The organism is Cobetia sp. 1AS1, from assembly GCF_029846435.1.
GTDB classification, from domain to species: Bacteria; Pseudomonadota; Gammaproteobacteria; order Pseudomonadales; family Halomonadaceae; genus Cobetia; species Cobetia amphilecti.
In genome coordinates this window covers 1-57,671 of the sequence record NZ_JARWKU010000012.1, presented here as the reverse complement: position 1 = coordinate 57,671, position 57,671 = coordinate 1, and the positions used below count along the sequence as shown (strand labels likewise).

49 protein-coding genes and 1 tRNA gene (1 of these 50 running past the window's edge) are annotated in these 57,671 nt (G+C 63.9%); 20 read left to right on the top strand and 30 right to left on the bottom strand.

The features are described 5' to 3' along the window. From aceK to QD280_RS16160, 4 genes are all read left to right on the top strand, one after another. On the top strand, positions 1-1,216 hold the 3' portion of the coding sequence (gene aceK / locus QD280_RS16175; protein WP_192839393.1) for a bifunctional isocitrate dehydrogenase kinase/phosphatase. It extends 563 nt beyond the left edge of the window; 1,216 of the gene's 1,779 nt are visible here — the last part of the coding sequence; its start codon lies off the left edge, out of view; it ends in the stop codon at positions 1,214-1,216. 54 nt (positions 1,217-1,270) lie between these two features. Continuing rightward, complete coding sequence (locus tag QD280_RS16170; protein WP_279840014.1) at positions 1,271-2,020, top strand: Sir2 family NAD-dependent protein deacetylase; 750 nt, start codon at positions 1,271-1,273, stop codon at positions 2,018-2,020. 82 nt (positions 2,021-2,102) lie between these two features. Beyond that, the gene (locus QD280_RS16165) at positions 2,103-3,047 is read left to right on the top strand and encodes a bile acid:sodium symporter family protein (RefSeq protein ID WP_043333793.1); all 945 of its coding nucleotides are present in this window, start codon (positions 2,103-2,105) and stop codon (positions 3,045-3,047) included. Positions 3,048-3,146: 99 nt separating this feature from the next. Next, positions 3,147-4,049 carry a DTW domain-containing protein gene (locus QD280_RS16160; RefSeq protein WP_279840013.1) on the top strand — a complete coding sequence of 301 codons (903 nt, stop codon included), beginning with the start codon at positions 3,147-3,149 and terminating at the stop codon, positions 4,047-4,049. A gap of 103 nt (positions 4,050-4,152) precedes the next feature. On the opposite strand, the gene QD280_RS16155 is transcribed toward QD280_RS16160, so the two are convergent. The 5 genes from QD280_RS16155 to def all read right to left on the bottom strand — a co-directional run bounded on the left by QD280_RS16155 (position 4,153) and on the right by def (position 10,371). Beyond that, the gene (locus tag QD280_RS16155) at positions 4,153-5,601 is read right to left on the bottom strand and encodes a TrkH family potassium uptake protein (RefSeq protein ID WP_043333794.1); all 1,449 of its coding nucleotides are present in this window, start codon (positions 5,599-5,601) and stop codon (positions 4,153-4,155) included. A gap of 88 nt (positions 5,602-5,689) precedes the next feature. Next, positions 5,690-7,063, bottom strand: coding sequence for a Trk system potassium transporter TrkA (trkA, locus tag QD280_RS16150; protein WP_043333795.1), 1,374 nt, complete (start codon positions 7,061-7,063; stop codon positions 5,690-5,692). Between the two features lie 160 nt (positions 7,064-7,223). Then, the gene (rsmB, locus tag QD280_RS16145) at positions 7,224-8,675 is read right to left on the bottom strand and encodes a 16S rRNA (cytosine(967)-C(5))-methyltransferase RsmB (protein WP_215823453.1); all 1,452 of its coding nucleotides are present in this window, start codon (positions 8,673-8,675) and stop codon (positions 7,224-7,226) included. Further along, positions 8,672-9,676 carry a methionyl-tRNA formyltransferase gene (gene fmt, locus QD280_RS16140; RefSeq protein WP_279840012.1) on the bottom strand — a complete coding sequence of 335 codons (1,005 nt, stop codon included), beginning with the start codon at positions 9,674-9,676 and terminating at the stop codon, positions 8,672-8,674. Before fmt ends, rsmB begins: the two co-directional genes overlap by 4 nt. 185 nt (positions 9,677-9,861) lie before the next feature. Then, entirely contained in the window at positions 9,862-10,371 is a 510-nt protein-coding gene (gene def, locus QD280_RS16135) for a peptide deformylase (RefSeq protein ID WP_043333797.1), read from the bottom strand. A 255-nt stretch (positions 10,372-10,626) separates the two neighbouring features. On the opposite strand from def, the gene QD280_RS16130 reads away from it, so the two are divergent. Together QD280_RS16130 and dprA are read left to right on the top strand one after the other, a co-directional pair. Then, the gene (locus QD280_RS16130; RefSeq protein WP_054556857.1) at positions 10,627-11,679 is read left to right on the top strand and encodes a LysM domain-containing protein; all 1,053 of its coding nucleotides are present in this window, start codon (positions 10,627-10,629) and stop codon (positions 11,677-11,679) included. Between the two features lie 101 nt (positions 11,680-11,780). Further along, positions 11,781-13,070, top strand: coding sequence for a DNA-processing protein DprA (gene dprA / locus QD280_RS16125; RefSeq protein ID WP_279840011.1), 1,290 nt, complete (start codon positions 11,781-11,783; stop codon positions 13,068-13,070). 87 nt (positions 13,071-13,157) lie between these two features. On the opposite strand, the gene QD280_RS16120 is transcribed toward dprA, so the two are convergent. Next, entirely contained in the window at positions 13,158-14,042 is an 885-nt protein-coding gene (locus QD280_RS16120) for a 5'-nucleotidase, lipoprotein e(P4) family (RefSeq protein WP_279840010.1), read from the bottom strand. A 306-nt stretch (positions 14,043-14,348) separates the two neighbouring features. Here QD280_RS16120 and QD280_RS16115 point away from each other — a divergent pair, with 306 nt between their 5' ends. The 3 genes from QD280_RS16115 to aroE all read left to right on the top strand — a co-directional run bounded on the left by QD280_RS16115 (position 14,349) and on the right by aroE (position 16,907). Then, on the top strand, positions 14,349-14,930 hold the full coding sequence (locus QD280_RS16115) for a Sua5/YciO/YrdC/YwlC family protein (protein WP_279834798.1): 582 nt from the start codon (positions 14,349-14,351) through the stop codon (positions 14,928-14,930). 179 nt (positions 14,931-15,109) lie between these two features. Next, positions 15,110-16,030, top strand: coding sequence for an oxygen-dependent coproporphyrinogen oxidase (gene hemF, locus QD280_RS16110; protein WP_253064555.1), 921 nt, complete (start codon positions 15,110-15,112; stop codon positions 16,028-16,030). Positions 16,031-16,073: 43 nt separating this feature from the next. After that, positions 16,074-16,907, top strand: coding sequence for a shikimate dehydrogenase (aroE, locus tag QD280_RS16105; protein ID WP_192839427.1), 834 nt, complete (start codon positions 16,074-16,076; stop codon positions 16,905-16,907). 179 nt (positions 16,908-17,086) lie between these two features. Here the strand turns inward: aroE and QD280_RS16100 are convergent, their stop codons facing one another. Next, on the bottom strand, positions 17,087-17,803 hold the full coding sequence (locus QD280_RS16100) for a response regulator transcription factor (RefSeq protein WP_043333802.1): 717 nt from the start codon (positions 17,801-17,803) through the stop codon (positions 17,087-17,089). 276 nt (positions 17,804-18,079) lie between these two features. Here QD280_RS16100 and QD280_RS16095 point away from each other — a divergent pair, with 276 nt between their 5' ends. Together QD280_RS16095 and QD280_RS16090 are read left to right on the top strand one after the other, a co-directional pair. Then, positions 18,080-18,571: a hypothetical protein gene (locus QD280_RS16095; protein WP_279840009.1), complete on the top strand. Its 492-nt coding sequence runs from the start codon at positions 18,080-18,082 to the stop codon at positions 18,569-18,571. Between the two features lie 48 nt (positions 18,572-18,619). Continuing rightward, entirely contained in the window at positions 18,620-21,046 is a 2,427-nt protein-coding gene (locus QD280_RS16090) for an ATP-binding protein (RefSeq protein WP_279840008.1), read from the top strand. A 206-nt stretch (positions 21,047-21,252) separates the two neighbouring features. Here QD280_RS16090 and QD280_RS16085 read toward each other — a convergent pair whose 3' ends face one another. Together QD280_RS16085 and QD280_RS16080 are read right to left on the bottom strand one after the other, a co-directional pair. Then, positions 21,253-22,440: an EAL domain-containing response regulator gene (locus QD280_RS16085; RefSeq protein WP_279840007.1), complete on the bottom strand. Its 1,188-nt coding sequence runs from the start codon at positions 22,438-22,440 to the stop codon at positions 21,253-21,255. Between the two features lie 378 nt (positions 22,441-22,818). After that, entirely contained in the window at positions 22,819-23,658 is an 840-nt protein-coding gene (locus QD280_RS16080; protein ID WP_279840006.1) for a M48 family metallopeptidase, read from the bottom strand. 237 nt (positions 23,659-23,895) lie between these two features. On the opposite strand from QD280_RS16080, the gene QD280_RS16075 reads away from it, so the two are divergent. Further along, positions 23,896-24,759, top strand: a complete 864-nt coding sequence (locus tag QD280_RS16075; protein ID WP_043333805.1) for an ATP-binding protein — start codon at positions 23,896-23,898, stop codon at positions 24,757-24,759. 174 nt (positions 24,760-24,933) lie between these two features. On the opposite strand, the gene der is transcribed toward QD280_RS16075, so the two are convergent. The 14 genes from der to QD280_RS16005 form a co-directional block, all read right to left on the bottom strand. Next, positions 24,934-26,358 (bottom strand): ribosome biogenesis GTPase Der, encoded by a 1,425-nt coding sequence (der, locus tag QD280_RS16070; protein WP_043333806.1) that lies wholly within the window; start codon positions 26,356-26,358, stop codon positions 24,934-24,936. Between the two features lie 392 nt (positions 26,359-26,750). Further along, positions 26,751-27,911 (bottom strand): outer membrane protein assembly factor BamB, encoded by a 1,161-nt coding sequence (bamB, locus tag QD280_RS16065; protein ID WP_043333807.1) that lies wholly within the window; start codon positions 27,909-27,911, stop codon positions 26,751-26,753. Further along, complete coding sequence (locus QD280_RS16060; protein WP_043333808.1) at positions 27,908-28,564, bottom strand: tetratricopeptide repeat protein; 657 nt, start codon at positions 28,562-28,564, stop codon at positions 27,908-27,910. The genes bamB and QD280_RS16060 overlap by 4 nt, the downstream gene beginning before the upstream one ends. Before the next feature lie 87 nt (positions 28,565-28,651). Beyond that, entirely contained in the window at positions 28,652-29,935 is a 1,284-nt protein-coding gene (hisS, locus tag QD280_RS16055; RefSeq protein WP_279840005.1) for a histidine--tRNA ligase, read from the bottom strand. Between the two features lie 112 nt (positions 29,936-30,047). Then, positions 30,048-31,163, bottom strand: a complete 1,116-nt coding sequence (gene ispG / locus QD280_RS16050; RefSeq protein WP_043333809.1) for a flavodoxin-dependent (E)-4-hydroxy-3-methylbut-2-enyl-diphosphate synthase — start codon at positions 31,161-31,163, stop codon at positions 30,048-30,050. Between the two features lie 11 nt (positions 31,164-31,174). After that, positions 31,175-32,218 (bottom strand): RodZ domain-containing protein, encoded by a 1,044-nt coding sequence (locus QD280_RS16045; RefSeq protein ID WP_279840004.1) that lies wholly within the window; start codon positions 32,216-32,218, stop codon positions 31,175-31,177. Positions 32,219-32,555: 337 nt separating this feature from the next. Further along, complete coding sequence (pilW, locus tag QD280_RS16040; protein WP_279840003.1) at positions 32,556-33,437, bottom strand: type IV pilus biogenesis/stability protein PilW; 882 nt, start codon at positions 33,435-33,437, stop codon at positions 32,556-32,558. Between the two features lie 158 nt (positions 33,438-33,595). Next, on the bottom strand, positions 33,596-34,753 hold the full coding sequence (rlmN, locus tag QD280_RS16035; RefSeq protein WP_043333811.1) for a 23S rRNA (adenine(2503)-C(2))-methyltransferase RlmN: 1,158 nt from the start codon (positions 34,751-34,753) through the stop codon (positions 33,596-33,598). A 354-nt stretch (positions 34,754-35,107) separates the two neighbouring features. Next, positions 35,108-35,533: a nucleoside-diphosphate kinase gene (gene ndk, locus QD280_RS16030; protein WP_043333812.1), complete on the bottom strand. Its 426-nt coding sequence runs from the start codon at positions 35,531-35,533 to the stop codon at positions 35,108-35,110. A gap of 297 nt (positions 35,534-35,830) precedes the next feature. After that, entirely contained in the window at positions 35,831-36,157 is a 327-nt protein-coding gene (locus QD280_RS16025) for an iron-sulfur cluster assembly accessory protein (RefSeq protein WP_043333813.1), read from the bottom strand. Between the two features lie 15 nt (positions 36,158-36,172). Then, positions 36,173-37,321, bottom strand: coding sequence for an aminotransferase class V-fold PLP-dependent enzyme (locus tag QD280_RS16020; protein ID WP_225347262.1), 1,149 nt, complete (start codon positions 37,319-37,321; stop codon positions 36,173-36,175). A 125-nt stretch (positions 37,322-37,446) separates the two neighbouring features. Next, positions 37,447-37,920, bottom strand: a complete 474-nt coding sequence (locus QD280_RS16015) for a Fe-S cluster assembly transcription factor (RefSeq protein WP_043333815.1) — start codon at positions 37,918-37,920, stop codon at positions 37,447-37,449. A gap of 142 nt (positions 37,921-38,062) precedes the next feature. After that, positions 38,063-39,061, bottom strand: coding sequence for a serine O-acetyltransferase (gene cysE / locus QD280_RS16010; RefSeq protein ID WP_192839406.1), 999 nt, complete (start codon positions 39,059-39,061; stop codon positions 38,063-38,065). A 9-nt stretch (positions 39,062-39,070) separates the two neighbouring features. Continuing rightward, positions 39,071-39,868, bottom strand: coding sequence for an RNA methyltransferase (locus QD280_RS16005; RefSeq protein WP_054556868.1), 798 nt, complete (start codon positions 39,866-39,868; stop codon positions 39,071-39,073). A gap of 493 nt (positions 39,869-40,361) precedes the next feature. On the opposite strand from QD280_RS16005, the gene QD280_RS16000 reads away from it, so the two are divergent. Continuing rightward, a complete protein-coding gene (locus tag QD280_RS16000) occupies positions 40,362-41,156 on the top strand; it encodes an inositol monophosphatase family protein (RefSeq protein ID WP_043333816.1) in 795 nt (264 codons plus the stop codon). Positions 41,157-41,283: 127 nt separating this feature from the next. Here the strand turns inward: QD280_RS16000 and secF are convergent, their stop codons facing one another. The 5 genes from secF to queA all read right to left on the bottom strand — a co-directional run bounded on the left by secF (position 41,284) and on the right by queA (position 46,894). Continuing rightward, positions 41,284-42,189: a protein translocase subunit SecF gene (gene secF / locus QD280_RS15995; RefSeq protein ID WP_054556869.1), complete on the bottom strand. Its 906-nt coding sequence runs from the start codon at positions 42,187-42,189 to the stop codon at positions 41,284-41,286. Between the two features lie 12 nt (positions 42,190-42,201). Then, positions 42,202-44,052, bottom strand: a complete 1,851-nt coding sequence (gene secD / locus QD280_RS15990) for a protein translocase subunit SecD (protein ID WP_054556870.1) — start codon at positions 44,050-44,052, stop codon at positions 42,202-42,204. A 70-nt stretch (positions 44,053-44,122) separates the two neighbouring features. Then, on the bottom strand, positions 44,123-44,458 hold the full coding sequence (gene yajC, locus QD280_RS15985) for a preprotein translocase subunit YajC (protein ID WP_043333819.1): 336 nt from the start codon (positions 44,456-44,458) through the stop codon (positions 44,123-44,125). Positions 44,459-44,588: 130 nt separating this feature from the next. Further along, positions 44,589-45,725, bottom strand: coding sequence for a tRNA guanosine(34) transglycosylase Tgt (tgt, locus tag QD280_RS15980; protein WP_279840002.1), 1,137 nt, complete (start codon positions 45,723-45,725; stop codon positions 44,589-44,591). A 137-nt stretch (positions 45,726-45,862) separates the two neighbouring features. Continuing rightward, the gene (gene queA, locus QD280_RS15975; protein ID WP_107336757.1) at positions 45,863-46,894 is read right to left on the bottom strand and encodes a tRNA preQ1(34) S-adenosylmethionine ribosyltransferase-isomerase QueA; all 1,032 of its coding nucleotides are present in this window, start codon (positions 46,892-46,894) and stop codon (positions 45,863-45,865) included. 407 nt (positions 46,895-47,301) lie between these two features. Here queA and QD280_RS15970 point away from each other — a divergent pair. After that, positions 47,302-47,387, top strand: a tRNA-Leu gene (locus tag QD280_RS15970). Positions 47,388-47,651: 264 nt separating this feature from the next. Here QD280_RS15970 and QD280_RS15965 read toward each other — a convergent pair. Then, entirely contained in the window at positions 47,652-47,897 is a 246-nt protein-coding gene (locus QD280_RS15965) for a hypothetical protein (protein WP_279840001.1), read from the bottom strand. Positions 47,898-48,837: 940 nt separating this feature from the next. Here QD280_RS15965 and QD280_RS15960 point away from each other — a divergent pair. Beyond that, positions 48,838-49,449 (top strand): LysE family translocator, encoded by a 612-nt coding sequence (locus QD280_RS15960; protein WP_054556894.1) that lies wholly within the window; start codon positions 48,838-48,840, stop codon positions 49,447-49,449. A gap of 155 nt (positions 49,450-49,604) precedes the next feature. On the opposite strand, the gene QD280_RS15955 is transcribed toward QD280_RS15960, so the two are convergent. Then, complete coding sequence (locus QD280_RS15955; protein WP_279840000.1) at positions 49,605-50,147, bottom strand: copper chaperone PCu(A)C; 543 nt, start codon at positions 50,145-50,147, stop codon at positions 49,605-49,607. 323 nt (positions 50,148-50,470) lie between these two features. Here QD280_RS15955 and QD280_RS15950 point away from each other — a divergent pair, with 323 nt between their 5' ends. The 5 genes from QD280_RS15950 to QD280_RS15930 all read left to right on the top strand — a co-directional run. Further along, positions 50,471-50,983 carry an NUDIX domain-containing protein gene (locus QD280_RS15950; RefSeq protein WP_054556875.1) on the top strand — a complete coding sequence of 171 codons (513 nt, stop codon included), beginning with the start codon at positions 50,471-50,473 and terminating at the stop codon, positions 50,981-50,983. A 118-nt stretch (positions 50,984-51,101) separates the two neighbouring features. Next, a complete protein-coding gene (locus QD280_RS15945; protein ID WP_054556876.1) occupies positions 51,102-52,031 on the top strand; it encodes a MoxR family ATPase in 930 nt (309 codons plus the stop codon). Beyond that, positions 52,028-53,047: a DUF58 domain-containing protein gene (locus QD280_RS15940; RefSeq protein ID WP_279839998.1), complete on the top strand. Its 1,020-nt coding sequence runs from the start codon at positions 52,028-52,030 to the stop codon at positions 53,045-53,047. Before QD280_RS15945 ends, QD280_RS15940 begins: the two co-directional genes overlap by 4 nt. Further along, complete coding sequence (locus QD280_RS15935) at positions 53,044-55,200, top strand: DUF3488 and transglutaminase-like domain-containing protein (RefSeq protein WP_279839997.1); 2,157 nt, start codon at positions 53,044-53,046, stop codon at positions 55,198-55,200. The genes QD280_RS15940 and QD280_RS15935 overlap by 4 nt, the downstream gene beginning before the upstream one ends. 216 nt (positions 55,201-55,416) lie before the next feature. Continuing rightward, positions 55,417-57,671 (top strand): retention module-containing protein (locus QD280_RS15930; RefSeq protein WP_279839996.1); only part of this gene is annotated, 2,255 nt, incomplete at its 3' end.

Below are 57,671 nucleotides of genomic sequence, written 5' to 3'. Positions count from 1 at the left end.
GATGTTGCTCGCGACGCTGCCTGAGGCGGTGCGCGATGCGCCGGACGCCGCTTTCGAGATGCTGCGCAGCGTCTTCTATCGCAACAAGGGGGCCTATCTGGTCGGGCGCATCGAGGGTGGCGGCCAGACCCTGCCGCTGGTGTTGCCGGTGCTGCATACCGAGCGCGATGGCGTCTATCTGGATACCGTGATCATCGAGCCGGAAGAGGTCTCGATCATCTTCTCCTTCACGCGGGCCTATTTCCAGGTCGAGATCGAAGTGCCCAGCGAGGTGGTCGGGTTCCTGCAGACCCTGATGCCCGAGAAGCCCATCGGCGAGCTGTACGCTGCCATCGGCTTCTACAAGCATGGCAAGACCGAGCTGTTCCGCGGCCTCAACCAGCATGTGGCGAGTCGCTCCGATCAGTTCATCATCGCGCCGGGCGTACGCGGCATGGTGATGGCGGTCTTCGTGCTGCCCAGTTACCGGCTGGTGTTCAAGCTGATCAAGGACCGCTTCGCCCCCGGCAAGGACATGAGTCGTGATCAGGTGCGCGAGAAGTACCGTCTGGTCAAGCGCCATGATCGGGTCGGGCGACTGGCCGATACGCAGGAATTCTCGAACTTCACCGTCGGCAAGGACCACTTCGACCCGGCCTGCCTCGAAGAGTTGCTGGAGGTGTGCAGCTCGTCGATCAGCCTGCGCGGCAACAAGGTGCTGATCCGTCACTGCTATACCGAGCGCATGATGACGCCGCTCAACCTGTATCTCGAGGAGTGTGACGCCGAGGAAACCCGCGCGGTGCTCAATGATTATGGCAATGCGATCAAGCAGTTGGCTGCCGCTGACATTTTCCCCGGCGACATGTTGCTCAAGAATTTCGGCGTCACGCGCCACGGACGGGTGGTCTTCTATGACTACGACGAGATCAGCTACCTGACCGAGTGCAACTTCCGTGAGATTCCCGAGGCACGTTACCCTGAGCAGGAACTGGCCAGCGAGCCCTGGTATTCGGTGGGGCCCAACGACATCTTCCCCGAGGAGTTCGGCCCCTTCCTGTTTGCCGATATTCAGCTGCGCAAGCTGTTCTACGAGCTGCATCCCGAGATCTTCCAGGCCAGCTGGTGGCGTGGCCTGCAGGACGCCATCGCGCAAGGGCGCGTGATCGATGTCTATCCCTATCGCAACAAGCGGCGCTTCGGTGTCGATCGCAGTCAGGATTTCATCGATGACTGAGTGTGATCGCCGTGTCCGCTGTTCGATCCTGTCCAACGCCAGAGAGAGTGCTAGATGAGTGAAGGCTTCAAGGACCCCGGTGCACGTCACGGACGCCATCTGGTCGTGTTGAGTGGCGCCGGCATCAGTGCCGAGAGCGGCCTGCGCACCTTCCGCGCCGAGGATGGCCTGTGGGAAGAGCATCGTCTGGAAGATATCGCGACGCCGCAGGCCTTCCGGCGCGACCCCCAGCAGGTGCTGCGCTTCTACGATGACCGCCGTACCCAGGTACGCCGTGCCAGGCCCAACGCGGCCCACAAGGCGTTGGCTGAGCTGGAGCAGCACGGCTTTCGCGTCTCGGTCATCACCCAGAACATCGACGACCTCCACGAGCGCGCAGGCTCGCGCGAGGTCGTGCATCTGCATGGCGAGATTCTCAAGGCGCGCTCCAGCGTCGACCACGGCCTGCGCTACCCCTTGCCGCGTGGCGGCATTCGCCTCGGGGACCTGTGTGACAAGGGCAGTCAGCTGCGTCCGGACGTGGTGTGGTTCGGTGAGGCGGTGCCGCTCTATGCGGTCGCCGAGGAGATCGCCGCCGAGGCGGACCTGCTGTTGATCGTCGGCACCTCGCTCAAGGTCATGCCGGCGTCCAACCTCTATTCAGCAGCACCGCTGGATGCCCCCATCGTGCTGGTCGACCCGAATGCCGATGAACTGGCCGAGCCCGGCGTGCTGCCGCTGGCCGAAAGCGCCGGTCAGGCGGTGCCGCGCCTTGTGCGCCATTGGTTGTATCAGGGCCACCTGGGGCTGCCTGATACGTTATGATGCGCGCCTTCAGGCCTGCCATGGGAGGCGGGCCAGCAATTTCCGGGAAATCGATGCCCCGGGCGACCGAAAAGTGAAAAGCATGTTCGAGACGCTGAATCGTTTCTTCCCCTTGTGGGCGCTGGTCTTTGCCGGCATCGCCGTGGTGGCTCCGACGCCGTTCGTGGCGCTCAAGGACACCATTCAGCCTCTGCTGGCGCTGATCATGTTCGCCATGGGCCTGACCCTGTCGCGTGACGACTTCATACGCGTGGCACGTCGCCCCGGCCCGATCGCGCTCGGGTTGCTACTGCAATATAGCGTGATGCCGCTGGCCGCCTTCCTGATCGCGCGTCTGCTGGGGCTGGACCCGGCGCTGACGGTGGGCATGGTGCTGGTCGGCGCCACGGCAGGGGGAACCTCCTCCAATGTGATGACCTGGCTGGCCGGCGGACACGTGGCGCTATCGGTCTCGATGACCATGGCCTCGACGCTGCTCTCCATCGTGATGACGCCGCTGCTGACCTGGTGGCTGCTGGGCACCGATATCAACGTGCCGGTCAGCGGCATGCTGCTGAGCATCGCCAAGCTGGTGGTCGCCCCCATCGTGCTCGGCGTGGTCGTGCACCACTTCGCGCGTGACCTGATCCGCGAGTGGGAGTCGGCATTGGCGAGTCTGGCCATGCTGGCCATCGTGCTGATCATCGCCATCGTGGTCTCGCTCAACGTCGGGCGCCTCGCCACGCTGGGCCCGCTGGTCGCGCTGGCGGTCGTGGCACACAATGCCATCGGCCTGAGCGCCGGCTATGGCCTGTCGCGTCTGTTCGGGCTGGATGAACGCACCTCGCGCACCATCGCCATCGAGGTCGGCATGCAGAATTCCGGCCTGGCGGCGTCACTGGCCAGTCAGTTCTTCTCCGCCACGGCGGCGCTGCCGGGGGCGATCTTCTCCATCTGGCACAACGTCTCGGGGTCGCTGCTGGCAGGCTACTGGAAGCGTCGTCCGCCCAAGTTCGTGACCGGCAGCAAGCACCGCTACGAGGTCTGATCCCGCGAATCGGCAACCTGAGTCGGGACAGAAGAATGGGAGAAAGGGACGCGCATGCTAGAATGCGCGTCCCTTTTTCTTTGGTTCTGACTGCTCATCATGTGTGATTCCCGCCCCCCGCCGGCTGATGGCGACGATATCGCCGCCTGTGCGCCTCAATCTGCTTCCGCTGTCGCCTCCAGCGATGCTGTGGCAATCGATACCGTCGCGCCAGGCGAAGGCAGTGGCATCACCACGCTGCCCAGTGGCGAGCCGGAGGCGTGGCATGGGCGGCATCCGCGCCGCGAGTTCAAGGCGCGCGGCAGTCAGGTGATTCGCTGTGAGGCGTGCCGCCTGCCCAGGCTCAATTGCCTGTGTCCCTATCAGGTCACCGCCGAGTCGCGGATCAAGTTCTGGCTGATCACCCATCCGCTGGAGCATTACAAGCCGACCAACACCGGGCGCCTGATCTCGGATGTGCTGGCGGGCACCGAGGTCTTCAGCTGGTATCGCGTCGAGCCGGACCCGCGCCTGCTGGCGCTGCTGGAAGATGAGCGCTATCAGCCCTTCATCATCTTCCCGGATGACCAGCCCGACTACGCCGATCGCGTGGTCGACGTGAATGCCATCGCCGGCGTCGGCGCCGATGTGGCGACGCATACCGCCAGTGGCGAGGCGCGCATTCCGGTGTTCATCCTGCTCGATGGCACCTGGCGTCAGGCGCGACGCATCTTCCGCAAGAGCCCCTATCTGGATGGCCTGCCGGTATTGCCGCTGCACACTCAGCGCCTGACCCGCTATCACCTGCGCAAGCCTGCCTCCGAGGCGCATCTGTGCACGGCGGAAGTGGCGGCGGAGCTGCTGCGTCAGGCGGGGGAGGAGAATGCGGCCAGCGTGCTGGATGACTACTTCGATGCCTTCAACGACTGCTATCGTGCCAGTCGCATCCACTATGTGCTGGAGCCGACCGCGCCGATGCGCCGCCTGCTGGCGCGCCGTGACGCCACTACCGGCGAGTCATAGTCGAAGCGCCACAATGAAAACGCCCCCGTCGGAGTCCTCCGGCGGGGGCGTTTGCGTTCAAGGTGATGCTCTGGGCACGCTGGGGGGGCTATCAGAGCGGCTGTCAGCGCCGCCAGAAGGCCGGCGTGAACAGCACCAGGATGGTGAAGATCTCCAGACGCCCCAGCAGCATGGCGAGGATCAGGATGCCCTTGGCGGCCCCCGGGATATCGCCGTAGTGGGTCGCGACCTCACCCAGTCCCGGCCCCAGATTGTTGAGCGCCGAGCCGACCGCTGACCATGCCGTCACCTGGTCAAGCCCGGTGGCCAGCATGCCCAGCATCATCAGCACGAACAGCATCAGGTAGACGGAGAAGAACCCCCATACCGCCTCAGCCACGCCCTCCGAGATGCGCATCTTGCCGACCTTGACCGACAGGATGGCATTGGGGTGGATAAGACGATGGATCTCGCGCACGCCCTGCTTGAGGATCAGCAGGATGCGGATGACCTTCATGCCGCCACCGGCGGACCCGGAGCAGGCGCCGATGAAGGCGGCGATGAACAGCATCATCGGCAAGACGCCCGGCCAGCCGGTGAAATCGGCGACGCCGAAGCCGGTGGTGGTGGCCACCGAGACGGCCTCGAACAGGCCGTGGCGCAGCGCCTTGCTGTCATCGTAGCTGCCGGTGAGCAGCAGGCCGGCGATGGTGACGCAGGTCAGGATCAGCAGCAGGATCAGGAAGAAGCGTGTCTCCGGGTCGCGCAGATAATGGCTGATACGCCCCTCGCGCCAGGCGGCGAAGTGCAGGCCGAAGCTGATCGAGGACACCACCATGAAGAACACGCAGATCATCTCGATGCTGGCGGAATCGAAGTAGCCGATGCTGGCGTCGTGGGTCGAGAAGCCACCCACCGCGACGGTCGAGAAGCTGTGGCCCAGGGCATCGAACCAGCTCATGCCGGCCGCCCAGTAACTGGCGAAGCACACCAGCGTCAGCGCGGCGTAGATGTACCACAGCGCCTTGGCCGTCTCGGTGATGCGCGGCGTCAGCTTGGAATCCTTCAGCGGGCCGGGAATCTCGGTGCGGTAGAGCTGCATGCCGCCGATGCCGAGTGTCGGCAGGATCGCCACCGCCAGCACCACGATCCCCATGCCGCCCAGCCATTGCAGCTGCTGGCGATAGTAGAGGATGGAGTGGGGCAGCAGGTCGAGCCCCGTCATCACCGTGGCGCCGGTGGTGGTGAGCCCCGAGAACGACTCGAACATGGCATCGATGATGGTCAGGTTCGGGTCTTCGGCGAGCAGGAAGGGCAGCGAGCCGAAGGCTCCCAGCACGGTCCAGAACAGCACCGTGATCAGGAAGCCATCGCGGTTGCGCAGCTCCTTGCGGGCGTGCCGATTGGGGTAGAAGAGCGCAAAACCGGTCAGCAGGGTGATGCCCATCGCCACGGCGAAGGCGCTCAGGGTGTCGTCCTCGAAGACCCTCGAGATCAGCATCGGCGGCACCAGCGTCAGGCTGAACAGCATCAGCAGGATACCGAGGATGCGAGAGATCACGCGTAGACTCATGCGGCGCCTCCCTGAGAGAGGCGCAGCGTGGCGAGGCCACCGAGTGACGTTCGGGGCGGGCGCGGGGCGGAAGTCATGGAGGCCGGCATCAGAAGAAGGTCAACCCGACCTGGAACAGACGTTCCACCTCGCGGATGCGACGCTTGTCGACCACGAACAGGATGACGTGGTCGTTGGATTCCACCACCAGGTCATGATGCGCCACCAGCACTTCCTTGCCGCGCACCACGGCACCGATGGTGGTGCCCTCCGGCAGGTTGATATCCTCGATGCGTCTGCCCACCACCTTGGAGGAGCGCTCATCGCCGTGGGCGATGGCCTCGATGGCTTCTGCCGCACCACGGCGCAGCGAGTGGACATTGACGATGTCACCCTTGCGCACGTGGGTCAGCAGGCCGCCGATGGTCGCCTGCTGGGGCGAGATGGCGATGTCGATCTCGCCGCCCTGCACCAGGTCCACGTAGGCCGCGTTGTTGATCAGCGTCAGTACCTTCTTGGCACCGAGCCGCTTGGCCAGCATCGACGACATGATGTTGACCTCGTCGTCGTTGGTCAGCGCGCAGAAGATGTCGCAATCCTCGATGTTCTCCTCCAGCAGCAGACGCTTGGAGGTGGCGCTGCCGTGCAGGACCACGGTGCGATCGAGGCGCTCGGAAAGGTCGGTGCAACGCGCCAGCGAGTGCTCGATGATCTTGACCTGATGACTGTGCTCCAGCGTCTCGGCCAGACGCTCACCGATGTGCCCGCCACCGGCGATCACTACCCGGCGGAAGTTGCGATCGACGCGTCGCAGCTCGCCCATCACGGTGCGGATGTCCTTGCGTGCCGCGATGAAGAATACCTCATCATCGGCCTCGATCACGGTGTCACCGCGCGGGATGATCGGACGGTTGCGACGATAGATGGCGGCGACGCGGGTATCCACGTTGGGCATGTGGCGACGCAGGAAACCGAGCTCCTGACCGACCAGCGGCCCGCCGTAATAGGCCTTGACCGCGACCAGCTGGGCGACGCCATTGGCGAAGTCGAGCACCTGCAGGGCGCCGGGATATTCGATCAGGCGGCGGATGTGGTCCGTCACCACCTGCTCGGGGCTGATCAGCACATCGACCGGGATGGCGTCATGCGAGAACAGGCCCTTGCGGGTCAGATAGGCGGTCGAGCGCACACGCGCGATCTTGGTCGGCGTGTGGAACAGGCTATGGGCGATCTGACAGGCGATCATGTTGACCTCGTCAGAGTTGGTCACCGCGATCAGCATGTCGGCATCCTCGCCACCCGCCTGCCGCAGGATCTGCGGATAGCTCGCCGGCCCCGTGACCGTGCGGATGTCGAGTCGGTTGTGAAGCTCGCGCAGCCGTTCGCTGTCGGTATCCACCACCGTGATGTCATTTTCTTCATGGGCCAGGTGTTCGGCGAGCGTTCCGCCGACCTGACCTGCGCCCAGAATGATGATTTTCATGTCCGGCTCGTCCGCTGTTGCTCAGTCGGCACAGGATAAACCAGTGCCAGGACGGAAGACAGCCGCGCTCCGAGAGTCGGGGCGCGGCTGTCCGGGAATGTCAGGCGTGGCGTCTCATGTCACCACGGACGTCGCGCCGACACGGCTCACCTGGCTGTGATCAGGCGCTGGCCTTGGTGATGTGGGCCAGGTAGAAGCCGTCGTGACCATTGACCTGTGGCAGCATCTGGCGGCCAGCACCGGAGACACGGCCCCAGTCGGCCTTGATGGTCTCGGCCTTGGCGTCCGGCGTCGCGGCCAGGAAGCGGTCCATCACCCGGGCGTTTTCCTGGGTGATGATGGAGCAGGTGCCGTAGACCAGGGTGCCGCCGGGCTTGAGCATGCCCCACAGATTGGCCAGCAGCTTGCCCTGCAGGCGCGCCAGATCGCCGATGTCGTTCGGGCGACGCAGCAGCTTGATGTCCGGGTGACGACGGATGACGCCACTGCCGGAGCAGGGCGCGTCGAGCAGGATGACATCGAAGGCTTCGCCGTCCCACCAGTCGCGTTCGCTGGCATCGGCACACACGACGCCGGCACCCAGTTCCAGACGCTCCAGCGTCTCTTCCACGCGCTCGAGGCGTTCGCCGTCGATGTCGATGGCGGTGGCGTCCAGGCCCGGGAAGCGCTCCAGCATGTCCGCCAGCTTGCCGCCCGGCGCGGTGCAGGCATCCAGCAGGCGCACGCCTTCACCCTCGGCGTTGATGGCCGTCACGGCCGGGGCCAGCAGCTGACCGGCCAGCTGTGCCGCTTCATCCTGCACGCTGACCAGGCCTTCCTCGAAGCCCGGCAGGGCGCTGACGTCGCAGGCGCTGGTCAGGGTGATGCCGTGCTCGGCGAACGGGCAGGCCACGCCTTCGATCTCGGCTTCCGCCAGCTGGGCGAGGTAGTCATCGCGGCTGATGGCGGCGACATTGACGCGCAGCGTCATCGGCGCCTGGGCGTTGTTGGCCTCGGCGATGGCCTGCCAGTCGTCCGGCCAGTTGCGCTGGAAGGTATCCAGCAACCACTGGGGGTGGGACAGGGCGACGGCGGGGTCCTTGTCGACTTCGGCTTCCAGCGCTTCCTGCTCACGCTGGAAACGACGCAGACAGGCGTTGAGCACGCCGGTGGCCCAGCCCTTGCCCAGGCCACGGGCAGCGCCAGCGGTCTCACCGACGGCGGCGTGCGGGGCGATGCGCATGTACAGCAGCTGATAGAGGCCGAGCAGCAGCAGGGCGTGGATGTCCTGATCCTGCGACTTGAAGGACGACTTCAAAAGCTTGCCCGCCAAGGCATCCAGACGCGGCAGCTGACGGCAGACGCCGAAGCACAGTGCCTTGTAGAGGCCCTGATCACGCCCGGCGACGCCGGACGGCAGGCTGTCCAGGTTCAGCGAGGTGCGCGCGGCCAGCACCGGGGCCAGCGTCCGCGCGGCCGCGACACGCACCGCAGCACCCGGCGAGGCCGGTGCATTGTCAGGCTTGCGACGGGCGCCGCCATGCTTGTGAGCGCCGCCCTTGCTGCGGGCCGGCGGCAGGGAGTTGCGCTTCTTGCCGTTGCCCTTGGAGGACGGGGTGTCTGACTGGCTCATGCGGAAGTCTCGGTCTGGGAATCGGTATCAGGGGCGTGATCTGCGCCGAGGACGAGGCCCTCGGGGAAGCGCGCAGCACGGGAATTGAGCAGGTCCTTGACGGACAGCGGCTTGGCGCCGGGCAGCTGGGCGCGAGTGATCTCGAGCACCTCATGGCCATCGCCGCAGGCGATGCGCAGGCAATCCTTGCCGGGCGCCAGCAGGGTGCCGGGCGTCACGCTGTCGGTGAGGCGTTGTTCACAGGTGCGGGACATCCACAGGCGCAGCGGCTCGCCTTCAAGGCGTGTCCAGGCCACCGGCCACGGATTGAAGGCGCGAATGCGCGCGTCCAGCTCGGCGGCAGGGCGGGTGAAGTCGAGTTCGGCCTCGGCCTTGGAGAGCTTGGCGGCGTAGGTCACGCCGTCTTCCGGCTGGCGGGTCGCGGGCAGGTCGCCGGCGGCGATGGCGTCGAGGGCCGTGACGATGGCCTCGCCGCCCTGGGCCGCCAGCGCATCGTGCAGCTCGCCACCGGTGGTGCTGGCGGTGATCGGGGTGCGGCGGATCAGCAGCATGTCACCGGTATCCAGGCCGGCATCCATCTGCATGATGGTGACGCCGGATTCGCTGTCACCGGCTTCGATGGCACGCTGGATCGGCGCGGCACCGCGCCAGCGCGGCAGCAGAGAGGCGTGGATGTTCAGACAGCCCAGACGCGGAATATCGAGCACCGCCTGCGGCAGGATCAGCCCGTAGGCCACCACCACCATGATGTCGGCCTCGAGGTCGCGCAGGATCTGACGATCGGCCTCGTCCTTGAAGTTGAGCGGCTGATGGACGGGGATATCGTGCTGGAGCGCCAGCTGCTTGACGGGGCCCGGGGTCAGCTTGCGACCACGTCCGGAGGGGCGATCAGGCTGGGTGTGGACACTGATGATCTCGTGGCGACTGCCCAGCAGGGCGGACAGACACTCGGCGGCGAAATCGGGGGTGCCGGCAAAGGCGATGCGCAGGGCTTTCGACATGTGCTATGACTCATGTAGGAGCACGGAGGCGGCCGTGCTCAAGGTGCTGACGGTTGCGGCAGGACGGCCAGCGCGACAGACGCGGCTGATGGACCAGTAACCGCACGAAGGCCGAGGGGATGCCCTCGGCCTTCGTGCGGTGCCGCCATGCGCTCAATATCGGCCGTGTGGCCGAGCGTGAGGGATCAGGCTTCTTGCAGCTTGTGACGCTTCTGCATCTTCTTCATCACCCGATCACGCTTGAGCGGGGAGAGGTAGTCGACGAACAGCTTGCCTTGCAGGTGGTCGTGCTCGTGCTGGATGCAATGTGCCAGCAGGCCATCGGCTTCCAGTTCGTAGGCATCGCCGTTGCGGTCCTGAGCCTTGAGTCGTACCTTCAGATAGCGCGGGACTTCGGCATAATATTCAGGAATCGACAGGCAGCCTTCCTGCATCGGTTGCTGTTCGTCACCGATCGGCGTGTATTCCGGGTTGATCAGCACCAGCGGCTGGGACTGATCTTCGCTGACGTCGATGACGATGAGACGGCGATGCTCGTCGACCTGTGACGCGGCGAGGCCGATGCCGCGGGCGTCATACATGGTCTCGATCATGTCGTCGATCAGGGTCTGCAGCTCGGCGTCGATCGTGTCGATCGGGGCGGCAACGTTGCGCAGACGCTCATCAGGGAATTCAAGGATTTCGCGTTTGGCCATGGCTGGTGTAATTACCGTTGTGCTGTCAGAAAGGATTTGCCTGATATTGTAGTGTGCGCAAGCGAGGAACGGAACCGAATGCCGTCAATGCTGCTACTATCGCGGCAATAGTCAGGATTGATCTGACATGGCGATGGACAGGGGTCAGCAGCCACCAGGCGCGGGGCAGAGCGGGTCTGCGCGGTGCGGAGTTCAGAACAAGACCATCACCACCGAGCGATGGGTGGCAATAACGCAAGGGACGCAGGAATGGGCATGAAACGACTGGTCGGCAATGCCGTCTTTACGGCACTCCTCGGCATGGCGACGCTGGGGGCAAGCGCAGGGATGTCGCTGGCACAGGCAGCAACCGTGCGTGATGACGTACCTTCCACCTACGTGGTGGTGCGTGGCGATACGCTCTGGGACATCTCCGGGCGCTTTCTGCGTGAACCCTGGCTGTGGCCGGAAGTCTGGCGCGCCAATCCGCAGATCAAGAATCCGCACCTGATCTATCCGGGCGATCGCATCTCGCTCTACTACGAGAATGGCGAGCCACGTCTGCGCCTGGAGCGCGGCCAGGGCGGTGTGGTCAAGCTGTCTCCCCAGATCCGCAAGATTCCCAAGCGCGAGGCGGTGCCGCCGATTCCGCTGGAGAAGATCTCGGCCTTCTTGAAAGAGCATCGCGTGATTGACCCGGCGCTGCTCACCGATGCGCCCTATATCGTGGCCGGGGATGACACCCGTCTGATCAGCGGTGCCGGCGATACCATCTACGCCCGCGGCAACTGGTCCGCCAATGACACCTACAGCGTCTACCGCAAGGGCCAGCGCTATCTGGACCCGGATACCCAGGAGTTTCTGGGGCTGGAGATGATCAGCATCGGCGACATCAAGCTTGAGCGCCGCGAAGGCGATATCGGCGTGCTGCGCGTCCTGTCGGCCAATCGCGAGATTCTCAATGGCGATCTGCTGCTGCCGGCGGACGGTGGTGCGATCACCACCAGCTTCCAGCCGCAGCCGCCCGAAGAAGATGTGGGTGGTGTCATCCTCGCGGCCCCCGATGGACTGCGCAACATCGGTCGCAATGACATCGTGGCGCTCAATCGCGGCAGCCGTGAAGGTATCCAGCCGGGGTACGTCTTCGGTATCGAGCGCCGCGGCGAGACGATCACCGACCCCGTCACCGGCGAGCCGATCACCCTGCCCGGTGAGGAAGGTGGCCTGGTGATGGTATTTCGTATCTACGACAAGGTCAGCTACGCGCTGGTGATGCAGGCCGGCCGCCCATTGAGCGTCGGTGACAAGCTGCTGGAGCCCCACGGCTGATCGAAAGCCCCTGTCATCCGCAAGCAACGGCGTGGTGAAACGACTCGTCGTGCTGAAGTGAACAACCAGGGTGAGTCAATAATCCGCTCGGGAGGTGTGGCGTGTCGATCGATGTCGAACAACGCGGCCCCTCGCGGGCGGATTTCGTCTTTCTGGCGCGCCTGCCGGGTTTTGGCACGCATACCGCGGCCAAGCTGCGTGAGCGGGCCGACTGGCCGCAGGGCTGGCTGGCGGTATTGCCGCCACGTCTCGCGGCACCGCTGCGCCTGTGGTGCGAGCGCCCCGAATCCTCGCCGCTCCATGAGCAGGTGATGGCAGACCTTGCCTGGCATGCGCCGACACAGGGCTATCATCTGCTCACCCCCGCGGACCCGGAGTGGCCAGCCATGCTCGACACCCTGCCGGACCCGCCGCTGGCGCTCTGGGCGCTGGGGCGCCAATCGTTGCTTGAGTTGCCCATGCTGGCCATCGTCGGCGCACGCAAGGCGAGCCAGGCAGGCCTGCGGCATGCGCATGACTTCGCGGCTGAGCTGGTCTCACGTGGCTGGAGTGTCGCCAGTGGGCTGGCGCTGGGGGTCGATGCCGCGGCGCATCAGGGAGCCCTGGCGGCGTCAGCGCGTCTCGGCGCGCACGACTATGCGGCCAACCCCTCGACGCTGGCGGTGCTCGGCTGTGGGGTCGATGTGGTCTATCCCGCCCAGCACCATCATCTTCGCCAGCGGCTGCTGGAGGGCGGCGGTCTGCTGCTCTCGGAGCATCCGCCTGGCACCGGTGCGCATGCGCGCCACTTTCCCCGCCGCAATCGGCTGATCACCGGCCTGTCACTTGGCGTGCTGGTGGTCGAAGCCACGCTGCGCAGTGGCTCGCTGGTCAGTGCCCGGTTGGCGATGGAGCAGAATCGCGAGGTGTTCGCGCTGCCGGGACGCATCGATGACATCACCGCCAGCGGTTGTCTGGAGTTGATCCGTCAGGGGGCGACGCTGGTACGCGACGTCGATGACATGCTGGCGGAGCTCGAGCACCTGTTGCCGGCTCACTCGACCGAGCAGCCGTCAACGCAGCCCCGGGTGGCATCATCCAGACAGTCCGCTGCCACCTCTGCGGCCTCTCGCTCCGCCACTTCGGCTCGGCAAGCGACAGCCTCCGCTACCTTCGCGACACCCACGACATCACTGCCCTTGCCGTCCCTGGCACCGCCAGCGTCACGCGCTGCCACGCCGCCTGTCAGTCAGGAGGTGTCGCCATTGTGCTTTCTGGGGGCCGTGCCGCTGGCGCTGGACAAGCTGGTCGAGCTGAGCGGCACCTCGGTCAGTGAGCTGAGCATGCAGTTGCTGGAACTGGAGCTCGAGGGGCGAGTCATGCAGGCACCGGGCGGCTGGAAACGACTCTGACGTTCTGAGCAAAAGTCGCCGACCTGGCATTGATGATCTGAGATTGCCGACCTGACAGTGATGATCCGAGAGGCCGGCAACCTGAACTCATTTGCCCTGGCTGACCTTGCCGCTCTCGGGCTGCCAGGCATTGAGCGCCGCATCACGCATGGCGCGCTTCTCGCGCTCACTGGCACTCCAGTTGCCATCGTAGAGTACGCCTTCCCACTCGCCGTAGGTCGGGTTGGGCAACAGCACGAAGCGACGGCCGAACTGATCCGCCTGGCGGGCGACCTCGGCATTGCGTGCGCGGGTGGTGGACTGCTGGAAGGCCTGATCGAAATCGCCGAGGTTATCGCCCATCAGCAGCGCGATGTCATGTCCCTGCGTGACCCGCGCGCGGCGCGCGGTCTTGTCGGAGCTGTCGGTGCGCGGCATCACGTGCTCGGCATTGGCCTGCGGGAAGCCCAGCGCGGCGAGATTGGCGATGGTGGCCTGCTTGCCGGCCGCCTTGCGGTTGGTGATGTAGTAGACATCGACGCCGCTGGCGTGTGCGTAGTTGAGGAACTCCACGGCGCCCGGTGAAGCCGTGGAGACGGCATCATCCACCCAGTCAGCCCAGCTCTGGCTGTCGTAGGTACGGCCTTCACGCAGTGCCCAGCCGCCGTAGCTGGTGGTGTCGAGCACGGTGTCATCGACATCGACGACCACCGCCAGCGGCTTGTCCTGCGCGTGGCGACGCGCCAGCGCCAGATTCAGGCGGTCGTGGGCCACGTTGAAGGCTTGCAGTGACAGGGCGTGAAACTCCGCGCTGTGCTGTATCCACAGGGTCGCCAGCATCGCCTGGTCGCTCAAGGGCGCTTGCGCTGCGGCATCCTGCAGCGGGGCAGGGCGTGGCGCCGGCGCGGTCGGCGTCTGGGTGCCAGAGCTGGCACAGCCTGCCAATGCCAGCAAGAGAGCGGCTGAGGTGGTCAGTGATAAAGCGCGACGCATGGATCACATCCTTGTCTGAAGAAAAGAGGGAGGAAAAATGAGTGTGAAACGCCATCAGGCCCGGCGCTGGAAACTGTCCAGCAAAGCGTTCAAATGACCTCGATAGTCTTTTGAAACAAGCCTTTGCGTCAGTTTCGCAATACCCTGAGGGTGATGGACCCGTTCATCATGCCGTGAACCGGGCAGTGCGCCTATGCCACCCCGACGCGACGCCGTGTTGCGTCGATGTGCAGCGTCGGTCTCGCGCCGGTGAGCGTGCTAGAATCGCCGCCATTGTGTTGCCGCAGCTAGGAGTTCGAGCAGATCATGAATGTCAGTGATGTTTCGCTGGATCAGCGTGCCCTCGACGGTGCCGCTGCCTGTCTTCGCAATGGGGGCATCGTTGCCTATCCCACCGAGGCCGTCTGGGGGCTGGGGTGTGATCCCGACGATGGTGAGGCCCTGGCACGGCTGATCAAGCTCAAGTCCCGCGACGCCGCCAAGGGCTTGATCCTGATCGCCGGTGATATCGCCCAGCTGGAACCCTGGCTGGCGGGAGTCACCGTCGCGCAGCGTGAGCAGCTGCTGGCCAGCTGGCCGGGACCCTATACCTGGCTGGTGCCTGACAATGGCCGTGCGCACCCCTTGCTGCGCGGTGAACACGTCAGCCTGGCCGTGCGCGTGACCGACCATCCGCTGGTCCAGGCATTGTGCGCTGCCTTCGGCGGCCCGCTGGTGTCGACCTCGGCCAACCGTGCAGGCGAATCGCCTGCCATGAGCGCAGACGAGGTGCGTGACGCCTTCGGCGCTGCGCTGGTCAATGACGTGATCCTCGAAGGGCCACTCGGCGGCAATCCGCGTCCCAGCACCATTCGTGATCTCGCGACCGGCAAGGTACTGCGCGCCTGAGCAGAAGGATCGTCGCTCGGGTTGATCCAGATCAGTGCCGCGTCATCCAGACGCCCAAGAGGGGCATTTTCCGACCTGTCGAGCGCAGCGTGTCGCGGTAAGCTGGCAGTTCATCGCCAGCAGCGGCCAACGACGGGTGTCGCCCCGTCATCATTCATTCTCGTTCTACCGGAGGCATCGTGGCCCACGCCAATCTCGAAGACGTCAAGGTCTACCTGCTCGATCTGCAAGACCGCCTGTGCGAGGCGCTGCAAGCCTGCGATGGCCAGGCAAGTTTCCGTGAAGACAGCTGGGAGCGTGCCGAGGGTGGCGGTGGTCGCTCACGGGTCATCGAGAACGGCGGCGTCTTCGAGAAGGGTGGCGTCAACTTCTCGCATGTCTTCGGGCATGAATTGCCGGCTTCCGCGACGGCGGTGCGTCCGGAGCTGGCCGGTCGCAGCTTCCACGCCGTCGGAGTCAGCTGGGTGCTGCATCCGCACAACCCGCACGTGCCGACCAGCCATGGCAATGTGCGCTTCTTCATCGCCGAGAAGGAGGGCGAGGCGCCGGTATGGTGGTTCGGGGGCGGCTACGATCTGACGCCGTTCTACCCGCATGAAGAAGACGCGCGTCACTGGCACCAGACGGCCTACGATGCCTGCATCGCCTTCGGCAGTGATGTCTATCCGCGTTACAAGGCCTGGTGTGACGAGTACTTCTACCTCAAGCACCGCGACGAGACGCGGGGCGTGGGTGGCCTGTTCTTCGATGACCTCAACGAGTGGGGCTTCGAGCGCTGCTTCGCCTTCCAGCAATCCGTCGGCGACAGCTTCCTCGAGGCCTATCTGCCCATCGTCGAGCGCCGCCGCGAGACGGCCTATGGCGAGCGTGAACGCAACTTCCAGCTCTATCGTCGCGGGCGCTACGTGGAGTTCAACCTGGTCTGGGACCGCGGCACGCTGTTTGGCCTGCAGAGCGGCGGACGTACCGAGTCGATCCTGATGTCGATGCCGCCGGTGGTGCACTGGGAGTACGGCTACGAGCCCGAGGAAGGCAGTGCCGAAGCGGTGCTGTATCGTGACTTCCTGCATGCCCGCGACTGGCTGGGCGAAGAGGCCTGATCGCCGCATTGACCTGACGCTTTTCTGTGATTGTCCCGGAGTCCTGATGTCCCGTTACGCTGTATTCGGCAACCCGATTGCCCACTCGAAATCCCCGTTGATTCATCGCTCCTTCGCTGAGCAGCTCAAGGACTCGCTGAGCTACGAGGCACGACTGGCGCCGGTCGATGACTTCGCGGCCGGTTGGGCCGAGTTCGTCGCCGAAGGCGGCCAGGGGGCGAATGTCACCATGCCCTTCAAGGAGCAGGCCTTCCGGCTGGTCGATGTGCTGAGCCCGCGTGCCCGTCGCGCCGGCGCCGTCAATACGCTGATGCTCGGCAAGACCGGTCAGCTGTATGGCGATACCACCGATGGTGTCGGCCTGACCCGTGATCTCGAGCGCCTCGAGGCGCCGCTCACGGGTGCGCGCATCCTGATTCTCGGCGCGGGTGGCGCCGTGCGTGGTGTGCTGGAACCTCTGCTGGCCAAGCAGCCGGCGGCATTGGTGATCGCCAATCGCACCGCCGCCAAGGCCAGTGCGCTGGCCGAGGACTTCGCCGACCTGGCGGGGCAAGGCTGCCTGCTGTCCGGTGGCAGCTATGCGGCCATCGAGGGTGAGTTCGATCTGGTCATCAATGGCACCAGCGCATCGCTGGGCGGCGAGCTGCCGCCGTTGCCGGATTCGCTGTTCTCTCCGCAGGCACTCGCCTACGACATGATGTATGCCGCCGAGCCGACCGTCTTCATGCGCTGGGCCAGCGAGCGCGGCGCGCGGGTCGAGGATGGTCTCGGCATGCTGGTGGAGCAGGCGGCCGAGTCCTACTTCCTGTGGCGTCACAAGCGCCCGGAGACGGGGCCCGTGGCGGACATGTTGCGCAGGATGCTGGCGGAGGGGTGAATCGCGTGAACTTGCCGGGCATGCACGTCGATTCAGATGGCCGCCAGACGGCCAGCCAGATGACCAGCTAGCCGACCAGCCAGACGACAGCCGATGAAAAGGAGCGGGGGACTCGACAGAGTCCCCCGCTCCTTTTTGGTTGGCCACGGTCCAGCGTGCTCACGCCCTCCTGTTGGCGCTCAGCTGCTCTTGACGGGGGCCGTGGCACAGGATTCGAGCCGATATCCGTACTGATAGACGCTTTTCAGTCTGAGCCCACGACTGCCGTTCAGTCCCAGCTTGCGCCGCAGGCGGCTGACGTGGGTGTCGACCGTACGGGTCGAGATATCCCCGTTGACCCCCCAGATCATCTCCAGCAGGTAGGCGCGTGAGTAAAGCTCTCCAACGTGGCGCAGCAGCAGGGAGGCCAGCTGATATTCGCGCTGGGTCAGGGCGACCGGCTCCTCGCCGCACCAGATGGTGTGTTCATCCGGCTCGATCCGATATTGATCGCTGATGGCCACCTTGGGCTGCAGGTAATTGGTGTCGGAGGTGACGAAACGCCTGCCCAGCGCTTCCACACGGGCCGTGAGCTCGGCAGGGCGGATCGGCTTGGCCAGGAAATCATCGGCGCCATGCTGAAGCGCATGCACGACATCCTCCTCCCCCTGGCTTGCGGTGATGAACAGGATCAGCCCTCGCCAGCCGTGCTCGCTGCGCAGTGTGCGCGTCAGCTCCATGCCGCAGGCATCCGGCAGTTGCCAGTCGATGATCAGCAGGTCGAAGCTGCGCTCGCGCAGTGCGCGCAACAACTGGCTGGCGCGCTCGAAGCCTGCCAGCTCATGTCCCTGGGCCTCGAGACACAGGGTCAGGTAATCACGTTGATCATGATCATCTTCCAGAATGCCGATTTGCATGTCGCTGTCTCCCCGCGTGGGTATCGCAAGCAGTCTACGCATCTCTTGCGTGAGACCGCGTCACAATGGTTCACGTTTGGCAGGACGATGGCGACATATACTCGTGTTCATCCCCTCTCGCTGCTTCATGGCGCGGTGCCGCTGCTGGCCGGTGAAGGGCGAGGATGAAACGAGACGGTGAACCTCCGGCCGTCATCCATGGTTGTCCATGACCCCTGGAGTCTTCCCATGCCGCTGCTCATTCTCCTGCGATGTCTCACCACGGCGTTACCCCGCTTGCGCCACTGGCTTCTGTTGCTGACGCTGTCGTTTTGCCCCTTTGCCATGGCCCTGGAGGCACCGCAGGGGCCGGTGGTGCTGCGCGTCACCGGGGATATCACCCATGCCAACGCCGAAGGCGAGGCACATTTCGATCGCGCCATGCTCATGGCGCTGACGCAACGGGAAACCGTGACCACCACCCCCTGGCATGACGGCGAAGTGAGCTTCAGCGGTCCGCTCGGTTCGGCGCTGATGGAGGCGGTGGGCGTCGAGGATGGCACCATGCGTATCGTGGCGCTCAATGACTACGCCGCCACCGCGCCGGTGCAGGACTATTTCGATCATCCGGTGATACTGGCCATGGAAGTCGATGGCAAGCGACTGCGTGTGCGCGACAATGGCCCCATCTTCATCATCTACCCCTTCAGTGAGCAGCCGGATCTCCTCAACGAGGAAATCATGACCCGCTCTGTCTGGCAGGTGAAGCGAATCGACATCGAACGCTGAACCCGCCTCTTATGCTCCGTTTCATGAGCGCTGCCAGGATGCTCGTGCATGAATCCACTCCGTTCTCTGCATTTCAGAACCGCCATCGCCATTGCCGCGACGTTGTTCTTCGTCTCGGCATTGGTGACTGGCGTTCTGGTCTATCAGCGTCAGCAGGCACTCGAGCACAAGCTGCGTGAGAATCTGATTTGGGCGGTCTATCAGTTCGACAGGGAAGTGCGCGAGCTGCGCATGGTGGTGGCCGAGGAGCAGAAGACCCCGACGCCGCCCGCCTTGATGGATGACAGCGAGCTGCTGTTGCGGCTCGACATCCTCTATAGCCGGGTGCAGCTGCTGCAGAGCGGCCAACTGGGCAGCATGCTGGCGGGGATGCCCGATCTGCATGCCCAGCTGATGGCCATGCTGCCCAGAATCGAGGTGCTGGACAGCGCCATCATGGACCTGGCGAGTCGTCAGGAGCGTGATGCGTCCCTCTATGTGCAGATACTCAGCCGGCTTGCCTCGCTTCAGGAGCAGACCGGCGAGCTGCTGCTCAACATCAATGCGGAGGCCGCTATCCAGCGCACCAAGGAGCGCTCGGAGCTCCTCAACCTGTATGCCCTCGCGCTGTCGCTGGTGCTGCTGATGACGTTGAGCGGCATCGTGCTGGTGGTCGCGCTGATCGTCGAGAGTCGCGGACGGGCCTACAAGACCCGCAAGCTGGAGGAGCGCACCCAGGAGCTGGATGGCATGGTGCAGCTGGCGCAGGCGGCCAGTCGAGCCAAGTCGGAATTCATGGCGATCATGAGCCATGAGATACGCACCCCGCTCAATGGCATGGTCGGCGTCTCGGACCTCATCGGCGAGGAAGTCTCGACCCGGCGTGGCCAGCAATACCTGACGATGCTGCGCCAGAGTGCCGAGAGCCTGCAGGCCGTCATCAATGATGTGCTGGATTATTCCAAGATCGAAGCCGGCAAGCTGGAGCTGGATCAGCGTTGCTTCTCGCTGCCCGAATTCCTCGATTCCCTGGCCGCGCATTACCATCGCCAGACAGGCAGTGCCGGCAAGGGATGCTCGCGCATCTTCCTCGAAGAACGTGCCGATGACCTGCCTGTCTGGGTCAAGGGTGACGTCAATCGCCTGCGTCAGGTACTGACCAACTTGCTCAACAACGCCTTCAAGTTCTGTCCCCAGGGCACCATCCGGCTGAGGGCATCACTGGAAGATGGCGAGACGCTTCATTTCGAGGTTCACGACAGCGGTTGCGGGATCGCCGCCGACCAGGTGAGCCAGTTGTTTGCCCCCTTCACCCAGGTGGATACCTCGATTGCGCGTCGTCATGAAGGCACCGGGCTCGGGCTTGCCATCTGCAAGCGACTGGTGGAGGCGATGGGCGGCGAGATCGGCGTCGAGAGCCACCTCGGGCTCGGCAGTCGCTTCTGGTGCCGCGTGCCGCTGCCGGTATTGACCGCCGCCGAGGCTTGCCCGCAGCAGGCGGTGGGAGACGCGCCCTTGCCTCATGCAAGCGTGCTGGTGGTGGAAGACAACGAGGTCAATCAGTCACTGGCGCGGGCCATGCTCGAGTATCTGGGGCAGCAGGTCACGGTGGTGGAGGACGGTGAACAGGCACTCGAATGGCTGGCGCAGGCTGGCAACGATGTCGATCTGGTGTTCATGGACATGCAGATGCCGGTGCTGGATGGCGTCGAGACGACACGTCGCTGGCGTCAGCACGAGTCCGAGCAACCCGCCAGCGCTCGTCTGCCGATCATCGCGATGACCGCCAACGTGATGCAGGAAGATGCCCGCCGCTGCATCGAGGCTGGCATGCAGGGGGTGCTGCACAAGCCGTTCACGCGTGATGATCTGCATCGGGTGCTGCAACAGTATCTGGTCCAGGCCTCTGATTCGCAGGCCTCTGATTCACAGGAGGCTGAGTCACAGAAGTCTGATTCGCAGCAGAAGGCGCTCGAGCCAGACAAGCCAGAGGCTTCGGCTGGCGAGCCGTCTGCCGCCCTGCAGGCACCAGGCGATGATGGCACCAGCTCGTCAGCGGCTGAAGATCAGGACGCGCAGAGCGACGCTGCTCCGGCGCTCGTTGTGGCAACTGACGACTCAGGCGCGCGCGCTCTGCCCGATGCCGTGCCTTCCTTGCTGCAACACGCGACCTGTCAGGAGCTGCTCACGACCCTGAGTGGCGAGGCCTATTCACGGCTGCTGAGCAATTATCTGACGCGCCTCGAAGGACGCCTCGACGTGATGGTGACCTTGCTGAAGCAGATGGATCTCACCGAGCTCAAGCGCGAGGCACACTCCCTGAAGGGGGCGTCAGCCTCGCTGGGATGCAGCGGCATAGCCAGTGGCGCCAAGGCGCTGGAGGAGGCCGTGATCAGCGAGGACCTTCCTGAGGTTCACCAGCATGTCGCCACATTGCGCTCCTTGAGTGTGCCGACGCGGGACAGCCTTCTCGCAGAGGGCTATCTGTTCTCCTGACGGTATTGGGACGTGATGGTGTGATAGACAGCCGACAGTATTTACTATCGCTCCTCTGGCTCTCCCGTTCTCGTGTTCTCTCGCTCTCTTCATCCTGGCCTTCACTACACAGACGCCACCCATGGCGACATGGGTGGCGTCTGTGTAGTGGGGGTGTTGCGGCATTCCCGCTGTCTGTGCTGCGCTGCGGCGGGACGCCAGTCTCCTCAATGGACAGCGGAGGCGTGGCGCTGGCTGAGTGCATTGACGGCGCTGGGCGGGCAGCGGCTCCAGGCATTGAAGTCGCTGACGGGCATGGGGCGCGCGAACAGATAGCCCTGGCCGATATTGCAGCGGGTATCGCAGAGGTAATCGCGCTGTTCCGCGGTCTCGATGCCTTCGCCGACCACGGCGAGATTCAGACGCTGGCCCAGCTCGACGATGGTACGCGTGATGGCGCGCGCTTCCGGGTGGCTGTCGCTGCGCCCGACGAAGCATTGGTCGATCTTCAATTCGTCGAACGGCAGGTTGTAGAGCTGCATCATCGAGGAGAAACCGGTGCCGAAGTCATCCAGCGCCAGGCGATAGCCGCGGTCGCGAATGGCGTTCAGCAGGTGGCGAGCGTAGGTGAGGCAGTCGATCCCGCAGCTCTCCGTGAGTTCCAGCGTTATGGAGTGCGGATCGACATGATGCTGACTGGCCAGCGCATCCAGCGTCTTCAGCATGTCGCGGGTGCGCAGCAGCTGGGGTGACAGATTGAGCGCGAGGTCAAGGTGAAGCCCTTGGGACTGCCATTGGCCCTGCTGGCGGAAACCATGCTCGATGACCTGCCAGGTGAGTGCCTCGATACGGTTGCTGCGTTCCGCCAGGGCGATGAACTGGTTGGGCATGACCATGCCGCGCAGAGGATGCTGCCAGCGCACGAGAGCTTCCGCGCCGCTGAGCCGGCCGCTGGCGAGGTCGATCTTGGGCTGATAGACGAGATGCAGCTGGCGCTCGGTCAGAGCATCATCCAGCTCATCGAGTGTCAGAGGATTGCGTTGCTTGTCCAGCTCTGCCAGCAGCGAGGCCAGGTGCATGATGTCGAAGGGCTTGCCGAGCTGGCCCAGCATCTCCAGGCCGCTGCGCTTGCCCCTGGCGACCATCGCTTGCATATCGTCGTTGTGACAGGCGCTCATCAGGATGATGCCCGCCTCGACATTGCGTTCGCGCAGATAGCCGAGCACATCATCGCCGGTGAAGTCGCCCAGTTCGTAGTCCACCAGGATGAGGTCCGTCTCCAGACAGGCGGGATTGCAGGCGATGTCCTGCAGCCCTTCGCTCTGCGTGCAGTCGAAGCCATGGGCGGAAAGCAGGCCGCTGATGAGTTCACGAAAATCCGGGTCGTCGTCAATGATGAGTGCGTGTCGAGTCATGTAAGGCATCCTCAAGCGAGTGTCGGGAATACGCTCGCGCCGCTGTGCATGAAGTGTCTGCATGAGCAGTGCGCAGGCGAGCAGGTGATCCCAGATTAGCAATGCGGTTACATGATTCGCGGATATCGACACATTTGACGGCTTCTTTTTACATTCAGGCTGCCAAGCCGGTAAAGGGAGGAGCTGGTAGAGCGTTAGATAGCCAACAGAGATAGATCAGAGGGCAGACTAGGGAGAGCAGAGCCAGAGAGTAGAGGGCGGCTGGATAGAGGGCGGCTGGATAGAGAGCGCCACACGCTCGCGCAGCCCCGGGTTGCCTCCTGGACTGCGCGAGCGTGTGTTGCCTGAGGCTGATGACGCCACGCCACACAGGTGGGGTCAGCGTAGTCGATCGCAGTTGGGCTTCTCGCCGGCGGCGCGGGCCTGCTGATAGGTCGGCAGAGCGGTCTCGAGGCGCTCGTTGAGGGCCGCCATGCGCTGCTCATCACTCGGGTGCGTCGACATCCACACCGGCGGTTGTGCGCCACCGGCAGCATTCATGTTGGCCCACAGCTTGATGCTGGCGCGCGGGTCGAAGCCGGCTTCGGCCATCAGGTCCAGCCCCAGCAGGTCTGCTTCGGACTCGTGGGAGCGCGAGAACGGCTTGAGCACGCCATATTCCGCGCCCATGCCTAGCAGGCCCATGAGCTGATCGCCACCGGTGCCCTCGAGGCCGGCCAGTGCCTGGGTCAGTGACAGCCCGGCGGAGGTCAGCGATTGAGTCGAGACACGTTCGTTGGCGTGGCGCGCCAGCACGTGGGCGATCTCGTGGCCGATGACGGTGGCCAGCTGGTCCTGATTCTCGGCGACCTCCAGCAACCCGGTGTTGACGCCGATGTAGCCGCCCGGCAGCGCGAAGGCATTGGCGGAGTCATCCTCGAAGACCTTGACCTGCCAGCCGCTGATGCCATAGCTGGCGGGCACCTTGGCGGTCACCGCATCCGCCACGCAGCTGACGTAGGCATCCTGACGACCTTCCACCACCGGCAGCTCCTGCTGGTACTTGCTGAAGCTGGCTTCCCCCATCTTCTCCAGTTCCTGGTCCGAGTAGAGGGTCAGCTGGCTGCGGCCTAGCGGAGAGCTGGCGCAGGCACTCAGGGTGACGGACGCCGCAAGGGCCGCCAGCGGGAGTAGACGACGCAGGGCGCGGGGAGATGAGAGATCGAGCAATCCTGGCATTGGGGCCTCCTGGCTAGATGACGTGACAACCTTCGAGCGCACGGCAGGGCGACGCTGAACGTGCAAGAAACGTGCAGACAGCATAACCGGATAGGCGCAGTGGTGCAGTCAGCGAAATGATACGTTGCTGAGATCACAGCATCGTCAGGCCAGACGGCCCCGCCGGGCATGAGATACTGGGCGTGATCTGATGGGCCTGCCACGGCCCGGACCCCATGTATCTGAAAGGGAATCACCATGTCGCCAGAGTTTGAACGCCGCCTCTCGCATCTGCTGGACCGACTCGAACCGATGCTGCCGCCGACAGCTGTCGAAGTGGACTGGACACGCGATGTCGCCGCCTTGTGGACCCGCCACCCTCTGGGAGGGCGCCTGACGCCGATCGCGCCGCGTGATGCCCTGACACTCGAGGACCTGCTCGGCATCGCACGCCAGAAGCGTGAGCTGCTGGCCAACACTCGCGCCTTCCTTGCGGGCAAACCGGCCAACCACGCGCTGCTGTGGGGCGCCCGTGGCACCGGCAAGTCATCGCTGGTCCGCGCACTGCTCAATACCCTGGGCCGTGAGGGGCTGCGTCTGATCCAGATCGATCGTCACGACCTGCCGGCACTGCCGGCGCTGGTCGCCGAGCTGGCCCAGCAGCCGCATCGCTTCATCGTCTATTGCGATGACCTGTCCTTCGAGGGCAGCGATGACGCCTACAAGGCGCTCAAGAGCGTGCTGGATGGCACCCTGACCGGGCCGCCGGAGAACGTGCTGCTGTATGCCACCTCCAACCGTCGTCATCTGCTGCCGGAACATATGAGCGACAACCAGGCCACCCACATCGTCGATGGCGAGCTGCATCATGGCGATGCAGTGGAAGAGAAGATCTCGCTGTCGGACCGCTTCGGTCTGTGGCTGGCCTTCCATCCCTTCAACCAGGACGCCTATCTGGAGACCTGTCAGCATTGGGTGGAATGGCGTCTCGGCGCTGGCAGCTTCGATGAGGCTGCGCGTGGCGAGGCGCTGCGCTACGCCACCCAGCGCGGGGTGCGCAGCGGGCGTGCCGCCTGGCAGTTCGCCAATCTCTGGGCGGGGCAGAAGACGCTGGAGGCGTGAGCCCGGTGCTTGACGCCCTTGAGATGATTGTGGCGCTTGAGGTGCTTGAAACGTCAGTGCGCGTGACATGAAAAAGCCGCCCCTGCAGTCATCTGCAGGGGCGGCTTTTTCATGGGGCAGGCTGGCGGATCAGATCCGCTCGCCTGGCATCACGCACAGGCGCAGTTCACGCCATCAACGGCGCTGCTTGCGTTCCTTGCGAGCTTCCTTGGTGCGCGCCAGTGAACGCTCTTTCGCGCGCTCGCGGTCATCAGCCCCCTGGGCCCCATCGAAGGGGTTGTCGCCGGAGCGGAACTCGAAGCGCATCGGCGTGCCCTTGACCTTGAGTACCTTGCGGAAGGTGTTGGTCAGGTAGCGCTTGTAGGCTTCCGGCAGACGGTTGGTCTGGTTGCCGTGCACCACGATCAGCGGCGGATTGGCGCCACCCTGGTGAGCCATGCGCAGCTTGATGCGACGGCCGTTGACCATCGGCGGCTGGTGCGCCTGGGTGGCGTCCTGCAGCAAAGTGGTCAGACGCTTGGTCGACCAGCGGGCCACGGCGCTTTCGAAGGCGCGGTCGATGGACGGGTAGAGGTCACCCACCGCAGTGCCGTGCAGCGCGGAGATGAAGTGCAGGTCAGCGTAGTCGGCAAAGCCCAGACGACGCTTGATCTCGGAGCGCATCTTCTCCTTGGCTTCGCTTTCCAGGCCATCCCACTTGTTGACCACCAGCACCAGAGCGCGGCCGCTGGTCAGCACGAAGTCCAGCAGGTGCAGGTCCTGCTCGACCAGTCCCTGGCGGGCATCGAGCACCATCACGGCGACGTTGCACTTCTTGATCGCTTCCAGCGTCTTGATGATGGAGAACTTCTCCACCACTTCGCGCACGTTCTTGCGACGTCGGATCCCGGCGGTATCGACCAGCAGGTAAGGCTTGCCACGACGCTCGAAGGGGATCTCCACAGCGTCGGTGGTGGTGCCGGCCTGGTCATAGACGACCACGCGCTCCTCGCCCAGCAGGCGATTGACCAGCGTCGACTTGCCGACGTTCGGGCGACCGATGATGCCGATGCGCACGCCGCGATCATCCAGCTCCGGGTGCAGGTCCTCGTCTTCGCCTTCCTCGACTTCGGGGTAGGGCGAGAGCACCTCTTCCAGCAGCGTGGTGACGTTGCGGCCATGCTCGGCGGCGATGGCGCGCGGGTCACCCAGACCCAGGGTCCAGAAGTCGGACTTGCCGATCTCCTCGTCCATGCCATCGGTCTTGTTGACCACCAGCCAGGTCTTCTTCTGGTTGACGCGCAGGTGGTTGGCGATGGCCTCGTCCGCCATGTTCAGACCGGCGCGCGCATCGACCATGAACAGCACGATGTCGGCTTCGTCGATGGCGGCCAGTGACTGGCCGGCCATCATCAGGTCGATGCCTTCCTCGTCACCGCTGATGCCGCCGGTGTCGATGACGGTGTAGGGCTTGCCGCCGACCTTGCCGGTGCCGTACTTGCGGTCACGGGTCAGGCCGGGGAAATCGGCGACCAGAGCATCACGGGTCTTGGTGAGGCGATTGAATAGCGTCGACTTGCCGACATTCGGGCGGCCGACCAGGGCGATCACGGGGTTCATGGAATCTCACAGCATTCGCAGGGATAGCATCGATGCCGGCCCCGTACGGTCTGCTTCGAACCATGATGGCTGGAAAGCACCTTGTGCAGGCAGGGCGATAGCGATGATATCGGACTTGGGGCACTGGATGACGACGCAGGCGTCGCATGCATCCAGAATGGTCCGCCGACAGGGGGTTAGCACTGTCGGCGGAAAGATCTCGTGGCTGAATCAACGGCTGCGTCGTGCGGCAGGCCTGATCAGCGGGGGCAGCATTCTAGCATTGACAGGGAGTTGCTACCAATGGCGCATTACGACAACGGCAGCCAGGTGGCTGCCGTTGTCGTGACGAGGGCTGAGCGAGGCGCATGTCAGATTGCGGGGCAGGCTGACAGGCGCGCTCGATCAGTGGCTTACGGCGCTTCGAGATCCAGCGCCGTCAGCTCGCCATCGTTGGTGTAGACGTAGATGCGCTTGCCTTCGGTCAGCGGGGTGATGCTGATGCCATCGCCCCCCACGTCATAGCGGCCGGCCATCTCGCCGCTCTGGGCGTCGATCAGGTGCACATAGCCTTCGTAGTCACCGACCACCAGCTTGCCATCGACGAAGGCCGGAGAGGTCAGCCAGCGGCCTTCCAGGTCTTCGGACTTCCACAGCACGTTGCCCGTGTTGGCATCCATCGCCAGCACATGGCTGGCATTGTCGATGCTGAACAGGTAATCGCCGACCACGATGGGCGTCAGATAGCTGGAAGACGGCTTGTCCCACAGCGGCTCGCCGTTGCGGGCGTCCAGCGCGATCAGGCGACCGTTGTAGCTGGTGACGAACAGGCGACCATCCTGGGTCAGCACCGGCTGGCCATCGAGATCGACCAGCTGGTCCACCTCGGTACGACCGGCCGGCACGGCGACGCGCAGGTCCCACAGTTCCTGACCTGAGCGGTTGTCGAGCGTGACCAGCTTGCCGTTGGCGAAGCCCGCGAAGGTGACCGGCTGGATGACGCGCGGCGCGCCGGTGCCACGCAGTGTCAGGGCCGGAATCGTGGCCGAGTAGGCCCACTGCTCTTCGCCGGTGAAGCGATCAAGCGCGGTCACGGTGCCATCGACGCTCTGCACCACGACCAGTTCGTCGTTGTACTGCGGCGCGGCCAGTACTTCACTGGAGACACGCGTGCTCCATTCGATGCTGCCATCTTCCTGGCTGACGGCGCTGACCTTGCCATCGCGCGTACCGACGTACAGGCGAGAGGCATCGGCATTCAGTGCGCTGGTGATGCCAGCCGGCAACCGTGTCTGCCAGATGTCGTCGCCACTGTCGGCAGCGAGGGCTTCCAGCTCACCGCCTTCGGCACCGACGAACAGCTTGTCGTTGGCGAAGATCGGTGACAGCGGATAGTGGGCACGGCCCAGGCCATTGCCGACCGATTCGCTCCAGACGGAATCCAGCGCGACCTGGCGATCGAAATCGACCAGCTCCTTGGGCGCATATTCCGGTTGGGCACTGCTGGCACAACCGGCCAGCAGACTCACGGCCAGCAGCGAGGCCGGTACGCTCAGACGACGAGTGACGCTCATGAAGAAGACTCCGCAGCCAGATCGGCGAGTTTCAGGTCGAGACCGTAGACCGGCTGACCACTTTCCTGCGACAGGGTGCTGGCCTGCTGATAGGCGGCGATGGCCTCATCGCGCTTGTCCTGTGCGGCCAGGGCATCGCCGCGCACCGCAGCCGCCTGCGCTGCCAGCGGCGCCGGCGGGCTCTTGAGCAGGGCGAGTGCCGCGTCGTTGTCGCCGCGCTCGACATTGATGCGCGCCAGACGCAGGCTGGCCAGCCCCTGCAGGTAGCTGTCATCGCTGTTGTCGATCACGCTCTGCAGCGCCGTGGCGGCTGCGTCGAGATCGTTGGCCTTGACCGACATGCTGGCATCCAGCAGGTGCGCCATCTGGGTGTAGAGGCTGTCGCCGTGCTCGCTTTCCAGTTCGCCGATCAGCGTACGCGCCTGCTTGACGCCGGCGTCTTCCAGCTTGGGCTGGCTGACGAGGCTGATCAGTTGCTGGTAACGCACGGAGGCCGCTTCGGACTGGCTGGCGTCATAGTTCTGCCAGGCCTTGAAGGCAAAGACACCGGCGCCGGCCAGTACGACACCGGCAATCAGTGACTTGCCGTTCTCGCTCCACCAACGCTTGATGGCTTCAAGCTGTTCTTCTTCGCTTCTGAGCTCTTCCGCCACGGGCGGTCTCCTTGACCTGGCCGGCATGCCGGCACTTGCATTCGTGAGGCGGAGAGCTGGCTCTCCGCCCGATATTCATTGGCAGTCTCAGGCGCCGAAGACGCTGTCGAGACGTTCGCCCAGCGCACGCTGGTTCAGCGTTTCCTGGTCGCGTTCCTCGCGCAGGAACTTGAGCGCCACCGTGCCTTCGATGACTTCATTCTCACCGAGAATCAGCGCGATGCGAGCACCGCTCTTGTCGGCCTTCTTCATCTGGCTCTTGAAGCTGCCGCCACCGCAATGCAGCACCAGACGCAGATTGGGCAGGGCGGTGCGCAGCTCTTCGGCCAGACGCATGGCTTCGCCTTCGGCCTGCTCGCCCATCGACATCAGGTAGACATCGACGGTCTCGCGGACGTCCTGCGGTACCAGTTCCAGTGTCTCGAGCAACAGGATAAGGCGCTCGACGCCCATCGCGAAGCCGACCGCCGGTACCGGCTTGCCGCCCAGCTGTTCGAACAGGCTGTCGTAGCGGCCGCCGGCACACACGGTGCCCTGGCTGCCCAGCGCGGTGGTGGTCCATTCGAACACACTGCGCGAGTAGTAATCGAGGCCACGCACCAGGCGCGGGTTGATGACGTACTCGATGCCGGCGGCGTCGAGACGTGCCTTGAGGCCCTCGAAGTGCACGCGGGACTCTTCATCCAGATGATCCCCCAGGCGCGGCGCGGCGTCGACGACGGCGGCCATGTCCGGGTTCTTGGTGTCGAGGATGCGCAGCGGGTTGCTGTGCAGACGACGTGTGGAGTCTTCGTCGAGGACATCCAGGTGCTGTTCGAAGTATTCGACCAGCAGGTCACGATAGGCGGCACGCGCCTCGAGGCTACCCAGCGAGTTGAGCTCGAGCGTGACGTGCTCCAGCAGACCCAGCTGGCGCCACAGACGCGCGGAGATCAGGATCATCTCGGCATCGATGTCCGGACCTTCCATGCCGTAGGCTTCGACGCCCACCTGATGGAACTGACGATAACGACCCTTCTGCGGGCGCTCGTGGCGGAACATCGGGCCGGTGTACCACAGACGCTGGATCTGGTTGTGGACCAGGCCATTCTCCATCGCCATGCGCACGCAGCTGGCGGTGCCTTCCGGGCGCAGGGTCAGGCTGTCGCCGTTACGGTCGTCGAAGGTGTACATCTCCTTCTCGACGATGTCGGTGACTTCGCCGATGGAGCGCTTGAACAGCGCGGTCTGCTCGACGATGGGGGTGCGGATCTCGCGATAGCCGTACTGGCCCATCAGCGCTTCCACCTGGTGCTCGAAGTATTGCCATACCGGTGACTGGTCCGGCAGCAGGTCGTTCATGCCACGAATGGCCTGGATCTTGGTACTCAACGTTCTCTCCTGAATCCTTGCGCGTCTCCCCACGGCGCTCGCATGAGGTCATGCAGGCGGGTGGGGAGACGAAGGCGCGTCAATCATGACGCGCAAGCCAGCCGAGACAAGCTCAGCTCTGGCGGATGATAGTGTCGGCCTCACGGGCCTCTTTTTCCGCGACTTTGTCACGGATGAGTCGCTCAAGATCGTCAACCAGGGTGTCATTGGTCAACTTGCTGGCCGGCTTGCCGTCCAGGTAGACCAGGTTGGCGGGACTGCCGCCGGTCAGACCGACATCGGTCTCCTTGGCTTCGCCGGGGCCATTGACGACACAGCCGATGACCGAGACGTTCAGCGGCGTCATCACGTCTTCAAGACGTGTCTCCAGCTCGTTCATGGTCTTGATGACGTCGAAATTCTGACGCGAGCAGCTGGGACAGGCAATGAAGTTGATGCCCTTGGCGCGCAGCTTGAGGCTCTTGAGCATGTCGAAGCCGACCTTGATCTCCTCGACCGGGTCCGCTGCCAGCGACACGCGGATGGTGTCACCGATGCCGTCCATCAGCAGCATGCCCAGGCCGATGGAAGACTTGACGGTGCCCGAGCGCAGGCCGCCCGCTTCGGTGATGCCCAGGTGCAGCGGCTGTTCGATGCGCGCTGCCAGGTCACGATAGGCGGCGACGGCCATGAACACGTCGCTGGCCTTGACGCTGACCTTGAAGTCCTGGAAGTCGAGGCGATCCAGATGGTCGATGTGACGCATGGCAGATTCGACCAGCGCCGCCGGCGTCGGTTCGCCGTATTTCTTCTGCAGGTCCTTTTCCAGCGAGCCTGCGTTGACGCCGATGCGGATCGGGATGCCGTTGTCGCGGGCGGCGCTGACCACGGCGCGCACGCGGTCTTCACGACCGATGTTGCCCGGGTTGATGCGCAGGCAGTCGACGCCAAGTTCCGCCACACGCAGGGCGATCTTGTAGTCGAAGTGGATATCGGCGACCAGCGGGATGTTGCTCTGCTGCTTGATGCGACCGAAGGCTTCGGCGGCATCCATGTCCGGCACGCTGACACGCACGATATCGGCACCGGCATCCTCGAGGCGCTTGATCTGCGCGACGGTGGCGGCGACATCGTTGGTGTCGGTGTTGGTCATGCTCTGCACGGAAATCGGTGCATCGCCGCCGACGGCCACATTGCCGACATGAATCTTGCGCGAGACGCGGCGCTTGATGGGGGAGTGACTATGCATGGGATTCCGGATCATTCACCGAGGGTAAGTTTGGCGACACTGCCGCGCGTGACGCGCGTGAGGTCGACCGCTTCATTCATGTAACGCAATTCGACGCCAGAGGCATTGCCGATGGTCAGCGTGAAGGGCGGCTTGCCTTCCAGCGTCGTGCTGGTGCCGGCCTCGTTGTTGCCGCGCAGCAGGCGCTTGCCATCGGCATCACGAATGTCGGTCCAGGAATTGATGTTGAACGTCAATTCGAGCTTGCGCGGGTCTGCCGCCGGCGCAGCTTCTTCTGCTGCGCGCTCTTGTGTGGTGTCGGCACTGGCATCGGCGACAGCACTCACGTCAGCGGCAGCGGCGCTATCCGTGGCAGCGCCAGACGCTGACGTGCCAGCCTCTGCAGCGCCCGGCGTGGCCGCGGTTGCGCCTGTATCGAGCGCGTCAGCACTCTGCGCTGTCGCCTCGGAAGATGCTCCTGTCTCGACGGCAGACGCATCACCGGTGGCGGTAGCAGTGGAGGACGGCGCCGATTCGCTGGCAGAGGACTGCGAGAGCGAAAGCTCGATGGACCCATCGGCGTTCACGACCGGTGCGGCGTTATCCACATCGCTGCCACCTTCGAGGGCGGAGGTTTCCGCCGGCGAGGTGCGGCCATAATCGCCACTCTGCCACCACACGTAGCTGAGACCGATCAGACCGGCGATGACCAGCAGGCTGACGAGGCGGAACAGGTACTTGCCCATCTTGCCCGGTGGGCGCACCGACGGCGTGGAACTGGGGGTGTAGCGCTCGGCTTCGGTGGTGCCGAACTGGGCATTGTACTGCCCGACGATCGCCTTCTCGTCCATGCCCAGCAGGCGGGCATAGGCACGCAGATAGCCGCGACGGTACGCGGCGATGGGAATCTGGTCGTAGTGGTCGCGTTCCAGGTCATCGACCAGGCTGGGGCGCAGGTTGAGCTGTGTCGCCACCTCATCACGCGACAACCCCTGATGCTCGCGCTCCAGCTTGAGGCGCGTGCCAGGCAGTGCATCACTGGCGTGCTGATCAGGGGCGGGTTGATGTTCGCTCATGGCGCATCCTTGTAAGGAAAAACTGTCTACCGAACGCACATCCGGGCGCTCTTCCGGTACTGCGGGAAACTGCTCCTGACACTGATGCTGGAGCATGCTGACTGATGCTGTCGCGCGATTGGCCGGGTGCTGCACGACTCGTTGATCATCATGCGAGTGAGCAGCGTGAAAAGCGATGACCTCCCATGCCAATCGACGCGCACGAACACACGTTCGTCCGCGTCGGCACTATACCAAGCCCGCGCCGAGATTTTCACCGGCATTTCGGTCTTCTCGGTCCTGCTTGCAGCGACCCCGCCCATGAGATGGCGCCATCAGCGGCGTCGTTGCGCCTCGCTCAGGGAGTGCGAATCACCGCGCGACCGGATTCACGTGTCATGACCTGCTCCAGCTGACGGCTGTAGAGATCTGCCAGACGGCTGTCGCCGCGAGCCGTGGCCACATCGACGGCCAGGGCGAGACTGTCGCTATCGGTACCTGCCAGACGGAAGTAGCGGCTCAGCGCCGACTGGGCGGCGTCATTGTCGCCGGCGTCATGTGACATGCGTGCCACCGCCAACCAGGCCTCTGACTCACGCGGGTTGATCTTGACGGCACGCTCGAAACTCTTCGCTGCCTCGCTGGTCTTGCCCAGCTGCAACTGACAGCGGCCCAGATTGGTATAGAGCTGGCCACGATTGTCGTAGGTCAGGTCTTCCGCCGCGATCTCGAGCTGCCGACAGGCCTCGACGTATTCACCGCGAGAGTAGAGAAAGGCCGCGTAGTTGTTGCGCGCACGGGTAAAGGACGGATCGCTGGAAATGGCCTGATTGAAATAGTCATCGGCGAGCACGTTCTCACCCTGGCGCTGGTAGATCATCGCCAGTCCGGCCTTGGCCTCGGCATTGCTGCTCTGCAGTTTGAGTGCCTTCTGGAAGGCGCTGTCGGCACGTTGCAGCTGATTACGACCCAGATAGGCCTCTCCGAGTTCCACGTAGGCGTTCGAGGCCTTGTTGTCATCCGGCGGGGCGTAGGGGTCGTTGGTTTCCACGCGTGTCGCGCAGCCTGCGAGGGTCAGGCCGGCAAATCCGAGGCACAGCAGCAGGGCTCTGGTGCGGCGAGTGATGCCGCGAGCAGCGGTGCGGGTGTGGGAATCATGCTGGCAGGGGCCCTGTGTGACAGTGCCATGGGCGACAGGGTCATGCTCATTGGTGCGATGACGGGGCAGACGACTCGGCATGCAATCCTCGCGTGAATGAAGGCTCATGATGTGCCTGCGGGCGAGGGTCGCGGCAGGCAACAAAAGCGCCCCCATCAAAGCGCCGCACCTGCCACAAGTCAAGGTGGCAGGGCGGCGCATGGCTATGGCGATAGCGTCAGGTCAGGGCTGGCAGCCGCTCAGTCGGCGTCGAGCTGGATGGCGTTGATGTAACGCTCGGCGCGACGGGTGCGGTCCTTGACCTGACCGACCAGCTGGCCACAGGCGGCGTCGATGTCATCGCCACGGGTCGCGCGCACCGGTGCGGTGTAGCCCAGCTCATAGAGACGCTGCTGGAAGCGCATCACCTGGTTGCGTGACGGCTTCTCGTAACCGGAATGCGGGAACGGGTTGAACGGGATCAGGTTGATCTTGCACGGCAGCTCGTCGAGCAGCGCGGCCAGTTCCTCGGCGTGCTGGATCTGGTCGTTGACGTCCTTGATCAGGGTGTACTCGATGGTGACGATACGTGCGTCGTCACACTTGGCCAGGTAGCGATGGCAGGAGTCGAGCAGCGCGCGGATGTTCCACTTGCGGTTGATCGGCACCAGCACGTTGCGCAGTTCATCGTTGGCCGCGTGCAGCGAGATCGCCAGGCTGACGTCCATCTCGTCGCCGAGCTGGTCCAGCTTGGGCACCACACCGGAGGTGGAGAGGGTGACGCGACGCTTGGACAGGCCATAGGCGTTGTCGTCCAGCATCAGCTTCATGGCCGGCACGACGTTGTCGTAGTTCATCAGCGGCTCGCCCATGCCCATCATCACCACGTTGGTGACCGGACGCTTGCGGGTGTCCTTGCGGTCTTCGGCGCCACGGGTGGCGACCCACACCTGGCCGATGATCTCGGCGGCGGTCAGGTCACGCTCGAAGCCCTGCTTGCCGGTGGAGCAGAAGCTGCAGTCCAGCGAGCAACCGACCTGGGAAGACACGCACAGGGTGCGACGGTTGCCGTTCTCGGACGGGATCAGCACGGTCTCGACATAGCTGCCATCGCTGACTTCCAGTACCCACTTGCGGGTGCCGTCCTTGGACTCGCCTTCATAGACGATGCCCGGCGCACGGATCTCGGCGACCTGCTTGAGGCGCTCGCGCAGCGGCTTGGCGAGGTTGGTCATCTCGTCGAAGCTGTCGACGCCTTCCTGGTGAATCCATTTCATCACCTGGGTGGCGCGGAATTTCTTCTCGCCGATGCTCTCGAAGAAGGCTTCCATCGCCGGGCGCGGCAGGCCCAGCAGGTTGGTGAGCTTGACGGCGGCAGGGGCCGCGGCATCGGTGGCAGTTGCAGTGGTATCAGTCATGGTATGGGCCGGTCGTGTCAGGGATGGGCAGGCGTCACACAAAGGATAGACGTCTGCAGGGCGACGCTGTCAGCGGAGGTGGCGATGGCTCGCAGACCTCAAGAGGCTCTCATCATCAGCGCAGTGTGCGTGGGCGTCACATGGCGTGGGGAGAGGGCGCTGCAGCGGCTTTCAGAAAAGCGTATCGGACCTGCTCAAGCGTCGAATCTGCTTCAGGGGGTGCATGCTGTCGCGCGACGCTTCAGCACGTCCGATACCACGACGGCCCCGCCTCGCAGGCAGGGCCGTCGTGTCATGCACGGCTGAAAGGCGCGTGCCCCGAAGGGCCGGGCTTCTCAGTCGTACAAGGCGAAATCAGCCGCGCGGGCAGATTTCGTTGTCGCCGAAGAAGTAGGCGATTTCGCGAGCAGCAGATTCCGGCGCGTCAGAACCGTGAACGGCGTTGGCGTCGATGGAAGTGGCGAAGTCTGCACGGATGGTGCCGGCTTCTGCTTCCTTCGGGTTGGTAGCGCCCATCAGGTCGCGGTTCTTGGTGATGGCGTCTTCGCCTTCCAGCACCTGGATCATGACCGGGCCGGAAGTCATGAAGCCGACCAGCTCACCGAAGAAGCCACGTTCGCTGTGCTCAGCGTAGAAGCCTTCGGCCTGTTCCTTGGACAGGTGAACCATCTTGGAAGCGACGATCTGCAGACCGGCCTTCTCGAAGCGAGAGTAGATTTCGCCGATCACGTTCTTGGCAACGGCATCCGGCTTGATGATGGACAGAGTACGCTGAGTCATGGTGAATCTCCTGAGACAAGCTTTGAAGAGCCGCACGGCAGATGCCGAACGGCGGAAAACGGGCTCTGTCGGCATGCGCGCGACAAAAGTGGGCGGCATTATAGCGGCAAGTGCCACCGGCTGCATCCATCATGCCTGAGTCGCATGACGCACAGATGGCAAGCGCCTCGTCGGCATGGGCTGGCGAGGCGCTGAGGGTCAGCTCGGACGTTGAGTCTGGCCTGGACGCTGAAGCTCTGTTTACAAGCTGAAGCCAGTCTCAGACGCTGAAGCCTGGTCTAGACGCTGAAGCTTGGTCTACACGCTGAAGCTCTCGCCACAACCACACTCGTCCTTGACGTTGGGGTTGTTGAAGCGGAAGTAGCGGTTCAGGCCGTCCTTGACGTAGTCCACTTCGGAGCCGTCGAGCACGGTGAGGGCTTCGGTGTCGACATAGACGGTAGCGCCGTGATCGACGAAGACGGCGTCTTCCTCGTTGACCTCGTCAGCGAAGTCGAGCACGTAGCTGTAGCCGGAGCAGCCGCTGGGCTTGACCGAGACACGCAGGCCAAGGCCGTGGCCGCGCTCGGCCAGCACGACGCGGATCTGGTCGGCGGCGGAGGAGGAAATCGACAGATGTGCCATGAGCAGTCTCCCGGGTCAGGCGCGCAGCGACGTCAGGGCATGCCTGAGTTCGCCGAGCGCGGATTCGATGTCGGCAGCGGTGGTGAAACGACCGAAGCTGAAGCGCAGTGATGCCAGCGCCAGCGGACGGGGCACCCCGATGCCGGTGAGGACGAACGACGGTTCGACACTGGCGGAATTGCAGGCCGAGCCGGTGGAAATCGCGATGCCGCGCAGCGCCATCAGCATCGCCTCGCCATCCACGCCCTCGAAGGCGAGATTGACGATGTTGGGCGCGCTGACCTCTATATCGGTATTGAAGTGCACGCCTTCAAGGCCGGCAAGCCCGGCGACGAACTGATCACGCAGCGCGACGAGGTGCTGGTGATCGGCGTCGAACTGCTCGGCGCTCAGGCGGTAGGCCTCGCCCATGCCGACGATCTGATGGGTCGGCAGGGTGCCGGAACGCATGCCGCGCTCATGACCACCGCCGTGGATCAGGGCATCGACCTTGATCTGCGGCTGGCGACGCACGTACAGCGCGCCGATGCCCTTGGGGCCGTAGGCCTTGTGGGCGGACAGCGACAGCATGTCGATGGGCTGACGGCTGACATCGATCTGCACCTTGCCGGGCGCCTGGGCGGCATCGACATGGAAGGCCGCGCCATGCGAGTGGGCGATGTCGCCCAGCGCATCCAGGTCATTCAGGCTGCCCAGCTCGTTGTTCACCGCCATCAGCGATACCAGGATGGTGTCGCTGCGCAGGGCGTCGCGCAGGCTGTCCGGGCTGATGCGGCCGTCAGGCTGCGGCGCGATGCGCGTCACCTCGAAGCCTTCCGCTTCCAGCGCACTGGCGGTATCCAGGATCGCCTTGTGCTCGATGGTCGAGGTGATCAGATGGCGGCCACGCGCGGCATTGGCACGCATGTAGCCGGTCAGCGCCAGATTGTCGGCTTCGGTAGCACCGCTGGTCCAGACGATCTCGCGCGGGTCGGCACCGATCAGTTCGGCGACCTGACGACGCGCGCCCTCGACGGCCTGCTCGGCCAGCCAGCCCGGCATGTGACTGCGCGAGGCCGGATTGGCGAAGGTGCCGTCCTGCGTCAGGTGACGCATCATCAGCTCGGCGACGCGTGGGTCGACGGGCGTGGTGGCGGCATAGTCAAGGTAGATCGGCTGGGACATGGTGACTTCCTGAAGACACGACAGACAGTGATGACGGTGAACGTGATGAAGGCGATCTCGAAGGCGATGGGGCGCGGCGAGCATCGCCTCGGCTGGCCGTGCTCAGCCTGGCTGGCAAACGCCGCTCAGCTGCCTTGCATGACGGTGATCGGTGTCGGCTCGCACGCCTTGCGCTGACGACTGGCGATCTGGCGAATCTCTTCGCGCGCGACCAGGTCGGCCAGGCTGATGCCGTCGAGAAAGCCGTGGATCTCGTCGGACAGATCACACCACAGATGGTGCGTCAGACAGGTGTCACCGGCCTGACAGTCCGACATTCCCTGACAGCGTGTGGCATCGACTGACTCGTTGACGGCGTCGATGATGCACGCCACCGAGGTGGTCTCGAGTTCGGTATCCAGCAGATAACCGCCACCGGGGCCACGCACGCTCTTGACCAGACCTGCACGCCGCAGACGTGCAAACAGTTGCTCCAGATACGACAGCGAGATGCCCTGGCGTACGGAAATATCGGCCAGACAGGTCGGGCCGCAACTGGCATGCAGGGCCAGATCGAGCATCGCGGTGACGGCGTAGCGTCCCTTGGTGGTCAGGCGCATGACAGAGTCCGTGAGCAGATGGAGCCTGCGACGTTGAGGACGAGGCCGGGCGTAGTCGCCGCCTCTGGTGAGACGGCGTATCAATGCGCCCCATTATGGTGGGGTGGTCTGGCGGGGTCAATCCCGACTGAATTGGTCAACTTTAGCCATGCTGACGTTCGGCGGGCTCCTGCGTATCGCTTGCCTGCTCGGTCGGTGATTGCTCAGTCGGTGCCTGCTGGGTCGAGGTCTGCTCGGAGCGCGGCTGGTCATCAGGGGCAGTGCCCTGCGATGCGCTGGATGCTGCGGCTCCGGCCTTGGGCGAGGTGCTGCCCTGGGCCGCGGCCACGTCAGCGACGGTGGTCTCGCCACCGCAGGGCCCCAGTTCATCGATCAGCTGGGCGAAGTCGGCGTCATCGAGCTCCGGCAGGCGCCCGGCGCGATAGCTGGCATCCAGCTTGCGCAGCGTGCCGCACATCTGTTCGATGCGCTTGTCCACGGCATGCATGTGATCGAGCATCGCGTGCATGGAGCGCGCGACCGGGTCGGGCATGTCCTGGCCCATGCCGTAGGCATCGAAGCCGAACTTCTCCTTCATGGCCTCGCGGCTTTCCGGGTCGACCGACGGCTCCTCCGCCACATCCGGCTCGGCGCGCTTGACGATCTTGCCGGGAATGCCGACGACGGTGGCGCCGGCAGGCACTTCACGCGTGACCACGGCATTGGAGCCGACCTTGGCGCCGGCACCGACGGTGAACGGGCCGAGAATCTTGGCGCCGGCACCGACGATGACACCATCGCCGAGGGTCGGGTGGCGCTTGCCGGCGTTCCAGGTGGTGCCGCCGAGAGTGACGCCGTGATAGAGGGTCACATCATCGCCGATCAGGGCGGTCTCGCCGATCACGACGCCCATGCCGTGGTCGATGAAGAAGCGCCGACCGATGGTGGCACCCGGGTGGATCTCGATGCCGGTCAGCCAGCGCATCAGGGTCGAGCCGGTGCGCGCCAGCCATTTGGCGTTGTGGCGCCATAGCCAGTGATTGATGCGATGGGCCACCAGCGCATGCAGGCCCGGATAGTTGGTCAGGACTTCAAAGAAGTTGCGCGCCGCCGGGTCACGGGCAAACACGCTATCGATGTCTTCACGCAGTCGAGTGAACATGGCGTGTCCTCAGGAAGTGCGGTTGGCCGTGTCGGCTTGTGCCAGGCGAACCTGCTTGTCCACCGCGGAAAGAATGCCGCGCAGAATGTTGATTTCCATGCTGTCCGGACGCGCGCGCAGATAGAGGCGACGCAGGCGTGCCATCAGCTGGCGCGGCTGTTCCGGATCGAGGAAGTCGACGCTGATCAGTGTCTTCTCGAGATGCTCGAACAGGCGCTCGAGGTCGGCATGGCTGGCCAGCGGGCTGTCCCAGTCGATACCGAACGGCTGGTCATCCTCGGCCCGCGGCGTCTCGCCGGCGGCTTCCTGGTCGGCCAGCCATGCCTGGCGGCACTCATAGGCCAGCACCTGCACCGCCGCGGCCAGATTCAGCGAGCTGAAATCCGGGTTGGTCGGGATATGCACGTGGCGGTGACAGCGCTGCAGCTCTTCATTGGAGAGGCCGGAATCCTCGCGGCCGAAGACGATGGCCACACGGGCATCCGGCAGGCGGGCTTCATCGGCCAGGGTGGCACCGAAGGCGCGCGGCGTGATCATCGGCCACGGCAGGTTGCGGGAGCGTGCGCTGCAGCCGACCACCAGACTGCAATCCGCCACGGCCTCTTCCAGCGTCTCGTGCACCGAGGCGCTGGCGACGAGTGCATCGGCACCCGAGGCGCGTGAGGCGGATTCCTGGCATTGCACCTGACATCGCGGCGCGACCAGTGCGAGATCGGCCAGGCCCATATTGAGCATGGCGCGGGCTGCACCACCAATGTTGCCGGGATGGCTGGTGCCAATCAGGACAATGCGCAGACGTTCAAGCATGAGGACTTCCAGGATAGCAATTGAAGGGCGGGTCGGCCGACGCGGCTGGCGCAGTGCGTGATCCGCATACGCAGACTCAGCGATAAATCGCGCGTCAGGACCCGATATCCTAGCATGAAGCCGCGTCAGGGAGCAGTTTCCCGCCGGTGTTGAGGGCAAGAGCGGCGCGAGCGGGCAGGGCGCAAGGACGCGACGCGCAGGCAGAGGGTGGCCGCAGGCAATGGCAGCTCAAGCCGAGCTCTGATAGACTACGCCGTCCCGTCATGTCGCAACATGTGTTCGCCCTCGCTGGCGCCGCGTGCTGTGGCGGCTGGCAGCCTGCATACATTGCACTATGCAGCGCGCCCCGCGCCGTATCAGGATTCCTGTACGGCTACATGACCGCCTGATCTGATTGCACCCAGTTTCGCTCGATCCGTGTTGCGCCGCGTTGAAGTCTCACGCGCCGTGGCACCCGTTCTTTAACAGCTCCCGACTCGTCAAGGCCTTGATCATGCATCCGATGGTCCAATTTGCGCTGCGTGCTGCACGCGGTGCCGCAGAGCAGTTCGTCCGTGCTCGTGAACGTATCGAAGTCGCCCGTGGCGACAACGATCTCGACACCTTCATTGCAGACACTGCACGTCGCGCCGAAGCGCACATCGTGCGTCAGCTGGAGCGCGGTTATCCGCAACACGGTCTCTCCGGCCGTTATACCGACCATCGCGATGGTGAAGGTCAGGGCTCTGACTATCACTGGCGCATCGAGCCGGTGCACGGTTACTCCAACCTGGCATCCGCGGCCTCCGGCTTCGCGCTGTCCGTGGTCTGCCTGTTCAAGGGCCGTGCCGAGCACGCCGTGGTCATCGCACCGTTCACTGACGAAGAGTACATCGTCAGCCGCGGTCGTGGCGCCCAGCACTCCGGTCACCGTATCCGCGTGACCAACGCCACCTCCATCGAAGGTGCGCGTCTGGCGATGGGCCTGCCGGAAAGCTGGCAGCGTCCGCGTCACCTGCCGACCTACCTCTCCATCGTTCAGCAGGTCGGCCCGCAGGTCGAGATGCTGCGCACCAGCGGCTGTGCGCTGCTGGACGTGCTCGAGCTGGCCTCCGGCCGCGTCGATGCCGTCTATGTGCTGGGTCTGGATGCTGGTGACAGCGAGATCGTCAGCCTGTTCCTGAAGGAATGTGGCGCTCTGGCAGGCAGTGCCGACGGCACGCCGGTCGTGGTTGCTGAAGGCACTCTGATGGCCGCTGGCGCACGTCTGTACAAGGCGCTGGCGCAGACAATGCAGCCGCACCTGTAAGACCCTGCAAGACGACGTGACCTGACAGCCCTCGGGGCCGTCTGGAGAACGAAAAAAACCCCACCTCGCATGAGGTGGGGTTTTTTTGTGCCTGGCGATCCGTGCCGGGCTTAACGAGTGGAGGCGCTTACGGCGCGCCGTCCTCGAACTGCTCCTTGGGCGGGGGGATCAGATCCACACGCTTCAGGCCGACCACCAGCAACAGCGCCGCTGCCACGTAGATGGACGAGAAGGTCCCCGCGACCACACCGATGATCAGTGCGATGGCGAAGTTGTGGATCATGTCACCGCCGAGGAAGTACAGCGCCAGCAACACCAGCAAGGTGGTGCCGGAGGTGGACAGCGTGCGTGACAGCGTCGCGTTGATGGCGTCATTGAAGATCGACGGCATGTGATCGGTACGCGATTTGCGGATGTTCTCGCGAATGCGGTCGTAGACGATGATGGTGTCGTTCAATGAGTAGCCTATCACGGCCAGCACCGCGGCCAGTACCGTCAGGTCGAAGTCGAGTCCGAACAAGGCAAAGATGCCCAGCAGGATGATGACGTCATGACCCAGCGAGATGAGTGCGCCGAGGGCGAACTTGTACTGGAAGCGGAAGGCCACGTAGACCATCACCACGGCCAGGGCGAGCAGCATGCCGAGACCGGACTGGTCACGCAGCTGATCACCGACCTGGGCGCCGACGAACTCGGCGCGGATCAGGTTGACGCTGTCACCGGTGGCCTGCAGATGCGCCACGATGTCATTGCCGATGCCGGCTTCGAAGCTCTGCTGCAGACGCACCAGAATCTCGTTGCTGGCACCGAAGGTCTGGACCGAGACATCCTTGTAGCCGGCGGCTTCCAGTGTCTGGCGCACGCTGTCCAGCGCCGGTGCCGCCTGGTATTTCACTTCCACCAGGGTGCCGCCGGTAAAGTCGAGGCCCAGGTTCAGGCCATGAATCACAAGGGCGCCAATGGCCACGATCGTCAGCACGATGGAGACGATGAAGGCCGCGCGCCGCTTGCTCATGAAGTCAAACTGTCGCATCACGATGGCCCCTCAGATCCAGAGTTTCTTGAGTGTCTTGCCGCCAATGGCAAGATTGATGATGCCGCGCGAGACCATGATCGCCGTGAACATCGACGTCAGGATGCCGATGGACAGCGTCACCGCGAAGCCCTTGACCGGGCCACTGCCGATGGAGAACAGGATCACCGCGACCAGCAGGGTGGTGATGTTGGCATCGACGATGGAGGTGAAGGCGCGCTCGAAGCCGGTGTGCACGGCTTGGTGCAGCGGCATCTTGGAGCGCATTTCCTCGCGGATACGCTCGAAGATCAGCACGTTGGCATCCACCGCCATGCCCAGCGTCAGCACGATACCGGCGATACCCGGCAGGGTCAGGGTGGCGCCCAGCATCGACATCGCGGCAATCAGGATCGCCAGGTTGGCGGTCAGGGCCACGTTGGCGACGACACCGAAGGCCTTGTAGCGCGCCAGCATGAACAGCACGACCAGCAGCAGGCCCAGCTCGACGGACAGGATACCGCGCGAGATGTTCTCGGCACCGAGGCTCGGGCCGATGGTGCGTTCCTGCACGAAGTAGATCGGCGCGGCCAGTGAGCCGGAACGCAGCAGCAGCGACAGCTCCTTGGCTTCCGTCGGCGAGTCGAGGCCGGTGATGCGGAAGCTGTTGCCCAGTGCACTCTGGATCGTCGCCAGGCTGATCAGCCCCTTCTCGGTGTACGGGATGCGCTTCTCGACCTTCTCGCCGTCTTCCATCACGGTGCGCGTGCGGGTCTTGTGCTCGATGAACAGCACCGCCATGTTGCGGCCGATCGCGGCACGCGTGACGCGGTTCATGATCGAGCCACCGGTACCGTCCAGGTTGATGTTGACCTGCGGACGGCCGCTTTCATCGAAGCTGGTGCTGGCGCTGGAGACGCTGTCACCGCTGATGATCACGTCCTTCATGATGTTGGCGGTGCGGCTCGGCTGGTTGCGGAACGCGAAGCTCTCCATCTCGCTGGCCGGCGTGTCGCTGGCCGCTTCCAGACGGAATTCGAGGTTGGCGGTGGCACCCAGTACGCGCTTGGCGGCGGCCGTGTCCTGCACGCCCGGCAGCTCGACCACGATGCGGTTCGGGCCCTGGCGCTGAACCAGCGGCTCGGACACGCCCAGCTCGTTGACGCGATTGCGGATCGTGGTCAGGTTCTGGTTGACCGCGTAATCCTGAATCTCCTTGACGGCGGCGGCGGTCAGGGTGAGGTCCAGTACGGCCCCACGCTCGACATCGCGCTCGTCGTATTCGAAGTTCTGGAAGTCGCGCGAGATCAGTGAGCGCGCCTTCGAACGGTCTTCCTCATCGGAGAACGTCAGGCTCAGGGTACCGTCGTCGACTTCGCTGCCGCGGTAGCGGATACGCTCCTCGCGCAGGGTTTCCTTGATGGCGCTGGCGTTGACTTCCAGGCGCTGCTTGACCGCGGCGTCCATGTCGACTTCCAGCTGGAAGTGGACACCGCCGCGCAGGTCAAGGCCCAGCTTCATCGGTGAGGCACCGAGGCTGGCCAGCCACGACGGCGTGGCGTCGGCCAGGTTCAGCGCGACGATGGCGTCATCGCCGAGCGTCTCGCTGATCAGTTCCTTGGCGCGCAGCTGCTGGTCGTTGCTGGTAAGGCGAATCAGGCCGGTGGAACCGTTGAGTTCCCCGGATTTGGGCGTGATGCCGGCGTTTTCGAGGGCACTGGTGGCGCGATCGAGGTCTTGCTGGTCGATGGCCTCGGCGCCGCTGGCGGCACTGATCTGCACAGCCGGGTCTTCGGGGTAGAGATTCGGCAATGCGTAGATCACGCCGACGGCAAGTACCAGGCAGATCACCAGGTACTTCCAAAGCGGATAGCGGTTGAGCATGGCAGCCCTGTCCTTGGTGGAGCGGGAGAGAAAAGCATGCTGCCGGCACAGGGGCCGGCAGCAGGAGGGATCAGATGGACTTGATGGTGCCCTTCGGCAGGACTGCAGCCACGGCAGACTTCTGCACGTTGACTTCGTTGCCTTCGTTCAGCTCCATGGTGATGAACTGCTCGCTGACCTTGGTGATGCGGCCAACCAGGCCACCACCGATGACGACTTCGTCACCCTTGGCCAGATTGCCGATCAGGTTCTTGTGTTCCTTGGCGCGCTTGGACTGCGGACGCCAGAGCAGGAAATAGAAAATGACCACGAAGCCGACCAGCATGACGATCTGGCCGATGGCGCCGCCGCCGGCGACAGCCGCTTCGGCTTCCGCGTGTGCGGCAGGAATCAGGAATTCCAGCATGTGTATCTCCAGAGGTTACGAGTGAACTGTTGTTATGCAATGAGCGTGATTCAGGCTCTTCTTCACGTCTGGCTCGAGTCGAATATCAAGACGACCGGAGGATTTGGCCCCCGGTCGTCATTCGCCTCGATCAGTCGGCCAGCGGCGGCACCGGCAGGCCGCGCGCGGCATAGAACTGTTCCACGAAGTCCTGCAATGTACCCGCTTCAATTGCACCGCGCAAACCAGCCATCACGGTCTGGTAGTAGCGCAGATTGTGGATGGTGTTGAGCATCGAGCCGAGCATTTCTCCACAGCGATCAAGGTGATGCAGATAGCCGCGCGAGAAATTGGTGCAGGTGTAGCAATCGCAGTCCGGGTCCAGCGGTGAGGTGTCACGCTTGTGGACGGCGTTGCGGATCTTGACGGTGCCCGTCGGCGTGAACAGGTGGCCGTTGCGCGCGTTGCGGGTCGGCATCACGCAATCGAACATGTCGACGCCACGTCGCACGCCCTCGACGAGGTCTTCCGGCTTGCCGACGCCCATCAGATAGCGCGGCTTGTCTTCCGGCATCCATTCGGGGAGGTAGTCGAGAACCTTGATCATCTCGTCCTTGGGCTCGCCCACGGACAGGCCGCCGATGGCATAGCCGTCGAAATCGATCTTCTTGAGGCCCTCGAGGGACTTCTCGCGCAGGTCCGGATACATGCCGCCCTGGATGATGCCGAACAGCGCCGACGGCGAGTCGCCATGCGCGTCGTAGGAGCGCTGCGCCCAGCGCAGGGACATCTCCATCGACTTGCGCGCTTCATCATGGGTGGCCGGGTACGGCGTGCACTCATCGAAGATCATCACGATGTCGGAGCCCAGCGAGCGCTGCACCGCCATCGATTCTTCCGGGCCCATGAAGACCTTGGAGCCATCGACCGGTGAGCGGAAGTGAACGCCCTGTTCGGTGATCTTGCGCGTCTTGCCCAGCGAGAAGACCTGGAAGCCGCCGGAATCGGTCAGGATCGGCTTGTCCCACTGCGCGAAGTCATGCAGATCGCCATGCGCTTCGATGACTTCCGTGCCCGGGCGCAGCCACAGGTGGAAGGTGTTGCCGAGGATGATCTCGGCGCCGATGTCCTTGATGGACTCCGGCGTCATGCCCTTGACGGTGCCGTAGGTGCCTACCGGCATGAAGGCCGGAGTTTCCACGGTGCCGCGCGGGAAGGACATGCGGCCACGACGTGCACGGCCATCGGTCGCGAGCTTTTCAAAGCTCATGAAGCATTCTTTACGCATGGTGCTCTCTTTGCTTGGCGGCGAAACAGGCCGCAGCTGGTGTGTCGATGCCACTATGCCGCAGCATAGCGCGGGGCGCGTTAACTGCGCATGACACGGCCCTCGGCGAATGCCGGGGCCATGTCAGAAGAGGGGATTCAGGCGCGTTCCAGCAGCATGGCATCGCCATAGCTGAAGAACTGGTAGCGCTCTTCAACCGCCGCCTGATAGGCCGCCATGGTGTGCTCGTAGCCGGCGAAGGCCGAGACCAGCATCAGCAGGGTCGATTCCGGCAGATGGAAGTTGGTGATCAACAGATCCACCACCTGCCATTCGTAGCCCGGGTAGATGAAGATGTCGGTATCGCCGGAGTAGGGGGCCAGCTCACCAGCGTGGGCCTTGGCGGCGCTCTCGAGACAGCGCACGCTGGTGGTGCCGACGGCGACTACGCGGCGACCGGCGGCGCGGGCACGGGCGATCTTGTCGCAGGCTTCCTGACCGACCTCGATCCACTCGCTGTGCATGTGGTGCTCGAGAATGCTGTCGACGCGCACCGGCTGGAAGGTGCCGGCGCCCACATGCAGGGTGACGAAGGCGGTCTCGATGCCTTTCTCGGCCATGGCGGCCATGATCGGCTCATCGAAGTGCAGGCCCGCCGTCGGGGCGGCCACGGCGCCATCGCGCTTTGCATAGACCGTCTGATAGCGCTCGCGATCCGACAGCTCGTCATCCCGAGTGATATAAGGCGGCAGCGGCATGTGGCCATGCTGATTGAGCAGCTCGATCATCGGCGTCTCGCCGTGGAAGCGCAGCTCGAACAGCGCCTCCTGGCGGCCTTCGACCACGGCCGTGATGCCGCCTTCGAAGATCAGCTCGGTGCCCGGCTTGGGCGACTTGCTGGAGCGGATGTGCGCCAGGCCACGATGGGCGTCCAGCGGACGCTCCAGCAGCATCTCGATCTTGCCGCCGGAGGCTTTCTGACCATGCAGGCGCGCGGGGATCACGCGGGTGTCGTTGAAGACCACGACATCGCCGGGTTCCAGCTGCTCGAGCAGATCCGGGAAGCGGCGGTGCACGATCTCGCCGCTCTTGCCATCCAGATGCAGCAGCCGGCAATCGCTGCGTTGCTCTGACGGGTAGCGGGCAATCAGCTCATCCGGCAGGCTGAAATCGTAATCGCTGCGCTGCATCGGGCGCGCGTCGTTAGGTGTGGCAACGCCCGAGGCATCACCGGAATCGATACGTGACATGGCCAACCTGACACTCTGATAGCACGAGGCGCGTGGTGCGCTCCGTGGCATGCGTACATGCACAATGGGGAGATGCCGCCCTGAGACACTGGCGCTCTCGTCGCGAGCGCATGACTCCCTTTCTGCGGGTGGGGCAGTCAGGTGCGACACTCTCGAGGCCTTGGCTGTCTGGGCAGACGAAAAAGGTCGCTCATGATACCCAATGCCATCGTCCACGCGAAGACCCGTTTGCGGGCGACACGCCTGAGTCCACTGCGGCGTGGGGTGTGAGGAAGCGCTCCATGTGTCTGATCTGACGCCAAAACTCGTTGACCTTGGCGCAATGTCCCGTATAATTTCGCTCCGTTGCCGGTGTGGCGGAATTGGTAGACGCAGCGGATTCAAAATCCGCCGCTTAATAGGCGTGTCGGTTCGAGTCCGACCACCGGCACCAGAATTGAAAAAGTCGCTTTCGAGCGGCTTTTTGCGTTTCTGGCTCCCACCGATTCATCTCCCTTGTGGTTCTTCGCTCGCGCTCAGTCTGTCTCTACCCCGTCCCGAATACTTGTCCTTGCTTATCTCTTCACGCTTGCCTGTCATGGCGCTGGCGCTGGCAGCTGCTTGTCTGTGCTCTGTACGTGACGGCAGGGGGCCAGATACAGGAAAGCCCCGAGCGAATGTCGGGGCTTTCCTGTGCCTCGTGCATCCAGACGGCGGCTCACGCCTGATGTGGAACGCTCTTTACGCGTCGATAAATGCTGTTGCTGGCGAGGGAGGGGGCGAGGAGTGCGATGCGGGTGTTCTGGATCGCGAGTTCCTGGCGCAGGGTAAACCACATGCCGACGTATTCATGGCAATCCTGGCAGTGCACCAGGTGGTCGGCCGATGGGGTGTGGTACTGATACTCCATCTTCAGGCCGGAGCATGCCGGACAACACAGTGCGGCTTGAGCTTTCCCTTCCATGTTTCCTCTCCTTCTCAGCAATTGACTGAATCTGGTGAGGTGCAGCGTAGTGGTCTCTTTCCTTGAGTTCGCAAACCTGCCAGCTATCAAGGCCCATGAATCAATCGCTCAGACTCATGGATCTTGCTGGCCGGGGAGTGAAGCTTCCCATGCTTGCGCGTCATCCTCTGACAGGGCCTGTCCCTGGCTGCACTTCCTGTGCACTTGGCCCGTCACTACGCTGAACCTGCCGCTCTTCCTGAGCAGCGATCGGGCGCTACTGACCCGCAAGAATCTTGTACACCTTTCAGAAACTGACTGAATTCGGTGTCATTCAGCGTAGTGCTCTCTTTCCCTGAGCTCGCAGGCTTGCCAGTCATGAAGATTCGTAAACCTACCCGCTCAGGCTTACGAATCTTCCTGGCTAAGGAGCGAAGTCCCCAAGCCTGCGCGTCATCCTTTGACAGGGCCTGTCCCTGGCTGCACTTCCTGTGCACTTGGCCTGTCACTACGCTGAACCTGCCGCTCTTCCTGAGCAGCGGTAGAGACGTTACTGGTTATCATAAACTTGTACAACGTCTAATTTGTTGCACAAGTTTTCAAATGTGTAAATTTCTGTACTTTATTATGTTCTCATATAAATCCATGCACGACGGCCGCCTTCGAGGGTGGACTGTCCAGCCCGTGTGACACCTATCGTGAGGGGCATGTTCAGGTCGTCCATATGGCCTGCTGCCGCATCAGCACGGCGCTTGATACACTCGACTGCGTCTACCTGAAGGCTTGGTGGGAGTCGTATGTGTCCGATGCTCTCATCCCTTGAGCAGCGCCGGATGGAGAAGGCGGGCCCCATCGCGAGCGCCGGGCTACTGTCAGGTGATCCCCCCAGGTGTATGTCCGAGGCCGGCGCTGTGTCGCTTTCACCAATTGACTGGAACATGGAATGACCTTCATGCATTGGATGCCGCTGAATCTGTGGTTGTCACTGGTTGCGCTATGCGCGATGGGGGCGATGTCGCCCGGACCGAGTCTGGCGATGGTGCTGCGCCATACCCTGGGCGGCGGCAGGAGTGCGGGGGTCGCCGCCGGTATCAGTCATGCGCTGGGAGTCGGGTTGTACGCCGCGCTGACTGCCTGGGGGCTCGGCGCCTTGATCGTTCATTATCCGGGCGTCTTCCAGGCGATCATGCTGCTGGGGGCAGTCTATCTGGCCTGGTTGGGGTTCAAGGCACTGCGGGCGGGTCGCGGTGGAGCGCTGGAGGCGCAGGCCGTCACGACGTCTCGCTCCATGGCGATACGCGATGGTTTCATGGTGGCGCTGGCCAACCCCAAGTTGATCCTGTTCTTCGTGGCGCTGCTCAGTCAGTTGATCACGCCGGAGATGAGCGAGATGGGCAAGTGGCTGGTCGTCGTGACGGCCATGGGCATCGACGGACTCTGGTATGTGCTGGTGGCACTGGTGCTGTCGCACTCGCGGGTGCTGCCCTGGTTGCAGGCGCGCGCGATGTGGATCAACCGTCTGACGGGCGTGGTGTTGCTGGGGCTGGCGTTGCGGGTGGTCTGGGGGCTTTGAGACAGCCTGTCAGCCCGGTGAGGATCTGGTGATTCGATATCTGGTCGAAAACGGCCCTGGCACCTTGTGTCAGGGCCGTTTTGCATGCGCGTTTCGCGGGTTGAGGCGTTTGTCGATAGAGGTGTTTGTCGATAGAGGCGTATGCACCGATGGCGTTACTCACTGAGCGACATCATCTCGGCGTAGTCCTTGATCGAGACCTCAAGGCTCGTGTCAGGTCTCGCCAGAAAATGCAGTGTCAGTGGCAGCCTGTCGCCCGCAATGAGTGGCTGCGTCAGCCCGATCAGCATCAGGTGGGGGCCGCCGCCGGGAGCCATCGTCAGCGGCGCGTCAGAGGAAATCGCCAGTTGCTCGATTCTGTGCATCTGCATGCGTTCTTGCGTGACTTGCATGCTGTGCAATTCGACCGTGGCGGCCATCGGCGTGCTGGCGCCTGTCAGCACGGCATCGCCCTTTGCGATCGAGAGTGTCAGGTAGGCGGCCCCGGTCGTGGCACCCGGTGGCGTCGGTAGCGCGAAGGCTTGCTCGACATGGGGAGCGGCGGATGGGGGCTCCTGCGCCGAGGCGTGAACCGTGGCAAGGGAGAGCAGGGCTAGCGTCGCCAGCCATCTGCTGGCGATGGTGCGAAGGGCGGTCAGGCCAGCCGATATCTGTCCGGCGCGTCGCGGCGCGCCATGTCCCTGGCGAGGTTGCCTCATGCTGTGCGCATCTCCTGTCTGGGTGTGTAAAGAGAATGACCTTGGAGCCGGTCCATGATGCCAGTGTGGTGTTTTCTGACGTCGATGGCCTCTAGTGTAGAGGCTAGTGCAGAGGCTATTGCAGAGAGTTCTGTTTTAGGTGATTTGCACGAATGCGAGCGTCACCTGTTGCCCGGGTGTGAAGGCAGGTGTCCGGGCCGCAGTTGAAGGCAGCTTCGTCGCATTCTGCTACCGTGGGACGCATTGGTCGATGCCATCCGGCGGTGTTGGTCGTCGCGGATGGCTATCGAAGTGATTCAAGGACAGGCAAGGAACAGGGAACGGTGATCCAGGACGAAATCATTCAGCTGGTCGATGCGCAGAATCGCCCTTGTGGCACGGCTCCACGTCGCTTGATGCGACGCTACCGCTATTGGCACCGTGCCACCTATGCCTTCGTGCTCAATGCCCGCGGTGAGCTGTGCATCCAGAAGCGTACCCTGAGCAAGGAGGTGTTCCCCGGCTATTTCGATCTCGCCAGTGGGGGGGTTGTCGGGGCCGGTGAGGCCGTGCAGGTGGCTGCCCGTCGCGAGCTGGAGGAAGAGATTGGCGTGCGCGGTGCGCCGCTCAAGCATTGTTTCGATTTCTGCTACACCGACGCGACCAACCATGTCTTCGGCAGTGCATATCTGGTGCATTACGATGGCCCGCTGACGCTGCAGGCTGAAGAAGTGGCGGACGCCTTCTGGGTCACGCCGGCCGATGCGCTTGCGTTGCATCCTTCAACGCCTGATAGCCGTATGGCCCTTGAGCGCCTGATTCGTGAAGGCTTTTTGAGTGAGAGTCTGAGCCGATGATCTTCGCTTTTCCTTGTCGAGCCTGCGCAACAACGCTGCTGGCCCTGCGTCATCTGGCGTGTGCTGCCCATCGTGACGGCCGCATCTCCTCCTCCCCACTTTGTTCTGGAGTCTTTGCATGAATGCCAAGGTATCGCCACAGCAGCTGGAAGAGGTGGAAGCCGCATTGTCGACCGTGCTGGCGGGCAAGCCGCGCCAGATCCGTCTGGCGCTCTGTTGTCTGCTGTGCCGTGGTCATGTCCTGATCGAGGACTTGCCGGGGCTGGGCAAGACGACGCTCGCCCAGGGGCTGGCGCGTCTGATCGGAGCGGACATGCAGCGGGTGCAGTTCACCAGCGATCTATTGCCGGCTGACATTCTCGGCGTGTCGGTATTCGACCCGCGTGAGGGCAACTTCCGCTTTCACCCCGGCCCGGTGTTCCACTCGCTGGTGCTGGCGGACGAGATCAACCGTGCCACACCCAAGACGCAAAGCGCGTTGCTGGAGGCGATGGAAGAGCGTCAGGTGACGGTGGAAGGTGAGACCCGTCGCCTGCCAGAACCGTTCTTCGTGATCGCGACCCAGAATCCGCTTCAGCAATCCGGCACCTTCCCGCTGCCGGAGTCTCAGCTGGACCGCTTCCTGATGCGGCTGTCATTGGGCTATCCGGAACCCGCAGCCGAGCGCGAGATTCTCAAGGGCAATGCCGGGCGACAGCATATCGAGGCGCTGCGACCCTTGTTGCCCGTCTCGGTGCTCAAGGAGTGGCAGGCCGCCGTGGACCGTGTGCGCCTGTCTGATCCGCTGCTGGATTATCTGCAGGCGCTGGTGGCGGCGACGCGCAGCTCACCGGAAGTGGCCTATGGTCTCTCGACGCGCGGGGTGCTGGCGTTGGCCAGTGCTGCGCGTGGCTGGGCACTGCTGGCAGGACGTGACTATGTGCTGCCGGAGGATGTGCAAGCGGTCTGGGCGCCCGTCGTGGGGCACCGCCTCAGCGAAGGCAGTGTTGCCGAAGGTGAAGCCGTGGCGCGCCATCTGCTCGGGCAGGTGGCGGTGGTGCCTGCATGACCCAGGTGGCGAAACCCGGCGCATGGACGCGCGTGAAAGCCCGCATGCTGCGCAAGATGTCGATTGGCGGAGGCGAGGCGCTTCATCACGCGCGCTTGATGATCTTGCCGACGCCCTTCGGGCTGTTCTGGGCGGTGCTGGTGATCCTGCTGCTGCTGTTGGGGATCAATTACGAGAACTCGCTGGCGCATGGTCTGTCCTTCTGGCTGTTCGCCGTGGCAGTGGTCAGCATCTTTCGCAGCTGGCGCAATCTGGCGGGCGTGCGAGTGCAGCTGATCGCCGATGGTGAGGCGTTTGCAGGCAATACGTTGCGCGTCATGGTGCGTCTCACCGGTCGGGCTCGCTCACATGCCATCGATGTGCGACTGGGAGAGGCGCGCCAGCGACTCGAGATCCATGACGGCGAAGGCAGTGCGCCGCTGGAGCTGGCGGCCTTTCAGCGTGGCCAGTTCTCACTGCCGACGCTGACGCTGGAGTCGCGCTGGCCGTTGGGACTGGTGCGCCTGTGGGCCTGGGTCGCGATCGACACGCCGGTCCTCGTCTATCCACGGCCAGAGCTTCCCTCCACCCCGCAGGGCAGTCGTCGCACGCTCGAGCAGATAGAGCAGGGCGATTTCGCCGGGCTGCGCCGCTATGTGCCGGGTGATGCGCCAGCGCATATCGCCTGGAAGCACTGGGGGCGTAGCGGAGAGCTGGTCACCAAGCGCTTCGAGACACCTGCGCGTCCCTCGCTGTGGCTGGATTACGAGGCCTGTCGTGGCGACATGGAGCAGCGGCTCTCGGAGCTGACGGCGCGGGTGCTGGCGGCGGAAGGAGCCCAGGCGACCTATGGTCTGCGGCTGCCGGGCCAGACATTGGCCATCGCCAGTGGCGGGGCGCATCGCCGTCGAGTGCTTGAGGCGCTGACGCTGTTCGGCGGCGAGCACAGGTTGCCATGGTCCGCCCAGCTGGTGGCCAGTGAGGCCGCCGAGCGAGCCGGCGCGAGTCGTCCCTTGAGTCAGGAGGGCAGCGCATGAGCCTGTCGACAGCCAAGGCTTCCCCGGGACGTGCCTTCCTGGGCCGTTCCTCAAAGGACGAGCTCTCCAGTGGCGCATCTTCTCCCTCCTCCGGCGCCAGACGACGCTGGTGGCAGCGCAAACCGCTGACGCCTGACCAGGCATTGGGCTGGCTGGAGCTGCGCCACCTGTTCATCGGCCAGTGTCTGGTGCTGGCACTGCATGTGCTGTGGATGCCGGTGTGGCTTGCCTTGCCGGCCTTGCTGGCGGCGTTGTGGCGCTTTCAGCAACTCCGGGCGCGAGTTCCGCGCGCTGGCATCCTGTTGCGACTGGCGGCGGTGGCAATGGTCGCGGCGGGCCTGTTTCTCGAATACGGCCAGATGCTGCGCCTGGAGGCGATGATCGGCCTGCTGGTCGGCATCTATCTGCTCAAGCTGCTGGAGACGGACAGCCTGCGCGATGGTCGCGTGGTCTGCGGGCTGGGTTTCGTGGTGCTGGCGGCGGCCTTCCTGCATGACCAGGGGCCCTTGATGGCGGCGGCTTCCGTCATGGCTGCGGCGTGGCTGGTCGGTGGGCTGGTGTTGATCGCCGGCGCACGCGAGCGTCGCGAGGCCATGCGGGAGACGGCCTGGCTGATGGGGCTGTCCCTGCCGCTGATGCTGGGCTTGTTCGTGCTCTTTCCCCGCTTGCCGCCGCTGTGGAACGTGCCGCAGCTCAACGAGGCCACCACGGGGCTTACCGACAGTGTCTCTCCCGGCGATATCGCCGCCCTGGGTCGCAGTGACGCCCTGGCGTTTCGGGCACGTTTCGACAACGGACTGCCTGCGGCCTCCCAGCGCTACTGGCGTGTGTATACCCTGAGCCTGTTTGATGGCGTGCGCTGGTCACGCGCCACGCCGGAGCGTCTTCAGAAGGCACTGGGCGGGCCGGCCGAGCGCTACGTTCAGCGCGGAACACGCATGGAGGGGGAAGTCGCGCGTCATCGCTATGAGCTGCTGCTGGAGCCGGACCCGCGCCCCTGGCGACCGAGTCTCGGCGCGCCACTGACGACCAGCCGCGAGGCCCGTTACCTGATCGACGGCACCCTTGAGGGGCTGGCGTCACTCAATACCCGCGAGCTGCTGGAGATGTCTTCCTCCGGCGCGCCACCGACAACGGCTCCGCAATGGATGCAGCGCCTTGATCAGCTGTTGCCCGATGATGGCAACCCGCGTGCCCGTGAGTTCGCTCGCGATCTGATGCGGGAGTCGGGGGGAGATCCTCAGGTCTTCCTGCAGCGCCTTTTTCAGTATTTCAATCGCCAGCCTTTCCACTACACCCTGACGCCACAGCGCCTCGAGGGGCTCAGCCGTGTCGATGATTTCCTGTTCGACAGCTTGCAGGGCTATTGCACCCATTACGCTTCTACCAGCGTTTTTCTGGCGCGCGCTGCCGGACTGCCGGCGCGTATGGTCGCGGGTTATCTGGGCGGCGAGGCACAAGGCGATGGCATCGGTGGGCCGCAGGAATTGAGCATCCGTCAGTATGACGCCCACGCCTGGGTCGAGGTGTTCTATGCTGGCCGCTGGCATCGATTTGATCCCACCGCGGCGGTGGCTCCCGAGCGAATCTCGCAGGGGGCGCTGAGTCTGCAGGGGCAGCCGGGCTTCATGGCCGATGCTGGCTTGCGCGCCTTCACGCTGAATAATTCATTGCTCAGTGATCTGAGACGGCAGTGGGAGCGTTTCGAATACCGCTGGCAACGCAGCGTGGTGGGGTTCCGTCTCGACGAGCAGCGAAATCTCTGGAAGCGACTGTTTGGTGACTTCCGCTGGGAATGGCTTGTCTGGGGTGTACTCGGGCTGCTGGCCAGTGTGGTGCTGGCAGGCGTGGCACTGGTGTTGTGGTCTGGCCGTGAGGTGTCAGCGCACGCAGGTGTGCGGGCCTACCGCAGATTGGTGAAGCGGCTGGAGCGTACGGGCCATGGCCCCCACGTTGGCGAGGCTCCCGGCAGCCACTTGCGCCGTATTGCCCAACAGCAGCCGCAAAATGTAAGAGTATTGTTACATTTGGCAGATTTGATTGAACAATGGCTATACAACGATGCTACGGTATTAGCGAGATCTCATGATCAATCACGACCCTTGCGTAATATCCGGCGCCAGTGGTCTGTTCAGTCTCGCAAGATTCGCTAAACCGCAATGACGAAGTTTGTGAGTGTGAGTTACTGATTAATAGAGGTTTTTTGGAATTAGATATTTCATCCTCATGGCGCGACGACACTACTGAAAATTGCTAGGTTGCAGTAAGTGATGTTGTGTATCAAAATGTAACTATCCGTTCTTGTCGATCATGCCATTGCCCCCTTCGCAGCATGATGCAGCACCTTTCCCCAGCAGGAGTATGTCCCCATGGTCCAGGTCATCCGCACAGAAGGCACAGTACTTGTTGTTTCCTCCACCAACGAGGCGCAGCGTGTCGTCAATGGAATGACGCTTGAACCGACAGCCACTCTGGTCGCACCGCAGGGCGCGATCGTGGTGCTGGAAGACGGCACCCAGCTTGTGGTGCCGCAGGGGGCCCCGATCGGCGTTGAAGTGTTGCTGGCCGAGTCGCGTGGGGAAGCGCCTGTTGACCCGGCAGTGGAAGCGTTGCGCGAAGCGATCGCTCGTGGCGAAGACCCGACCGCGATTCAGGAAGCTCCCGCAGCCGGTGAGAATGGCGGTGCGCCGGGCAGCAGTCGTAGTGGTTTCCTGGATGCCTCTGGGGTGGGGCGCGAAGGGCGTGTCGAACGGACCTCCTATGAATATGAGGGCGGCTTTACCGACCCGGAATTCAATGATGAGGACGAAGATGGCCTGGGGCTGGATCTTGATCCGACACTGCCGACAGAGATCGTGCTGTCCTTGTCGGTCGATGCCCCGGCACTGACCTCCGACACCACGCCGACCATCGTTGGTACCACCGATGCCGAAGACGGCAGCACCGTCACGCTGGTCATCACTGACAGCGACGGCAACGAGCAGACCGTCACCGCCACCGTCGAGAACGGCACCTATACGGTTGACGCTGAAACGCCGCTGAGCGAAGGCGAGTACAGCGTCGAGGCCTCGGTCACCGATCCGGCCGGCAACACCGCGACCAGCAATGACGTGGGCGAGATCGACGCAAGCGCGCCGGCGCTGACCGTCGATGCCCCGGCACTGACCTCCGACACCACGCCGACCATCGTCGGTACCACCGATGCCGAAGACGGCAGCACCGTCACCCTGGTCATCACCGACAGCGACGGCAACGAACAGACCGTCACCGCCACCGTCGAGAACGGCACCTATACGGTTGACGCTGAAACGCCGCTGAGCGAAGGCGAGTATAGCGTCGAAGCCTCGGTCACCGATCCGGCCGGCAACACCGCGACCAGCAATGACGTGGGCGAGATCGACGCAAGCGCGCCGGCGCTGACCGTCGATGCCCCGGCACTGACCTCCGACACCACGCCGACCATCGTCGGCACCACCGATGCCGAAGACGGCAGCACGGTCACCCTGGTCATCACCGACAGCGATGGTAACGAGCAGACCGTCACCGCGACTGTCGAGAACGGCACCTATAGCGTCGATGCCGAGACGCCGCTGAGCGAAGGCGAGTACAGCGTCGAGGCCTCGGTCACCGATCCGGCCGGCAACACCGCGACCAGCAATGACGTGGGCGAGATCGACGCCAGCGCGCCGGCGCTGACCGTCGATGCTCCCGCGCTGACCTTCGACACCACGCCGACCATCGTTGGCACCACCGATGCCGAAGACGGCAGCACCGTCACGCTGGTCATCACTGACAGTGATGGCAACGAGCAGACCGTCACCACCACCGTCGAGAACGGTACCTACAGCGTCGACGCCGAGACCCCGCTGAGCGAAGGCGAGTACAGCGTCGAGGCCTCGGTCACCGATCCGGTCGGCAACACCGCGACCAGCAATGATGTAGGCGAGATCGACGCCAGCGCGCCGGCGCTGACTGTCGATGCTCCCGCACTGACCTCCGACACCACGCCGACCATCGTCGGTACCACCGATGCCGAAGACGGCAGCACCGTCACCCTGGTTATCACTGACAGCGACGGCAATGAGCAGACCGTCACCGTGACTGTCGAGAACGGCACCTACACGGTTGACGCCGAGACGCCGCTGAGCGAAGGCGAGTACAGCGTCGAAGCCTCGGTCACCGACCCGGCCGGCAACACCGCAACCAGCAATGATGTGGGCGCCCTGATTGGCGGCGATTCTGGAGAGGTAACGGAGGATGGCGTTACCGAAGCTTCCGGCGCGCTTGTCGATGTCGAAAGTACTGATGTTGTCGCTGGCACCCAAAGCGATGATTACGGCACTTTCAGCGTCAACGAGGCAGGGGAGTGGGCCTACACCCTCGATAACGACGCCGCTGTCGTTCAGGGGTTGAATGATGGTGACACTGTCAGCCAGTCGTTCGTGGTCGAGCTGAGCGATGGCTCGACCACTACGGTCGACATCGTCATCACCGGCACCGACGACCTGCCGGTCATCACTGCCGATGCCGGCGCCGTGCAGGAAGACGGCACCCTGGAAGCCAGCGGTACGCTGACCGCTTCTGATGCCGACAATGCCGATCTGGCCTTCGTCGCCGCCACCGA

Bases quoted from the DNA above. Each gene is read 5' to 3' on its own strand.
- QD280_RS16170 (WP_279840014.1), top strand. From the start codon at position 1,271: ATGAGTGAAGGCTTCAAGGACCCCGGTGCACGTCACGGACGCCATCTG.
- QD280_RS16165 (WP_043333793.1), top strand. From the start codon at position 2,103: ATGTTCGAGACGCTGAATCGTTTCTTCCCCTTGTGGGCGCTGGTCTTT.
- QD280_RS16160 (WP_279840013.1), top strand. From the start codon at position 3,147: ATGTGTGATTCCCGCCCCCCGCCGGCTGATGGCGACGATATCGCCGCC.
- QD280_RS16155 (WP_043333794.1), bottom strand. From the start codon at position 5,601: ATGAGTCTACGCGTGATCTCTCGCATCCTCGGTATCCTGCTGATGCTG.
- trkA (WP_043333795.1), bottom strand. From the start codon at position 7,063: ATGAAAATCATCATTCTGGGCGCAGGTCAGGTCGGCGGAACGCTCGCC.
- rsmB (WP_215823453.1), bottom strand. From the start codon at position 8,675: ATGAGCCAGTCAGACACCCCGTCCTCCAAGGGCAACGGCAAGAAGCGC.
- fmt (WP_279840012.1), bottom strand. From the start codon at position 9,676: ATGTCGAAAGCCCTGCGCATCGCCTTTGCCGGCACCCCCGATTTCGCC.
- def (WP_043333797.1), bottom strand. From the start codon at position 10,371: ATGGCCAAACGCGAAATCCTTGAATTCCCTGATGAGCGTCTGCGCAAC.
- QD280_RS16130 (WP_054556857.1), top strand. From the start codon at position 10,627: ATGAAACGACTGGTCGGCAATGCCGTCTTTACGGCACTCCTCGGCATG.
- QD280_RS16120 (WP_279840010.1), bottom strand. From the start codon at position 14,042: ATGCGTCGCGCTTTATCACTGACCACCTCAGCCGCTCTCTTGCTGGCA.
- QD280_RS16115 (WP_279834798.1), top strand. From the start codon at position 14,349: ATGAATGTCAGTGATGTTTCGCTGGATCAGCGTGCCCTCGACGGTGCC.
- QD280_RS16100 (WP_043333802.1), bottom strand. From the start codon at position 17,803: ATGCAAATCGGCATTCTGGAAGATGATCATGATCAACGTGATTACCTG.
- QD280_RS16090 (WP_279840008.1), top strand. From the start codon at position 18,620: ATGAATCCACTCCGTTCTCTGCATTTCAGAACCGCCATCGCCATTGCC.
- QD280_RS16085 (WP_279840007.1), bottom strand. From the start codon at position 22,440: ATGACTCGACACGCACTCATCATTGACGACGACCCGGATTTTCGTGAA.
- QD280_RS16080 (WP_279840006.1), bottom strand. From the start codon at position 23,658: ATGCCAGGATTGCTCGATCTCTCATCTCCCCGCGCCCTGCGTCGTCTA.
- QD280_RS16075 (WP_043333805.1), top strand. From the start codon at position 23,896: ATGTCGCCAGAGTTTGAACGCCGCCTCTCGCATCTGCTGGACCGACTC.
- der (WP_043333806.1), bottom strand. From the start codon at position 26,358: ATGAACCCCGTGATCGCCCTGGTCGGCCGCCCGAATGTCGGCAAGTCG.
- bamB (WP_043333807.1), bottom strand. From the start codon at position 27,911: ATGAGCGTCACTCGTCGTCTGAGCGTACCGGCCTCGCTGCTGGCCGTG.
- ispG (WP_043333809.1), bottom strand. From the start codon at position 31,163: ATGCATAGTCACTCCCCCATCAAGCGCCGCGTCTCGCGCAAGATTCAT.
- QD280_RS16045 (WP_279840004.1), bottom strand. From the start codon at position 32,218: ATGAGCGAACATCAACCCGCCCCTGATCAGCACGCCAGTGATGCACTG.
- pilW (WP_279840003.1), bottom strand. From the start codon at position 33,437: ATGCCGAGTCGTCTGCCCCGTCATCGCACCAATGAGCATGACCCTGTC.
- rlmN (WP_043333811.1), bottom strand. From the start codon at position 34,753: ATGACTGATACCACTGCAACTGCCACCGATGCCGCGGCCCCTGCCGCC.
- ndk (WP_043333812.1), bottom strand. From the start codon at position 35,533: ATGACTCAGCGTACTCTGTCCATCATCAAGCCGGATGCCGTTGCCAAG.
- QD280_RS16025 (WP_043333813.1), bottom strand. From the start codon at position 36,157: ATGGCACATCTGTCGATTTCCTCCTCCGCCGCCGACCAGATCCGCGTC.
- QD280_RS16020 (WP_225347262.1), bottom strand. From the start codon at position 37,321: ATGTCCCAGCCGATCTACCTTGACTATGCCGCCACCACGCCCGTCGAC.
- QD280_RS16015 (WP_043333815.1), bottom strand. From the start codon at position 37,920: ATGCGCCTGACCACCAAGGGACGCTACGCCGTCACCGCGATGCTCGAT.
- cysE (WP_192839406.1), bottom strand. From the start codon at position 39,061: ATGTTCACTCGACTGCGTGAAGACATCGATAGCGTGTTTGCCCGTGAC.
- QD280_RS16005 (WP_054556868.1), bottom strand. From the start codon at position 39,868: ATGCTTGAACGTCTGCGCATTGTCCTGATTGGCACCAGCCATCCCGGC.
- QD280_RS16000 (WP_043333816.1), top strand. From the start codon at position 40,362: ATGCATCCGATGGTCCAATTTGCGCTGCGTGCTGCACGCGGTGCCGCA.
- secF (WP_054556869.1), bottom strand. From the start codon at position 42,189: ATGCGACAGTTTGACTTCATGAGCAAGCGGCGCGCGGCCTTCATCGTC.
- secD (WP_054556870.1), bottom strand. From the start codon at position 44,052: ATGCTCAACCGCTATCCGCTTTGGAAGTACCTGGTGATCTGCCTGGTA.
- yajC (WP_043333819.1), bottom strand. From the start codon at position 44,458: ATGCTGGAATTCCTGATTCCTGCCGCACACGCGGAAGCCGAAGCGGCT.
- tgt (WP_279840002.1), bottom strand. From the start codon at position 45,725: ATGCGTAAAGAATGCTTCATGAGCTTTGAAAAGCTCGCGACCGATGGC.
- queA (WP_107336757.1), bottom strand. From the start codon at position 46,894: ATGCAGCGCAGCGATTACGATTTCAGCCTGCCGGATGAGCTGATTGCC.
- QD280_RS15965 (WP_279840001.1), bottom strand. From the start codon at position 47,897: ATGGAAGGGAAAGCTCAAGCCGCACTGTGTTGTCCGGCATGCTCCGGC.
- QD280_RS15960 (WP_054556894.1), top strand. From the start codon at position 48,838: ATGCCGCTGAATCTGTGGTTGTCACTGGTTGCGCTATGCGCGATGGGG.
- QD280_RS15955 (WP_279840000.1), bottom strand. From the start codon at position 50,147: ATGAGGCAACCTCGCCAGGGACATGGCGCGCCGCGACGCGCCGGACAG.
- QD280_RS15945 (WP_054556876.1), top strand. From the start codon at position 51,102: ATGAATGCCAAGGTATCGCCACAGCAGCTGGAAGAGGTGGAAGCCGCA.
- QD280_RS15940 (WP_279839998.1), top strand. From the start codon at position 52,028: ATGACCCAGGTGGCGAAACCCGGCGCATGGACGCGCGTGAAAGCCCGC.
- QD280_RS15935 (WP_279839997.1), top strand. From the start codon at position 53,044: ATGAGCCTGTCGACAGCCAAGGCTTCCCCGGGACGTGCCTTCCTGGGC.